We start from the raw sequence: 56,149 nt of genomic DNA, 5'->3' as shown, positions 1-56,149 counted from the left end.
TGTCCAGCGGGTGCCGGTCACCGAGTCGCAGGGCCGCGTCCACACCTCGGCCGCCGGTGTCCTGGTGGTTCCCGAGGCCGAGCCCATCGATGTCGAGATCAACGACAACGACCTCCGCATCGACGTCTACCGCTCTTCGGGCCCCGGCGGCCAGTCGGTCAACACCACCGACTCGGCGGTCCGGATCACCCACATCCCCACCGGCATCGTCGTCTCGATGCAGAACGAGAAGTCGCAGCTGCAGAACAAGGAGCAGGCCATGCGCGTGCTCCGCTCGCGCCTGCTCCAGGCGGCCCAGGACGCTGCCGACGCGGAAGCCTCCGACGCCCGCCGCTCCCAGGTGCGCACCGTCGACCGCTCCGAGCGCATCCGCACCTACAACTTCCCGGAGAACCGCATCTCCGACCACCGCACCGGCTACAAGTCCTACAACCTCGACCATGTCCTCGACGGCGACCTGGAGCCGGTGATCGGCAGCGCCGTGGACGCCGACCTGGCGGCCCGCCTGGCCTCGCTCGACTCCTGAGGCCCGTCACAAACTCGAAGGACGCAGTCACCGAGTGACTGCGACCTTCGAGTGTTTGGCGGTGCGGATCAGGCGTTGGCCTTCTTCTTGAAGCCCACGACGAAACCGGCGGCCTCGGCGGAGGCCTCGCTGTCGAACCAGACCTCGGGCTGGGTCCGCTTGAAGGCCGTGCTCGCGGAGGTGTGGTAGCGCTTCGCGCCGTCCTTGCGGATGTTGCCCTTCACGACGTACGCCGGGTGCGGGCTGGAGCCGTCCTCGAGCGGGTCGGCGCTACCGGCGCCGTAGCTGCTCGCCGGCGGCAGCGGCTGGTCGGTCTCGGCGGTGTCGGCCTTCTTGCTGCGGTCGTAGAAGTCGCTGCTCGCCCCGATGAACCCGGCCGCCTCGGCCGACTCCACGGAGTCGAAGTAGACGGCTGCCTTCGTACGGCCGTAGTAGGGGCTCGCCGTCGTGTGGTACTTCTTCCCGCTGCTGCCCTTGATGTCGTACGCAGCGTCCGAGCTGCTTCCATCAGCAGCCGGCAGCACCGCACCGGGGTAGGGAGCATCCTTGGTCGCGGCGGGCGCCTCGGCGGCCGGGGAGGCCTCCGGCTCGGCCGCCACGGGAACATCCTCTTCCGGAGCCTCGGTCGCGTCAGCGGCGGCAGCGGCCGCGGTGACGCTCTCGGCCTCCGCGACGACCGCAGCGGTGTCCGCTTCGGTCACGTCGTCCGTGGCGGTCTCGGCGACCTCGGCCTCGACAGCAGTCTCGGCGGGCTCTTCGGCCTTGGGCTCCTCCGCGACCGCAGCCTCAGTAGCAGGAGTCTCGTCAGCCGGCTCGGCCACGGACGCCTCGGCGGGGACGGCGGCAGCGGCGACGGGCGCGCCGGTGTCCTCGGCGGCCGGGTGGTCCTCATCGGCTCGATGTGCGGCCTTGGCGTCCTTGCGGACCGGGCGTCCGAAGAAGAACCAGATCAGGAGGGCGAGGACGAGGATGAGTGCAAGCAGCAAAAGCCACTTCATGGGGTGATGTTTCCTTCCGGGGGAGATCTCGGGTGTGATGGTGGGGCAGCACAGCGCCCGACGAGGTGTGCGGCCAGTCCCGCGTCCCCCGATATGACCGGAAGAACCGTTGAGGCGCCCGAACGTTACCCTCAGCCGGGTAAAGCATGACTAACACATTCAGGAGCAGTTGCCCATGACCGCCCCGCGCACACTTCTGGCAAGTGCCCGAAAGCAGCTCGCAGAGGCCGGAGTCGAGAGCCCGGACGCCGATGCGGCCATCTTGTTGGCCCATGTCCTCGACACCGACCGCAACCGTCTCTTCCTCGTCGACGACGTGGCGGAGCCCCAGGAGAAGGCCTACGCGGACCTGCTCGCTCGCCGCGCGGAACGCGAGCCGTTGCAGCACCTGACCGGGGTCGCGTACTTCCGGCACGTCGAGCTCGCCGTCGGTCCCGGCGTCTTCGTGCCGCGGCCCGAGACCGAGCTGCTCGCCGGCTGGGCGATCGACCTGGCCGCGACCATCGACCAGCCCGTCGTCGTCGATCTCTGCACGGGGTCGGGAGCGATCGCGAAGAGCATCGCCGACGAGGTCCCGAGCGCCGAGGTGCACGCGGTCGAGCTCTCCGAGGACGCCTACCCCTGGGCCGTACGCAACCTGACCGGCACCGGGGTGGACCTCCGGCAGGGCGACATGGCCGACGAGTTCACCGACCTGGACGGCAGTGTCGACGTGCTCGTCTGCAATCCGCCGTACATCCCGCTCGAAGCCTGGGAGTCCGTCGCCGCCGAGGCGCGCGACCACGACCCCGACCTCGCGCTCTTCTCCGGGCAGGACGGGCTGGACGCGATCCGCGTCCTGGAACGGCGGGCCGCCGAGCTGCTCAGGCCCGGGGGAGTGGTCGGGTTCGAGCACGCCGACGAGCAGGGCCCGGACGGTCAGAACGGTGGCGCTCCGGCGGTCTTCGCCGCCACCGGAAGATGGCAGGACGTACGCGATCACCTCGATCTGGCAGGCCGTCCGCGCTTCACGACCGCACAACTGGCAACATGAGCACTGTGACTGAGCGCTACCCGATCGCGACCGAGGACGAGCAGACCGAGGCGATCGATGCTGCTGCGGCGGCCCTTCAGGCCGGCGAGCTCGTGATCGTCCCGACCGACACGGTCTACGGCATCGCCGCCGACGCGTTCGACAAGGGCGCCGTCGCCGGTCTGCTCGCAGCCAAGGGCCGAGGCCGCTCGATGCCGCCGCCGGTGCTGATCTCCAACGTCGCCACCCTCGACGCCCTCGCGACGCGGATCCCCGACTGGGCGCGCAGCCTCGTCGAGGAGCTGTGGCCCGGCGCCCTGACGGTCGTGTTCCACCAGCAGCCGTCGCTGCAGTGGGACCTCGGCGAGGCCCGCCAGACAGTGGCCGTACGCATCCCCGACTCCGACATCCTGCGCCGGATCATCGACCGGGTCGGTCCGCTCGCGACCAGCTCGGCCAACCGCACCACGAAGCCTGCCGCCACCAACGCCGACCAGGCCGACGAGATGCTCGGCAAGATGGTCAAGGCCATCATCGACGGCGGCGAGTCGCCGGTCGGCGAGGCGTCCACGATCGTCTCCGCCACCGGTGACGAGCCGAAGGTTCTCCGGGAGGGCGCGATCAGCATCGATCGGATCAACGAGATCCTCGCCGATCACGACGTCGCCATCCGTCGGCCGGGCGATCCGGACCCTGCCAACATGCCCGAGACCGACGGGCCCGAGACCGACCTGCCCGCCACGGACGCCGACACAGAAGCCTGATGCGCGCCTACGTCCTCCTCTTCCTGGTCGCCGCCGTGGTGACCTACCTGCTCACCGTCGTCGCCCGCGAGTTCGCGATGCGCACGGGGGCCGTCGCGAAGGTCCGCGACCGCGACGTACACGCCGTTCCGATCCCCTACATGGGCGGCGTGGCGATGCTGGGTGGCCTGGTGGCCGCCTACCTGGTCGCCCGTGAGCTGCCGTTCCTGGCCGATGCTCCGGACTTCGTGCTCCAGGACACCGGCGTCGTGATCCTCGCCGGCGCGCTGATCTGCATCGTCGGCGTCGTCGACGACATCTTCGAGCTCGACGCCCTCACCAAGCTGGGCGGTCAGGTGCTGGCGACCGCGATCCTGGTGGGCTTCAACCTGCAGTACAGCCTGATCACCTTCCCCGACGGCACCCAGTTCTCGATCGACCCCGCCCAGGGCGCTCTGCTCACCGGGCTCGTCGTGATCACCGTGGTCAACGCGGTCAACTTCATCGACGGTCTCGACGGTCTGGCCGCGGGTGTCGTCGGTATCGGCGCGCTGGCGCTGTTCCTGTTCTGCTACCAGTTCACTCGAATCAACGACATCGGCCGCGCCTCGACCGCGGCTCTCCTGACCGTCGCCCTCGCCGGAGCCTGCGTCGGTTTCCTCATCCACAACTGGCATCCCGCCCGGCTGTTCATGGGGGACAGCGGCTCGATGCTGATCGGCCTGATCCTCGCCGCCAGCGCGGTCACCCTCTCGGGCTCCTACAACGCCGGCGGTCTGAACGTGAACGCCTTCGACGCCTCCACCGCGCTCCTGGTCACCTTCCTGCCCCTGCTGCTACCCCTGACGATCCTGGTGGTCCCTCTCGTCGACCTCGTGCTGGCCGTCGTACGCCGCACCCGCGCCGGCCGGTCACCCTTCGCCGCGGACAAGAAGCACCTCCACCACCGCCTCCTGGAGATCGGCCACTCCCAGCGCCGTGCCGTGCTGATCATGTGGCTCTGGGCCGGCCTGATGTCCTTCGGATCGGTCTTCGTGACCCTCTACCGCGGCCCCGTCGTCATCGTCGGCGTCATAGTCGCCACCGCCCTCATCGTGCTCCTCACCTTCGCCCTCCCCAAGATCCGTGGCGAGCGCACCGACAAGCTCCTCGAGGTCCCCGAGGACATCACCCCGCTGGAGAACCAACCCGGGTAGGAACGCCTTGATCGATCAATTAGGGCGCCCAAAGACGCTTGTGATAGTTTTCACGAGCGCTCGGGATACGCTCCTGAACGCGTGAAATGCCCCCAGAGAGAACGGCCGCCGACGATGACGACCGCAACCAGCAAGTCCAAGGTGCTGCGAGGTTCTGCCGCAGTGTCCGCAGTTGCTGTGCTCGCGGCCCTCGCGGTGGCCTTTGTTCTTGCCGGGACTGATGGTCTGACTGGTGCTGCGATCGGATCGATCGCCACCGTTGTCGTGCTGGCGGTCGGCTCTTGGGCGATGTTCTGGATCGCGGCGAAGTCGCCCGCGATGTCGTTGCCCGCCGCTGTTGGTGTCTTCACGCTGTCAGGCATGGTTCTCTTCGTTGTCCTGCTGGTCGTTTCGCAGACCGGGGGAGACGCTGTCGTACGTTCGGCAGCCTTCTCGGTCATGGCGCTCACAGTCGCATGGACGACCACGTTCGCGTTCCTGGTGCGACGCGAGCGGATCCCGCTCTTCGACCTGCCCGGGGCAGACTCGTGACCCGCCAGTAGCGCCTGATATCGTCCGGGCCGTCGGGGGCGGCCGCCGGGATGATGCCCGAGCCTTTGAAGCTCGCCACCCAGAATCGTAAGTTCGAACAAACAGGAGACAGCGTGAAGTCGCTTGCCGCCACCGTTATGGCGTCGGAGTCGGGGCCTCATATCCCGGGGCCCGCGGACTTCTTCCTTCCGCCGATCGTCGGGTCCGGCGACTGGGCCCTGACCAAGGTGAGCCTCCTGGTCCTGCTGTCCGTCGTGATCGGTTTCGGCTTCTTCTACGCCGCCTCCCGCAAGGCCGCCGTGGTTCCGAGCCGTCTGCAGTTCGCCGGTGAGTACGTCTACGGGATGGTCCGCAACTCCATCGCCCGCGACATCATCGGGTCGAAGGACTACATGAGGTTCGTGCCGTACCTCTTCACGGTCTTCGTCTTCATCATCATCAACAACTTCTACGGGATCATCCCGTTCGTCCAGTTCCCCACGATGTCGCACATCGGCTACACGGCGGCTCTGGCGATCATCACCTGGCTGATCTACAACACCGTCGGCATCGCGAAGCACGGTTTCGTCGGCTACCTCAAGCTCCAGACGGTGCCCAGCGGCGTGAGCGGCCCGATCCTGATCATGATGGTCCCGCTGGAGTTCCTCTCCAACATCGTCGTGCGCCCGTTCACGCTGGCGATTCGTCTCTTCGCGACCATGTTCGCCGGCCACCTGCTGGTGGCGCTCTTCTCCATCGGTGGCGCCTGGCTGATCCTGAACTACGTTCCGACGTGGCAGGGCATCACCGCCGGCATCTTCGCCTTCCTGCTCGGCATCTTCGTGTCCTTCCTGGACATGCTGATCATGTTCCTGCAGGCCTACGTCTTCACCCTGCTCTCGGCGATGTACATCGCCGGTGCAGTCGCGGACGAGCACTGATCCGTTCAGGCTCGGACCAACAGCTCCACCACTACGACGCACAACAACCGACGCATATCGCGTCGCAACCGAAAGGAATATCCCCATGGAGGGACAGCTCGGAATCATCGGCCTCGGCCTCTCCGCCATCGGCCCGGGTGTCGGTGTCGGTCTGATCTTCGCCGCGTACGTCGCTGGTGTCGCCCGTCAGCCGGAGGCCCAGAGCCGCCTGCAGGCAATCGCCATCCTCGGCTTCGCTCTGTGTGAGCAGTTCTTCATCATCTCCCTGGCTCTCGCCTTCGTCCTTCGCTGACGTAGGGAACTACTGAAGGTTCCGACATGATCCTTACCCAGGTAACCGCTGCGGAGACCGAGATCAACCCGTTGGTCCCGCACGTGCCGGAGATCATCCTCGGTTTCATCGTCATCGCCATCCTCTTCGTGGGAGTTGCGAAGTTCATCGTTCCGAACTTCGAGAAGGCGTACGCCGATCGAACCGCGGCGATCGAAGGCGGCATCGAGAACGCCAACGCCAAGCAGGCCGAGGCGGATGCCAAACTCGCTCAGCTGGAGGCCCAGCTGGCCGACGCTCGCCACGAGGCTGCCCGCATCCGCGAGCAGGCTCGCGAGGAGGGCGCTGCGATCAAGGCCGAGATGCGCCTCGAGGCGCAGTCCGAGGCGGAGCGCATCATCACCGCCGGCAAGGCGCAGATCGAGGCCGAGCGCCAGGCGGCTGCTACGTCGCTGAAGACCGAGGTCGGCTCGCTGGCCACCGGTCTCGCCGGTCGTATCGTCGGCGAGTCCCTCGACGACGACGAGCGTTCCAGCCGTGTGGTCGAGCGGTTCCTCGCTGACCTTGAGGCAGGGGTTCACTGATGGACTTCCGTGGAGCGTCGGCCGACGCCGTTGCCGCCCTGACCGAGGAGCTGAAGACCGCTGTCTCCGCCTCTCCTGAGGCGGCGGCGAAGGCGGCCGACACCCTCTTCGAGGTCTCCCAGACCCTCCGCGCCGAGGCAGCTCTGCGCCGCTTCGTCACCGACGCATCGGTGCCGCAGGAGGCCAAGACCGGCCTCGTCGGTGAGCTGTTCGGCGGGAAGGTCGACGCGACGGGCCTCGGCGTGTTCGAGTCGGCGGTCAAGCACCGCTGGACGCACGCCGGTGACCTGAGCGATGCGGTCGAGCGACTGAGCGAGATCGCCGCAGTCCGCAGCGCCGGCGGCGAGGCCACGCGCCTCGCCGACGAGCTGTTCGCGGTCCAGCAGGCCGTGCAGGAGACGCCGGAGCTGCGCGACGCGCTCTCCGACCCGGCCCGTACGACCGAGGACAAGGCCGCGCTGGTCGACACGCTGCTCGGGGGCAAGGCGCTTCCGGCGACCGTGACCCTGACGAAGCAGGCGCTGGCGGGCACCTACCGCACCGCATCGGCCGCTCTCGGTGAATACCAGAAGGTCGCGGCGTCCGTCGCAGGCGAGGGCACCGCGGTCATCCGCGTTGCGGCCCCGCTCTCGGAGGCCGAGACCACCCGTCTGGCGGGAGCACTGGCGAGGAAGTACGGCCGTGAGGTCCACCTCAACGTGGTCGTCGATCCGGCTGTCGTCGGTGGCATCAAGGTATCGATCGGTGACGACGTCATCGACGGCACCGTCTCGAGTCGCCTCGAAGGGGCGCAGCGAGCCCTGGCCGGCTGATCCGGCACCGCGGCCGTCAACTGGCCGTACGACCCCTGTGTGACACAGACTGACTTGTAAGAACTGAGAGAGAAGGCACAGATGACGGAGCTCTCCATCCGTCCCGACGAGATCCGGGACGCACTGGCAAAGTACGTCGCGGACTACAAGCCGGAGGCGGCGAAGACCGAGGAGGTCGGCACCGTCGCTTCGACCGCGGACGGCATCGCCCGCGTGTCGGGTCTGCCCTCGGCCATGACCAACGAGCTCCTCGAGTTCGAGGACGGCACCCTTGGTCTCGCCCTGAACCTGGACACCCGCGAGATCGGTGTCGTCGTCCTGGGCGACTTCGACAAGATCGAGGAGGGCCAGTCGGTCCGACGTACGGGCGAGGTTCTCTCGGTCCCCGTCGGTGACGGCTACCTCGGCCGCGTCGTGGACCCGCTCGGCAACGCGATCGACGGCCTCGGCGACATCGAGACGGTCGGCCGCCGCGCCCTGGAGCTCCAGGCTCCCGGCGTGATGGCCCGCAAGTCGGTGCACGAGCCGCTCGCCACCGGCATCAAGGCGATCGACGCGATGACCCCGATCGGCCGTGGCCAGCGTCAGCTGATCATCGGTGACCGCTCGACCGGTAAGACCACGGTCGCGATCGACACGATCATCAACCAGAAGCAGAACTGGGAGTCGGGCGACCCCGACAAGCAGGTCCGCTGCATCTATGTCGCCATCGGCCAGAAGGGCTCGACCATCGCCTCCGTGCGTGGCGCCCTCGAGGAGTCCGGCGCGCTGGAGTACACGACGATCGTCGCGGCTCCGGCCTCCGACTCCGCCGGCTTCAAGTACCTCGCGCCCTACACCGGCTCGGCCATCGGCCAGCACTGGATGTACGAGGGCAAGCACGTCCTGATCGTCTTCGACGACCTGACCAAGCAGGCCGAGGCCTACCGTGCCGTGTCGCTGCTGCTGCGCCGCCCGCCGGGCCGTGAGGCCTACCCGGGTGACGTCTTCTACCTGCACTCCCGGCTGCTGGAGCGCTGCGCGAAGCTCTCCGACGAGATGGGCAAGGGTTCGATGACCGGTCTGCCGATCATCGAGACCAAGGCCAACGACGTCTCGGCGTTCATCCCGACCAACGTCATCTCCATCACCGACGGTCAGATCTTCCTGCAGTCCGACCTGTTCGCGGCCAACCAGCGCCCGGCCATCGATGTCGGCGTCTCGGTCTCCCGCGTCGGTAGCGCCGCGATGACCAAGGCCCTCAAGGGCGTCACCGGCTCTCTCAAGGTGGAGCTCGCGCAGTACCGCGCGATGGAGGCCTTCGCGATGTTCGCCTCCGACCTGGACGCGGCCTCGAAGCAGCAGCTGGCCCGCGGTCAGCGGCTGATGGCGCTGCTCAAGCAGCCGGCCTACTCGCCCTACCCGATCGACGAGATGACCGTCTCGCTGTGGCTGGGCACCTCTGGCAGCCTGGACATCGTCCCGGTCGAGGACGTGCTCAAGTTCGAGCGCGAGTTCCTCGACTTCCTGCGTCGCTCCCACGACGGCATCCTCGCCGGCATCCGTGAGTCGCTGAAGTTCGAGGACTCCACCGAGTCCGAGCTGAAGAAGGCTTACGACTCGTTCCTCAACCAGTTCGAGACCTCGGAGGGCCACTCGATCAAGCCGGGTTCCGCCAAGGAGCAGGCCCTGGCTGACGAGGACGTCGAGCAGGAGCAGATCGTCAAGCAGAAGCGGGGCTGACCCATGGCCGTGTCAGTGCGTGAACTCCGCGCGCGGATCAAGTCGACGGAGTCGATGAAGAAGATCACGCGTGCCATGGAGCTCATCGCTGCGTCCCGGATCATCAAGGCGCAGCAGCGGGCCAATGCGGCCGCGCCGTACGCCCGTGAGCTCACCCGCGCCGTCTCGGCGGTGGCGACCTACTCCAACGTGGACCACCCGCTGACCACCGAGCCGGAGGCGCCCACCCGCGCCGCCGTGCTGGTGGTCACCAGCGACCGTGGTCTGGCCGGCTCCTACTCCTCGAGCGTGCTCAAGGAGGCCGAGGGCCTGGTTGAGAAGCTCAAGGCCGAGGGCAAGGAGGTCGACCTCTACGTCACCGGACGCAAGGCGGAGGCCTTCTACAAGTTCCGCGGTCGTTCCGTGGCGCAGGCCTGGACCGGCTTCTCCGACCGTCCGGAGTTCGAGGCGGCCAAGGAGATCGGCGAGAAGCTGATCGAGGTCTTCGTCGAGGGCACCGAGTCCGAGAAGGCCGTCGCTCCCGGCGTCGACGAGGTCCACGTGGTCTACACGCGGTTCATCACCATGATGACGCAGAAGCCCACCGCCGTACGTCTCCTGCCTCTGGAGGTCGTGGAGGGCACCGAGGCTCCGGCCGAGGGCGATGTCCTGCCGCTCTACGAGTTCGAGCCGTCGGCCGAGGCCGTGCTCGACTCGCTGCTCCCGCAGTACGTCGTGAGCCGGATCTGGTTCGCGCTGCTGCAGGCCGCCGCCTCCGAGCTGGCACAGCGTCAGAAGGCGATGAAGTCGGCTACCGACAACGCCGACGAGCTCATCAAGAAGTTCACCCGGGTTGCCAACCAGGCTCGCCAGGCCGGCATCACCCAGGAGATCAGCGAGATCGTCGGTGGCGTGAACGCGCTCGCCGACGCCCAGGCTGCGAACGACTGAGAACCCACAGAAAGACTGACTAGAAAATGACCGCACAGGTTGACGAGAAGACCACGACGGGCCGCATCGCCCGCGTGATCGGCCCGGTCGTCGACGTGGAGTTCCCCGTCGACGCCATGCCGGACATCTACAACAAGCTCGAGGTCGAGGTCACCATCAGCGGTGAGACGACGACCCTGCCGCTCGAGGTTGCCCAGCACATCGGTGACGGCATGGTCCGCGCGATCTCGCTGAAGCCGACCGACGGCGTCGTACGCGGCTCCTCGGTTCGTGACACCGGTGGCCCGATCACGGTTCCCGTGGGTGACGTCACCCTCGGCCACGTGTTCAACGCGACCGGCGACATCCTCGACGTCGACCCGGCTACGGTCGAGGTCAACGAGCGCTGGGGCATCCACCGCAAGGCTCCGGCCTTCGACCAGCTCGAGTCCAAGACCCAGATGTTCGAGACGGGCATCAAGGTCATCGACCTCCTCACCCCCTACGTGACCGGTGGAAAGATCGGCCTCTTCGGTGGTGCGGGCGTCGGCAAGACCGTCCTCATCCAGGAGATGATCGCCCGAGTCGCCAAGAACCACGGTGGTGTCTCCGTGTTCGCCGGTGTCGGCGAGCGCACCCGTGAGGGCAACGACCTCATCCACGAGATGCAGGAGGCCGGCGTCTACGACAAGGTCGCCCTGACCTTCGGCCAGATGGACGAGCCGCCGGGCACGCGTCTTCGCGTGGCTCTCTCGGCGCTGACGATGGCGGAGTACTTCCGCGACGTCCAGGGCCAGGACGTGCTGCTGTTCATCGACAACATCTTCCGCTTCACCCAGGCGGGCTCCGAGGTCTCGACCCTGCTGGGCCGGATGCCTTCGGCCGTGGGCTACCAGCCCAACCTCGCCGACGAGATGGGTCAGCTCCAGGAGCGGATCACCTCGACGCGTGGTCACTCGATCACCTCGATGCAGGCGATCTACGTGCCGGCCGACGACTACACCGACCCGGCTCCGGCGACCACGTTCGCCCACCTGGACGCGACCACCGAGCTCTCCCGCGAGATCGCGTCGCTGGGTATCTACCCGGCCGTGGACCCGCTGACCTCGACGTCGCGAATCCTGGACCCGCAGTACATCGGTCAGGACCACTACGACTGCGCCGTCCGCGTCAAGCAGATCCTCCAGCGCAACAAGGAGCTGCAGGACATCATCGCGATCCTGGGTGTCGACGAGCTCTCCGAGGAAGACAAGATCATCGTCTCCCGCGCTCGCCGGATCCAGCGGTTCCTGTCGCAGAACACCTACGTCGCCAAGCAGTTCACCGGCATCGAGGGTTCGACGGTTCCGGTCAAGGACACCATCGAGGCGTTCAACAAGATCGCCGAGGGTGAGTACGACCACGTCGCCGAGCAGGCGTTCTTCATGTGCGGTGGCCTCGACGACGTCGAGGCGAAGTGGGCCGAGATCCAGAAGAGCCTCTGATGACGGACGCACTTCAGGTGGAGCTCGTCGCTGCAGACCGCGTGGTCTGGAGCGGCGGGGCCACCATGGTCATCGCCCGAACGGTCGACGGTGATGTCGGCGTCCTGCGCGGTCACGCGCCGGTGCTGTCGGCTCTCACCGAGGCGGTCGTGGAGATCACTCCGGAGGAGGGCACCGAGGTCATCGCGACCGTTGACGGTGGCTTCCTCTCGGTGGCCAACGACCGCGTCTCGATCCTGTCCGAGCACGTGCTGCTGGCCCACGAGATCGACCTCAGCCAGGCTGAGGTCGAGCTCGAGGAGGCCCGTCGCCTGCTCGGCACCAACAACGACGCCGAGAAGCGCATCCGTCGTGCCGAGGCACGCATCCGCGCTGTCGAGAAAGCCTCCTAGGGAAAGAGGGGCGATACCCGGATGGCATGGTGGGAGCTGCTCTTGGTCGTTGTGGCCGCATCGCTTCTGCTTGTCCTCGCCTATGGCATCGGGATCGCCGTACGCCGCCGTCTGCTCGCTCGCAACGGCGGCGTCTTCGAACTGAGCCACCGCGTCCGGGACACCAGTCCCGGGCGCGGTTGGGTCATCGGCATCGGCCGCTACTCCGGCGATGCGCAGCTGGAGTGGTTCCGGATCTTCTCGCTCTCGCCCAAGCCCAAACGGGTCTGGCGCCGGGTCGAGATCGTCTATGTCTCCAGCCGCTCTCCCGAGGGGATCGAGGAGCTCGTCCTCTACCCCGAGAGCCTGATCGTGACCTGCGACGTCAAGGGCGAGCACATCGACCTGGCCATGGATCAGCAGACCCTCATCGGCTTCCAGGCCTGGCTGGAGTCCCGCCCGATGCGGTCCACCTGGACCGTCTTCTGAGCGCCCCCTTCGACCCGTCTCCGACCGTCTCCGGCACAAGACCGGGGTCGGTCGGTTTGCATTCGGGGGCTTCCCTGATTGTCCGGAAGGCATTCGCGGCGGATCGTAGAGGTATGTCCTCAACTGCCCCGATCCCGACCCCGCCCACCCCGCCCACTCCACCGGCATCTGTCGCCGGTGACGAGCTCCGCTGCACCGATGCCGATCGCGACCGCGTGATCGACGTCCTCAAGTCCGCCTACGCCGACGGCCGGCTCGACCAGGCCGAGTTCGACCTCCGGTTCGACCTGACCATGAAGTCGAAGACGTACGCCGCCCTGGAGCCGATCACTCGCGACCTGATCGCGCAGCCGACCCCGTCTCCGGCGCCGGCGAAGCCCGCCCGCGACCTGCTGCCGCCGCCGACCACCGAGGAGCGGCTCCTCGGCGCCCTCGCCCAGGCCACGACCTTGGTGCCGATCGTCGTCGGCCCGGCGATCCTCTACTACACCGTCGGCAAGCGTTCCGAGTTCGTGAAGCACCACGCCGCCGGTGCCCTCAACCTGCAGCTCACCCTGCTCGCCGTCACGATCGTGACCTTCGGCCTCGGCGGCGCGCTCTACGGGATCGCCTGGGTGCTCGCGGCTGCCTTCGCGGTCGTCGCGCTCGCCGGTGCCCCGCTGCGCCAGCCGTGGGTGCTGCCGATCTTCGGTCGCGGTGGGCCGTACGAGAAGAAGCGGGACTGATCCCCGCACCTGGACGCGGCCCGGGGCCCCACTAGCCTTTACTCGTGACGCCTCTCCGCCGTGCCCAGGCTGGATCGGTGGTGGCGTTCGCCACCAACGGTCTGCTGTCCGCGACCTTCATCTCCCGCATCCCCGCGCTCCGCGAGAGCCTCGGCCTGAACAACTCGGCCGTCGGCCTGATGCTGCTGGCGATGGGAATCGGCTCCGTCGCCGGGCTGCCGCTCGCCGGGGGACTGGTGATGCGTTGGGGCGCAGCCCGGGTCGTACGCGGCTGCGCGGTGCTCTGTGTCGCCGCCCTGACCCTGGTGGCGATCTCTGGCAGCTGGCTCGAACAGGCGTGGCTGGTGGCGCTGTTCCTGGTGGCGTACGGCGTCGGCTACGGGATCTGGGACGTCGCCATGAACGTCGAGGGGGCCGCGGTCGAGCGGCTCGGCGGCAAGACGCTGATGCCGCAGCTGCACGCGATGTGGAGCGTCGGCACCGTGCTCGGTGGACTGCTGGGCATCGCCTTGGTGGGCACGCTGCCGACCGTGTGGCACATCGTCGGGGTCGCGGCCATCGCACTGGCGGTCTGCTGGTGGGGGACCCTGGGGTTCCTCCCGGCCGAGGTGCCCCCGGAGGGGCACTCGCCGCGGCGTGAGCTGATCGCCGCCTGGCGCTCGCCCCAGACGCTGCTGTTGGGGCTCATGGTGCTCGCCTTCGCCGCCGCCGAGGGGAGTGCCAACGACTGGGTCGCGCTGGCGATGATCGACGGCTACGACGTGAGCCACCGGGTCGGGGTGGCGTGCTACGCGGCGTTCGTCCTCTGCATGAGCGTGGCCCGCTTCGCCGGCGCGAAGGTGATCGACAGGGTCGGCCGGCAGCCGGTACTGATCACCTCGGCGGCGCTGGCGGGCATCGGGATCGTGCTGACGGTGTTCGCCGGCTCGTTCGGGCTCGCGCTGGTCGGGATCGTCCTGTGGGGCTTCGGCGCGGCCCTCGGCTTCCCCCTGGGGATCAGCATCGCCGCCGACGACGAGACCCGCGCCGCTGCTCGCGTCTCGGTCGTCTCCACGCTGGCCTATGCGGCCTTCCTCGGCTTCCCGCCGATCCTGGGTGCCGTAGGGGACCAGTTCGGCACCCTGAGGGCCCTCCTGGTCGTCGCCGTCCTCATGCTCCCGGCAGCGGCGCTGGCCGCGACCGTGGCACGGCGGCGGGGCGTGTAACACGCTGTTCGTAGGTCTATCCGGTCGTTCAGATAGGGCGAGTAGTCCTACGAACGACGTGTTACACCGGAGCGACGCCCTCGGTCGGGTCAGTCGAAGAGGGCGCGGATGTCGTCGGCGCCGATGGTGGAGCCCATGGCGCCTTCGCCGTCGACGACCTTCGCGAAGAGCTCGGCCTTGCGCTCCTTGAGCTCCATGACCTTCTCCTCGATCGTGTCGGTCGAGACCAGGCGGTAGACCATGACGTGCTGGGTCTGGCCGATGCGGTGGGCGCGGTCGACGGCCTGAGCCTCGGCGGCGGGGTTCCACCAGGGGTCGAGGACGAAGACGTAGTCGGCCTCGGTCAGGGTCAGACCGACGCCACCGGCCTTCAGGGAGATCAGGAAGACCGGGGCATCGCCGTCGCGGAAGCTCTCGATGACCGCGCCGCGGTCGCGGGTGGAGCCGTCGAGGTAGGCGGCGTCGATGCCCGCCTCGTTGAGCCGGGTGCGTGCCCGGCCGAGGAAGGAGGTGAACTGGCTGAAGACCAGCGCCTTGTGACCCTCGGCGGCGAGCTCCTCGATGTGGTCGACGAGGGTGTCGAGCTTGGCGGAGCCGACGTCGTCATCATCGGGGTCGACGAGGCCTGGGTCGAGCGAGAGCTGCCGCAGCCTGGTCAGCGCACTGAGGATCGCGACCCGGTTGTCGTTGAAGTCGTCGAGCAGATGCAGGATCCGCTGCCGCTCCTTGGCCAGGTGGGCGTCGTAGATCTTGCGGTGGGCCGGGTTGAGGTCGACGCCGAGCACCTGCTCCTGCTTGGGTGGCAGGTCGTCGGCGACGAGCTCCTTCGTACGCCGCAGCAGGAACGGACGCAGCCGGGTCCGGAACCGGCGCAGCGCCGCGTCGTCGCCTGACTTCTCGACGGGAGAGACCACGGTGTCGCGGAACAGCCGCGGGCTGGGGTAGAGCCCCGGCGCCGTGATCGAGAGCAGCGCCCACAGCTCCATCAGCCGGTTCTCGAACGGCGTGCCTGTCACCGCGAGACGCCAGCGGGCGTCGATGCGGCGGGCCGCTGCGTACGTCTTGGACTGGTGGTTCTTGACCTGCTGGGCCTCGTCGAGGACGAGACCGGCCCAGGGGCGCCCGGCGAAGGCGTCCTGCTCGAGCCGGAGGATGGCGTAGGTCGTGACCACGACGTCGGCGTCCTCGCGGGCCTCGGCGACGGAGTCGATGCGCTTGCTCACCGTGCTCACCCGCAGGCCGGGGGTGTGGCGGCGAGCCTCCTGCACCCAGGCGGGTACGACGCTGGTGGGCGCCACCACGAGATAGGGGGTGCGCGTCTCCGGCTGGGTGTGCACGGCATGGGAGATCGTGGCCAGCACCTGGAGCGTCTTGCCCAGACCCATGTCATCGGCGAGGATCCCGCCGAGACCCTGCTCGTGCAGGAACGCCAGCCAGTGGAAGCCGTCGAGCTGGTAGTGGCGCAGCTCGGTCGCCAGCCCGGTCGGCTCCGGCCGTGGGATCTCGCGCAGGTCGCGCAGCGCCTGGGCACGCTGGACCCACTCGGCGGCCTGCTGGTCGACCACGCCGAGCTCGGCGAGCTCGGCCCAGACGCCGAGGTCGTGCTTGCCGACCGCGATCCCGTCGCCGGTGCGCTCGTGGAGCTGTCCGGCGGCCTCGACGACGTTGCGCAGCCGGTCGAGCTCGGGGCGGTCGGTGGTGATGTAGGTGCCGCTGGGGAGGATCAGGTGGTCGTCGCCGCGGGTCAGCGCCCCGAGCACGTCGGGAAGCGGGACGGCCTCGGCGCCGATCCGGATCACGACCTGCAGGTCGAGCCAGTCCTGCCCGGCCAGGGCGGCACCGTCGGGCGAGGTGATCTCGAAGGAGATCTCGGGGTCCTCGTCGGTTTCGCGGAAGTCGGGCCGCTCGACCTCGGTGACCTCGACGCCCTCGACCTCACGCAGCGCCGGCAGGTCGTGGATGGCGAGCGCGAGCGCGTCGCCGTCGCGTACCTCCTGCTTGCGGAGCAGCTCGGTGGAGACCTTCGCGCGCAGCGCGGCCTCCTCGGCCGGGTTGCGGACCAGGCCGAGGTCCTCGCGGGAGTCCACCGGGTAGTGACGTACGCCGTAGGCCCAGGTCCAGCCGAGCGTGGCATGCGTCGAGCTGCGCCAGGTGACCGTCAGGGTCAGGCGCGGTGCGGGAGGCTCCGGGATGTCGAGGGAGTCGTCGGCCGAGCGCAGCGGCACCAGCCGGGCCAGCGGGCCCAACAGGGCGCTCAGCGTGCCGATCTCGGCCTCGGGGACGGTCAGCGGGTCCCGGGCGGTCACCAGCCGCTGCGCGTGGGTCGACAGCGGTCCGGACAGGTCAGCGAGATGGAGGACGCCGGCATCGAGCACGCCCACCGAGCGGGTCGGGCGACCGATCGGGAGCACCGTCGGGCCGGCGTAGACCCGGTCACCCTGGGCCAGGCCGAAGCGGAGGACGGCCTCGCCGTCCTCGCGGCGCAGCTCGCCGGCGAGCGAGAGCGGCTCGTCGAAGATCACCACGCCGCGTACGTTCTCGCCGGGCAGGACGGTCACGCCGCCACGGATCGCGTCGCGGAGCAGGCTGACCGCGTGCTCGCCGAAGTCGGCGAGGCTGAGCGAAGAGCCACGGGCGTAGAGCAGCCGGTCGGACCGCAGTTGGCGGGCCAGCTCCTGCAGGGGGAGCAGCTGGCTGCGGGGGAAGTCCTTGCCGGGCACCGCGTTGGGGATGTTGGCCCAGTCGGCACCGGTCTTCGCCCAGCGCTCGCGGTTGCCCATGCGCATCGGGCGCAGCTCGACGGTGGGGGAGCCCGCCACGGCCGACCGCGGGCTGTGCACGTCGATCTCGAGCGCCAGCGCGGGCAGGTCGTCCTCGGGCTTGTTGTCCTCGGCGAGCTGGCCCAGGAGTGTGCGCAGCTCCGTCTCCCACGACGGGCCCATCGGCATCGCCGCGGCGCGCGTGCCGGCGAGGACCAGGCCGAGCGCGGCACCGTGCTTGCAGTTGTTGTGCACGGGGCAGCTGCACGAGCTGGTCGCTCTGACGACGCCGTTCCGGGAATCCAGGTTGAGGGTCACGCGGTAGGGAGCCGGGCTGGTGCCTCTGACCTCGGCCGAAGCTCGCAGCGCACTGCTGCCGATCTCGGTGACCCGGGGCTCACCGACCCGGCCCTGGGCTGCGTAGGCCTCGCCACGCTCGATGGTCTGGGGGTCGAAGGTCTCGCGGAGCAGGTCGTTCGTGAGAGCTTCGAGCAAGGGCACCCGATCTATTCTTCCAGCATGAGGCGGGTTCTGCGACTTCGTGGACGCTCGTGGTGAGCAGCGTCTCGTTCAGTGCGGTGGCAGTGGTCTAGACCAGCAGCGCACGACCACGGGGTTGCGGTGCATTCATCGGCATGCATAGACGCACGCCCGACATCCCGTCCCGGACAACCGGATGCGAACCGATCGCGACAACTTTGTCGCGTAAAAGTAAAGCCACCTCGATCCGAGCGGGGGGATCCGGACCGAGGTGGCGATGAATACTTTCGGCCAAGTTGCCGGTGAATGCAAGTCGAACCGCCATGGCGGGAATGTGACGTGTCGTATATCTGCCATGATGACCGTCGTTCGTTCCCCGCCACGGAAAGGCATCTCGGATGCTCGATGCGCTCGGTCTCGACAATCTCGAGGAGACGGTCTACCGCCAGCTGGTCGCCGCGCCGTCGGCCAACCTCGAAGAGCTGGCCGAAGCGGCCGACCTGGACGCCTACGCGGTCTCGGCGGTGCTGTCCGCGCTGGAGGGCAAGGGCCTGGTCGCCCGCGCCTCGGCCGGTCAGGACCGCTACGTCGCCTCCCCGCCGGCGGTGGCGCTCGGGGCGCTGCTCGTCCAGCGTCAGGACGAGCTGCGCCGCGCGCAGGTCGAGATGACCGAGCTCGCCGGGCTCTATCGCGGCTCGGTCGCCCGCCGGGACGTGGCCGACGTCGTCGACGTCGTGCACGGCACCGAGGCCATCGCCCAGCGGTTCGCCCAGCTGCAGTACTCGGCGAAGAAGTGCATCCAGGCGCTGCAGAAGCCGCAGGCCGCGGTCGTCACCCGGGAGGACGCCGACGAGGCGGAGCGGGCCGCGATCGAACGAGGCGTCCGGCACGACATCGTCCTCGAGCGCTCCGTCTTCGACACCCCCGGCATCTACGAGAGCATCGACTCCGGCCTCGAGATCGGGATCGAGCTACGGGTCGTGCCAACGGTGCCGCTGCGCGCCTTCATCGTCGACCGGGAGATCGCCCTGATCCCGTTGATGAACGGTGAGCACAACACGGTCCAGGACGCCCTGCTGCTCCACCCCAGCGGTCTCCTCGACGCGATCATCGCCCTCTTCGACCTGATCTGGACCTCGGCCCCCAAGCTCGTCGCGACGCCCGAGGGCACGGTCGAGACGGCCGCCGATCGCCTCGAGCCCCTGGACACCAAGGTGCTCTCGCTGCTGCTCGCCGGCCTGACCGATGCCTCCATCGGGGCGCAGCTCGGGCTGTCGCTGCGTACGGTCCAGCGGCGGGTGCGCCAGATGATGGATCGCGCGCAGGTCGACACCCGCCTCCAGCTCGGCTACGAGGCGGGGCGTCGCGGCTGGCTGTGAGGTTCGTGCGCCTCAGCGCTCGCCGCCCGGCACCCACAGGACGTCGCCCTGCTCGCGGTTGGCGTGCCGCGCGAGGATGAAGAGCAGGTCGCTGAGGCGGTTGAGGTAGGTGAGCGCGAGCTTGTTCATGGTCTCGCCGTGGACCTCGTACGCAGCCCAGGCCGCCCGCTCCGCGCGGCGCACGACGGTGCGGGCGACGTGCAGGTGGGCCGCGGCCACCGTGCCGCCGGAGAGGATGAACGAGCGGAGCTTCTCCAGGGGCTCGTTGTAGTCGTCGCACCAGGCCTCGAGCCGGTCGATGTAGGCCTGCTCGACGCGGAGCGGCGGATACTCGGGGTCGGCCACGACCGGGGTCGAGAGGTCGGCGCCCACGTCGAAGAGGTCGTTCTGGACGGTCGTCAGCACCTTCACGACGTCCTCGTCGATGCCGCCATGAGCCAGCGCGACACCGATCGCCGCCCCGGCCTCGTCGGTCGTCGCGTACGCCTCCAGTCGCAGATCGGTCTTGGCGGTCAGGCTCATGTCGCCGAGCCGGGTCTCACCGGCGTCGCCGGTGCGGGTGTAGATGCGCGTCAGGTTGACCATGCGCTGAGCCTATTCGGACAGCCCATTTTCGGCGAACGTGGTCGATCGATAGAAAATTGGGACAAGAGTGACGAATGAGGCTGGTGAGGTGCAACCAATCGAAGCGGCCGCGCGTCATAGTGGGCGAGAGGGAGCGTCATGTAGGCGTAGAGCTTCTGTGTAGGGCAATCCACTTCCTGGGGGATGGAGGCAGGGCATGGAGATCTTGATCGACGGGCCGACGCTGGTGCTGAGCGGAGATTTCGACGTACGCAGCACCTGGATGGCACGCAGCGTGATCTACGACCATCTCGACTCGGTGGAGGGTGACGTCGTGCTCGACGTCTCCGGCGTCAACAGCGCCGATGTGACGGCGCTGAAGCTGCTCGCCGTCGCGACCCGGCAGGCCCATGCCGAGGGCCGTCGACTCACTCTGCAGGGCTGCACCCCCGCGGTGCGCCGGATGCTCCACCTCTCGAGGCTCTATCGTGTTCTCGAGGTGGAGAACTCACCGCTCATCGCCTAGCGGCGCGGTGGGTAAAGGAGTGGCCCGGTGAGTGACATCTTCCACACCGGAGCCGGTTACTGATCGGTAACCGAGGGGCTAGCATGCCTCTTATGACGGACACCACGCCTTCGGGACAGAGCCGCCCGGCGAAGGATCGCTCGTGGCTGATGCGGACGTACGCCGGCCACTCGACCGCCGAGGCGTCCAACCAGCTCTATCGCAACAACCTCGCCAAGGGCCAGACCGGTCTCTCGGTCGCCTTCGATCTGCCCACGCAGACCGGCTACGACCCCGACAGCGTCCTCGCCCGCGGTGAGGTCGGCAAGGTGGGCGTGCCGATCATGCACATGGGGGAGATGCGCAAGCTCTTCGACCAGATCCCGCTCACCGAGATGAACACCTCGATGACGATCAACGCGACCGCCATGTGGCTGCTCGCGATGTATCAGGTCGCCGCCGAGGAGCAGAACCCGGGGATGGACCCGGCCGAGGTGGCCGCCAAGCTGGCCGGCACCACCCAGAACGACATCATCAAGGAGTATCTCTCCCGGGGGACGTACGTCTTCCCGCCGGAGCACTCCCTGCGGCTGATCAGCGACATGATCGCCTACACGGTCCACCAGATCCCCAAGTGGAACCCGATCAACATCTGCAGCTATCACCTGCAGGAGGCCGGGGCCACGCCGGTGCAGGAGATCGCCTACGCGATGTGCACCGCCATCTCGGTCCTCGACCAGGTCAAGGCCTCCGGTCAGGTGTCCGAGGAGGACTTCGGCAAGGTCGTCGGCCGGATCTCGTTCTTCGTCAACGCGGGCGTGCGGTTCGTCGAGGAGATGTGCAAGATGCGCGCCTTCGTCGAGCTGTGGGACGAGATCACCCGTGAGCGCTACGGCGTCGAGGACCCGAAGATGCGCCGGTTCCGCTACGGCGTACAGGTCAACTCCCTCGGCCTGACCGAGGCGCAGCCGGAGAACAACGTCCAGCGCATCGTGCTGGAGATGCTCGCGGTGACGCTGTCCAAGAACGCGCGGGCGCGCGCGGTGCAGCTGCCCGCCTGGAACGAGGCGCTCGGCCTCCCGCGTCCGTGGGACCAGCAGTGGTCGCTGCGCCTGCAGCAGGTGCTCGCCTACGAGTCCGATCTGCTGGAGTACGGCGACCTCTTCGACGGCTCGCCGGTCGTCGAGGCCAAGGTGGCCGAGCTCGTCGCGGGCGCCAAGGAGGAGATCGACCGGGTCCAGGCCATGGGCGGCGCGATCGCCGCGGTCGACACCGGCTACATGAAGTCCGAGCTGGTCTCCTCGCACGCGCGCCGTCGAGCCGCCATCGAGTCCGGCGAGGAGATCATCGTCGGCGTCAACAAGTTCACCACCACCGAGCCGAGCCCGCTGACGGCGGATCTGGACGCCGCGATCATGGTCGCCGACCCTCGCGCTGAGGAGGCCGCCAAGGCCTCCCTCGAGGCCTGGAAGGCCGAGCGTGACGAGACGGCCGTCTCCGAGGCGCTGGCCGCTCTGGCTGCCGCCGCAAAGACCGACGCCAACCTGATGGAGGCCACCCTGGCCGCCGCCCGCGCGGGCGCGACCACGGGGGAGTGGGCCGGCACCCTGCGCGAGGTCTTCGGCGAGTTCCGGGCGCCCACCGGTGTCTCCGGTGCCGTCGGTGCCGCCGAGGCCGGCGCCGAGCTGTCGGCCGTACGCGACCGGGTCAAGGCCACCGGCGAGGAGCTCGGCGTCAAGCTGCGCATGCTCGTCGGCAAGCCGGGTCTGGACGGTCACTCCAACGGTGCCGAGCAGGTCGCCGTCCGGGCCCGTGACGCCGGTTTCGAGGTCATCTACCAGGGCATCCGGCTCACCCCGGAGCAGATCGTCGCAGCGGCGGTCGCCGAGGACGTACACGTCGTCGGGCTCTCCATCCTCTCCGGTTCGCACATGTCGCTCGTGCCGTCGGTGGTCAAGGGTCTGCGCGAGGCGGGCCTGGGTGACGTACCCATCATCGTGGGTGGCATCGTGCCGGAGTCCGACGCCAGGACGCTGATCCAGTCGGGGGTCGCGGCGGTCTACACGCCCAAGGACTTCAGCCTCACCGAGATCATGGCCGACATCGTCGAGGTCATCCGCAAGGCGAACGGTCTCTCCTGACGGGCCTCTCCTGGGTCGAGGATCGACACGGCTCCCGAAAAAACTTCGGGAACCGTGTCGATCCGGTGTCGTGGCCATTCGTGAAAGGGGCAGAGGGAGGCGGACAGCGCCTCCCGCCACTTCACGGGAGTACGAGATGTCCACGATCACCACCGCCCAGCAGACCACCCGCTCGACCCGCGCCGCCGCTCGCAAGCCTGTCTGGCTCCATGGCCTCGCTGCCACGGTCGTCGCCAGCGCGGTCGTCACCGTCCTCGCCGCGGCCGCCTCGGCGGCCGGGGTGAGCTTCGAGACCGCCAGCGGCACGATCCCGCTCGCCGGCTACGCCCAGCTGACCGCCCTCTTCTCGCTCATCGGGGTCGCGATGGCCGCGGTGATGGCCCGCGTGGCCCGCCGCCCGCGACGTACGTTCGTGGTCACCACCGTCGTGCTGACCGTCGCCTCGCTCGTTCCCGATGTCACCTTCGGCTTCGACGCCGCCAGCGCGGTCGTCCTGATGCTCCTGCACATCGTCGCCGCCGTCATCGTCATCCCGGTGCTGGCTCGTCGCCTCGCCCGGTGATCGGGCCTAGTAGCCTGCCGTGCATGCGAGTATCGGTGGTCGGAGCCGGAGTCATCGGGCTCTCGTGCGCGGTGCGGCTGCTGGAGGCCGGTCATGAGGTCAGCGTGATCGGCCGGGAGCGCACGAGCGGCACCACCTCGTCGGTGGCCGGCGGGTTCTGGTTCCCCTACCTCGCCGAGCCGCGCGACCGGGTGACTGCCTGGGCGGCCGAGACCTTCAGAGAGCTCGACCGGCTGGCCGAGGAGGAGCCGGAGGCAGGCGTACGCATGGTGCACGGCACCCAGCACAACCCCGAGGCCGACCTGTGGTGGGCCGAGCCGCTCACCGACCTGACCGTGACCGAGGGCCGCGCCGAGTTCACCGTCCCGATAGCCGAGATGCCGGTCTACCTGCCCTGGCTCGAGCGGCGGATCACAGCGGCGGGCGGGAACATCACGACCGGGACTGTCGACGACCTGGAGAGCCTGGACGCCGACGTCGTGGTCAACGCGACCGGACTCGGCTCGCGGGAGCTGGTCGGCGACAGCAGCCTCTACCCGGTCCAGGGCCAGATCGTCGTCCTCGGGCCGGGCGCCACCGAGGAGTGGCTGGAGGCCGAGGGCGACGCCCCCTCCTACGTCTTCCCGCGCGGTGGCGACACGATCGTCGGAGGTACGTCGGTGCCGCACGCCTGGGACCAGAGCCCGGACCCGCGTACGGCTGAACGGATCCTCGCCGACGCCACCGAAGCCGTGCCGGAGATCGCGAATGCCGAGGTCAGGGCCCATCTGGTCGGCCTCCGCCCGGCCCGGCCCTCGGTCCGGCTGGAGCGCGAGGGGCGGGTGGTGCACTGCTACGGCCACGGCGGCGCCGGGGTGACGCTGAGCTGGGGTTGCGCCTCCGAGGTGGCCTCGCTCGTGGAAGTAAGGCACGCCTAACCCTGCTGTTACCCTTCGAGCGTGGGCAAGAAGAGGAAGCCTCCCAAGACGGAGTGCTGCGTGTCGAAGTCGCGCTGCAAGCGGTGCCCGATCCGGATGCTCAAGGAAGGCACCCTGCCCGAGGGGATGACGGTCAAGAAGCGCCGTCTGGTCACCCTCGACGGCAAGCCGGTCAAGAAGAAGCATCTGGCTGCTTGACGGAAGGCGCCGCCAAGTTGCGTCCGAGGTGGTAGGAATTGCCTTGCATTCGATTACCTACTCGCGCAAGGACGTTACCGATGCCTCACGCCACCCGCCGCTCTGTCCTGTCCGGTGCTGCTGTCACGGGCGCCGCGGCGCTGAGCGCTGCCGGTTACACCGCCGCCCCTGCCCATGGTGTGAACGGCGCGCGCAAGCCCGACACCGTTCGGCTGACTGTGCTCGGCACGACCGACCTGCACGGCAACGTCTTCAACTGGGACTACTACAAGAACGCCGAGTTCTCGAACAGCGCCGGCAACGAGATCGGCGTCGCCAAGGTCAAGACGCTGATCGACGCCGTCCGCGAGGATCGTCGCGGCGAGCCGATCCTCACCATCGACGCCGGTGACACCATCCAGGGCACCCCGCTGGCCTACTACTACGCCCGGATCGACCCGATCACCGAGGGCGCGATCCACCCGATGGCGCGGGCGATGAACCTGGTCGGCTATGACGCCGCCGCGCTCGGCAACCACGAGTTCAACTACGGCATCGACACGATCCGGAAGTTCGAGGAGCAGGTGAACTTCCCGATGCTCGGCGCCAACGCGGTCGACCCGTCGACCAAGCTGCCGGTCTTCCCGCCCTACGTCATCAAGGACTACGACCTTGGCCGCGGCCGCCGTCTCCGCGTCGGTGTGCTCGGTCTGACCAACCCCGGCATCGCGATCTGGGACAAGGCCAACGTCGAGGGCAAGATGGAGTTCCCGGGGCTGGTCGAGCAGGCCAAGATCTTCGTGCCCGAGCTCAAGAAGGCCGGCTGCGACCTGGTGATCATCAGTGCCCACTCCGGCGCCGACACCTCCAGCTCCTACGGCGACGAGCTGCCCCCTGAGAATGCCTCGACCCTCGTCGCCGAGCAGGTGCCGGACGTCGACGCGATCCTCGTCGGCCACGCCCACCGGGAGATCACGCAGCGCTACGTCACCAACACCGAGACCGGCAAGCAGGTGCTGCTGACCGAGCCGCTCTACTGGGGCATGCGCGTCTCCGTGATGGACCTGGTCGTACGCCGCGAGAAGCGTCACGGAAGGCCCCGCTGGGTCCTGCAGTCGGCGACCTCGCAGACGCTCAACTCCAACACCGTGGACCCCGACCCGGAGGTCTCGGCCGCCGTGCAGGAGCAGCACGACGTCGTGGTCTCCTACGTCAACTCCGTCGTCGGCACCTCGGCGGTGGAGATGCTGGCCGCGCGGGCGGTCGTCGAGGACGTACCCATCATCGACTTCGTCAACTACGTCCAGGCCGACGCGGTCAAGGCGGCGCTCACCGGTTCCGACGCAGAGCTGCCGGTCATCTCGATCGCGGCACCGTTCAGTCGTGCCGCCGCCTTCCCCGCAGGCGAGGTGACCGTACGCGACGTGGCCGGCCTCTACATCTACGACAACACCCTGATGGCGGTACGCATCACCGGCGCCCAGCTCAAGGACTACCTCGAGTTCACCGCCCGCTACTTCAAGCAGGTCAGCGGCACCGGCCCGTTCCCGATCGACGCCGTGACCAACGCGCCGACCGACACCGCGCCCAACGGCACGCCCGACTACAACTACGACACGATCGCCGGCCTGGACGCGGCCCTGACCTACGACATCGACATCTCGGTCGCGGTGGGCTCGCGGATCACCAACCTCGCCTACGACGGCGTCGCGGTGACCGACGGGCAGGAGTTCGTACTCGCGATCAACAACTACCGTCAGTCCGGTGGCGGCGGCTTCCCGCACGTCACCGACGCCACCGTGGTCTACAACCAGCAGGTCGAGATCCGGCAGCTGCTCATCGACTGGGTCACCGAGCACCAGGTCATCGACCCGGCCGCGTTCGCCTCGGTCGACTGGCGCCTCGTCTCCGGTGGTGAGCCCATCACCGTGGAGTAGCCGCCACGGCGGTTGGGCGACGGGTCAGCGGGGGTTGGCCCAGTTGAGCAGCTGGCTCATCGAGATCAGCAGGTCGTCCAGCCGCCGTTCCACGCTGTCCAGGCGCGCGTTGACACTGTCGATCGCCGCGTCGGTGCGCTCCATTCGGCTCTTGATCGCATGGAACTCTGCCGTGTGCATCTGCTGCATCGTCAGGAGATCGATCATGATCGCCTCGACGTCGCTCACGGACAGGCGGCCCCCAACGCCATGCCCCGAGTAGTTCATGGACATGGCGTGAATCTTGTCACGCTGTTCCTACTCAAAGGTAAGGAAAGGCGTTTCCCCTGTGTGAACTTGCCTGACCGTGCACCAACTGTTGGTCAGAAGAGTCTCTCGGTCGGATCATCGAGGCCGCGGAGTGCGTCGTAGTCGACGATCGCGCAGGTGATGCCGCGGTCCTCGGCCAGCACGCGGGCCTGCGGCTTGATCGCCTGAGCGGCGAAGATGCCCCTCACCGGGGCCAGCAGCGGGTCGCGGTTGAGCAGCTCGAGATAGCGGGTCAGCTGCTCGACGCCGTCGATCTCACCGCGCCGCTTGATCTCGACCGCGACCGACTTCCCGTCGGCGTCGCGGCACATCAGGTCGACCGGCCCGATCGCAGTCGGGTACTCCCGGCGTACGAGGGTCAGGCCCTCGCCCAGCGTCGCCGGGTGGTCGGCGAGGAGCTCCTGGAGGTGCTTCTCGACGCCGTCCTTCTGTAGGCCGGGGTCGATGCCGAGGTCGTGCGAGGTCTCGTGGTGGATCTCGTCGATCAGGATCCGCAGGGTGTCGTCCGTCTTGGATGTGACGGTCCACTCGACGCGGCCGTCCTCGGACTTGCCCTCCGAGAGGGTGCAGGGCGGCGACATCCAGTTGAGGGGCTTGTAGGAGCCCCCGTCGGAGTGGACCAGCACCGATCCGTCGGCCTTGAGCATCAACACCCTGGTGGCCATCGGAAGGTGGGCGGTGAGCCGCCCCGCGTAGTCGACCTGGCAGGTGGCAACGACGAGTCTCACCGGGAGAACGTATCGCATGGCCCCATGTGAGCAGCGTCACGCCACTAGGGGTTACTCACGGGTAATAAATTTGGCAGTCTTCCGTCGCATGACGGTTTCGACCCAGGGTTCCATCCACGACGTGCTCGTGCTGCCCTACCTCAACCACGCCATTCGCATGCTCGAGTCGGGCTACGCCACCGCCACCGACATCGACAACGCCATGTGCTTCGGCTGCGGCTACCCCCAGGGGCCGCTGGCCACGGCCGACGAGATCGGCGCCGCCGCCGTACGCGACGCGCTGCTCGCCCGCTTCGAGGAGACCGGCGACAACCTGCACAAGCCCGCCGATCTGCTCACCAAGGTCGCCGGCGAGGCCGGGACGTTCGCCGCGGTGGCCGGGGACCACGCCAAGGCTCCGGAGCTGCGCCACACGATCGAGAGGATCGGCGTGGTCGGCACCGGCACGATGGCCTCGGGCATCGTCCAGGTCTTCGCCCAGGCCGGGTACGACGTCGTCTTCGTCGGCCGCTCCCAGGAGAAGCTCGACGGGGTCGTCGCCGGCATCACCAAGTCGCTCGACAAGGCCATCGCGAAGGGCCGCTCGGACGAGGAGACCAAGGCCGCGGTGCTCGGCCGCCTCACCGGTAGCACCTCGCGCGAGGATCTCGGCGAGGCCGACCTGATCGTCGAGGGCATCGCCGAGGACCTCGAGGTCAAGACCGAGCTCTTCAAGGACCTCGACCGGATCGCCAAGCCGGGGGCGATCCTCGCGACGACGACCAGCTCGATGCCGATCACCGAGCTCGCCAAGGTGACCGCACGCCCCGGGGACGTCATCGGGATGCACTTCTTCAACCCCGCGCCGGTCATGAAGCTCGTCGAGGTGGTCACCACCGACCTCACGTCGCCCGAGGTCGATGAGACCGTGCGCGCACTGTCCACCGCGGTCAAGAAGGTCCCGGTCTCCTGCGGCGACCGCTCCGGCTTCATCGTCAACGCGCTGCTGTTCCCCTACCTCAACGACGCGGTCAAGCTGCACGAGTCCGGCGTGGCCATCGCCGAGATCGACGCCGCGATCAAGGAGACCGCGGGCTTCCCGATGGGCCCCTTCGAGCTCCTCGACGTCGTCGGCAACGACGTCTCCCTGGCCATCCAGTCCGAGCTCCGCAACGAGTTCGGCGAGCCCGGCTTCGACCCCGCCGCCCTGCTGGTCCAGAAGGTCCAGGAAGGCAAGCTCGGCCGCAAGACCGGCGAGGGCTTCCACACCTACTGATCTCCGGCCCCGCTGAGAAGTCACGTACGTCGGCCGAGGCGTCACCTACGCGAATCGAGTCGGCACTTCGGTGCCGACTCGATTCGCGCGAGTGACGCCTCGGCATGCGGGGCCTCGATCAGGGGCGGGGGTAGCCGCGGCGTACGGCTCGTTCAAGGATTCCCAGGGTGGCCCGGATGGACTTCTGGTCGATGACCGGGAAGATCGCCTTCCACTCGGGCAGAGCGGTGGACCAGTCGCAGTACGAGGTGACCCGGGTGTCGCCGGAGTCGAGCTGCTCCAGCTCGTAGCCGAAGCGGTGGCCGATGGGCGGCTTGATGGTGCCTTCGATGGTCCACTCGATCGCCCGGTCGGGTTCGAACCCGGTGATGATCACGGTGACGTCGTACTTGCCGAGCGGGTAGTCGCCGAGGGCCTCGCGGTCCATGTGGACGACGAATCGGTCGCCGACCGCGCCCACCGGCGATCCCTCCGCGGACTGGAGCATGCCGGCGGCGTCGATGGCCACATGGCCGTCGGGGTCGATGAGAACGGCGAAGATGTCGGTGGGGGAGGCGGGGATGATCCGCTCGGCGTCGATGCGTTCGGCGTCGATGCGTTCGGCGGCCTGGGTCTGGTCGGTCACAGCGCCCGAATCTAGCGGCATCACCGGCGTGCCGGACGTCACCCCATGGCAGGATGCGGGGCATGAGTGAGCGCACGATCGAGACAGTCGGAGTCGTCGGCCTGGGCACCATGGGTGCCGGGATCGCGGAGGTGTTCGCCCGCAACGGGTTCACCGTGGTCGGGGTGGAGCGGGACGAGGAGGGCCTCGAGCGTGGCAAGGCCCACCTGGCGCACTCGACGGGTCGCGCGGTCAAGCGCGGCAAGCTCAGCGAGGAGGAGCAGGAGGCGCTGCTCGGCCGGATCTCCTTCGCCACCGACCCGACGGCGCTCAAGGACGTCGACATGGTCGTGGAGGCGGTCGTGGAGTCGCTGGAGCTGAAGAAGTCGATCCTCGCCACCCTCGACGAGATCGTGGCTCCCGAGACGATCCTGGCGACCAACACCTCGTCGCTGTCGGTGACCGAGATCTCGACCGCCTCCAACCACCCGGGTCGGGTCGTCGGCGTGCACTTCTTCAACCCCGCTCCGGTGCAGAAGTTCGTCGAGATCGTACGCACCGTGGTGACCGAGCCCGAGGTGCTCGAGGACGTGCGCGAGGTCGTCGGCAAGGTCGGCAAGTCGCCGGTCGTCTGCGGCGACCGGGCCGGGTTCATCGCCAACGCGCTGCTCTTCGGCTACCTGAACCACGCGGTCTCGATGTTCGAGGGCCACTACGCCACCCGCGAGGACATCGACACCGCGATGCGGCTGGGCTGCGGCTACCCGATGGGACCGCTGGCGCTGCTGGACCTGATCGGCCTGGACACCTCCTACGAGATCCTCGACACGATGTACCGCCAGGGTCGCGACCGGCTGCACGCCCCCGCGCCGATCCTCAAGCAGATGGTCACCGCCGGGATGCTCGGGCGGAAGTCGGGCCGCGGCTTCTACACCTACGAGGCCGCCGACTCGCCGGTCGTCGTCCCGGACGCGCTGACCCCGAGCGCCGACGCCACCCACGAGCTGCGCCGCCCGATCTCGAAGATCGGTGTCGTCGGCACCGGCACGATGGCCTCCGGGATCGTCGAGGTCTTCGCCAAGGGCGGCTACGACGTGACGTACGTCGGGCGCAGCCCCGACAAGGTCGACGGTGTCGCCGCGCGGATCACCAAGAGCCTCGACAAGGCGATCGGACGGGGCAAGCTGGAGGAGTCGGCGAAGCCGCAGATCCTCGGCCGGCTCACCGGCACGACTTCCCTGGACGACCTGGCCGACGTCGACATCGTCGTGGAGGCTATCGCCGAGGACCTGGCCATCAAGACCACGCTCTTCGAGAACCTCGACGACATCTGCAAGCCGGGCGCGATCCTGGCGACCACGACCTCGAGCCTGCCGGTCATCGAGCTGGCGAAGGTGACCAAGCGGCCGTCCGACGTCGTCGGGATGCACTTCTTCAACCCGGCGCCGGTGATGAAGCTGGTCGAGGTCGTCTCCACCGTGACCACGGACGAGGAGGTCTCCGAGACCGTCCGCGCCCTCTGCAAGGAGGTCGGCAAGTCGCCGGTCTCGTGCGGGGACCGGGCCGGCTTCATCGTCAACGCGCTGCTCTTCCCCTACCTCAACGACGCGGTCAAGATGCTCGAGGGTCACTACGCGACCGCCGACGACATCGACACCGCGATGAAGCTCGGCTGTGCACTGCCGATGGGTCCGTTCGAGCTGCTCGACGTCGTCGGCAACGACGTCTCGCTGGCCATCGAGCGCGAGCTCTACCTGGAGTTCCGCGAGCCGGGCTTCGCGCCCGCGCCGCTGCTGGAGCACCTGGTCACCGCCGGTTACCTCGGCCGCAAGACCGGCAAGGGCTTCCGCGACTACAGCTGAAGCGAAGCCCGAAGCAACATGCACAGCTGACAAGAGGTCACTCCCGGCCCGACCACCGTGGCAGTACGCTGAAAGACGTGGGACTTCTGATCGCACTTCTCATCGTCGTCGCGGTGATCGGGACCGTGGTAGTGACCAGCAAGCGTTCGCAGGCGCGAGCGCTGGAAAAGCAGCGCGCTGACCTCGAGCCGGTCAAGCAGCTCGCCTTCGAGGACGTGACCGCCTTCGGTGAAGAGCTGCAGAGGCTTGACCTGGACATGGCCGGCAAGGAGCTCGACGAGGGCGCCAACGCCGACTACCAGCGCGCGCTGGACGAATACGAGACCGCCAAGCGCACCGTCGACAAGATGACCGTGCCCGACGACGTCAAGAAGATCACGACGATCGTCGAGGACGGCCGCTACGCGATCGCCTGCGTCGAGGCACGCGTCGCCGGCGAGCCGCTGCCGAAGCGCCGCCCGCCGTGCTTCTTCGACCCCCGCCACGGGCTCTCGGTCGAGGACGTGGCCTGGGCGCCGCCGGGCGGCACCAGCCGTGACGTACCCGCCTGTGCGCTCGACGCCGAGCGCGTCAAGGTCGGCGCGGAGCCCGACACCCGCAAGGTGATGGTCGGCAACGAGCGCGTTCCCTACTGGCAAGGTGGCCCGGCCTACCGGCCCTACGCCGCCGGCTACTTCGGCGCCTTCTCGCCGATGGACTGGATGTTCGCCGGGCTGATGTTCAGCGCGTTCGGCGGCTTCGACGCCTTCGGCGAGATCGGCGAGGGCATGGGCGACGCGATCGGCGGCATCGGCGAGGGTATGGGCGACATGTTCGGCGGGATCGGCGACGGCATCGGCGACATGTTCGACGGCTTCGATTTCTAGCGGCGTACGCTTCCCCAGTGCCACCACTTCATACGCTCGAGCTCGGCGACGCCGGAAGTCGGGTTGTCTTCCTGCACGGACTCTTCGGACAGGGACGGAACTGGAACACGCTCGGCAAGCAGCTGGCCGACAAGCATCGGGTCACGCTCGTCGACCTGCCGCACCACGGTCGCTCTCCGCAGCCTGACACCTTCGACTACCTCGACGTGACCGCGGCCGTTGCCGAGCTGCTCTCGGCCGATGACCCCGCGACCGTGGTCGGCCACTCGATGGGCGGCAAGGTGGCGATGCTGCTCGCGATCACCCGCCCCGAGCTGGTCGCGAAGCTCGTCGTGGCCGACATGTCCCCGGTCGTCTACGAGCGCGTCGGCGGCTTCAAGACGTACGTCGACGCCATGCAGAGCCTCGACCTGGACCGCATCACCCGCCGCGAGGAGGCCGACGCCGGGATGCAGGAGGCGGTCCCGGACCCGACGATCCGCGGCTTCCTGCTGCAGAACCTGCGCCGCGACGGCGACAGCTGGCGCTGGTCCATGAATCTCCCCGTCCTGGGCCGCGACCTGGACCGCATCGGCGACTGGCCGGCCCACGAGCTGAAGGCGTACGACCCGTACGACGGGCCCGTGATGTGGGTGGCCGGCGAGCTGTCCAACTACGTCACCGACGAGTACGCGTCGGCGATGAAGGAGTGGTTCCCGCGCTACCGCAAGGTGACGATCAAGGGCGCCGGGCACTGGGTCCACTCCGAGAAGCCGGAGACCTTCCTCGCGGCCCTTCGCCAGTTTCTCGGCGACTGAGACACCGAAACAGACGGAGTGCCTGCCGAGCCGCGTCTACGCTGTGCGGCATGGAGCGTGACAAGCCAGTCATCGTGCTGGTCGGCGGCGAGCACGCCGACGTCGTCGAGCGGGAGTTCCGGGCCCGATATGACCGTGACTACCGGATCGAGCCGGTGGTGGGCTTCGCCGCGGGTCTCGACAGGACACGCTCCCTCGTGGCCGAGGGTGCGCAGATCGCGATGGTCGCCGCCGAGCACGTCCTCGACGAAGGCACCTCGATCGAGTTCCTGCACCACGTACCGGCCATCGTGGCGACGGCACGTCGCGTGGCGCTGGTCTCGTGGGATGACTTCGCCGATGCGCTCGACGACCTGCGCGCCGCGGCGCTCCAGCGCGAGATGGACACCTTCGTGCTCATCCCGCGCGGCCCGCGGGACGAGGAGTTCCATACCGCGCTGATCGAGCTGCTCTCCGAATGGGGGTGGTCGGTGGGCAGACCCCTGGTGACCGTGACCGACGTCGTGGCCGAGCCGGGCGACCGCGACGCGGCGGCGGTGCGCGACCTGCTGGAACGGATGGGCTTCCCGCATCGCTCGCTGGGGCCGAGCGACGACGAGGCGCAGGAGCTCATCGAGGCCGCCGGTCCGGGGGCACGGCTGCCTCTGGTTCGTACCTTCACGGGACGCGTGGTCTCCGGGGCGACGGCGGCGACGGCCGCCGAGGCCATCTATGGCGGGTTCGACGAGATTCCGGAGGGCGTGATCGCCGATGTCGCCATCGTGGGCGGCGGACCGGCGGGCCTCGCGGCGGCGGTCTATGCGGCGTCGGAGGGGTTGGCGACGGTCCTCGTGGAGCGCGACGCGATCGGCGGCCAAGCGGGCTCCAGCTCCATGATCCGCAACTACCTCGGCTTCCCGCGCGGGATCTCAGGCATGCGCCTCGCCCAGCGATCCCGCATCCAGGCCGGACGGTTCGGTGCGCGCTTCTTCACCGGACGCCCGGTGACCCGGATCGAGCCTGGCCCGGCCGACGAGCCCGAGCACCAGCACGTGCACGTGCGCGGCGCGCAGTTCTGCGCCCGTACGGTCGTGCTCGCGATGGGCGTGACCTACCGGCGTCTCGGGGTCGCCGGTGTGGATGACCTCGTGGGTGTGGGGGTCTACTACGGGGCCGCGACGTCGATGGCGCGCGAGATGCAGGACCGTGCCGTCTTCGTGATCGGCGGGGGCAACTCGGCCGGGCAGGCGGCCATCCACCTCGCCAAGTTCGCGAGCGAGGTGACGATCCTGGTCCGCCGTCACGAGGTCGCGGAGACCATGTCGGCCTATCTGGTGCGTGAGATCGAGGCGACGTCGAACATCCAGGTCCGGACCCGCACGGTCGTCGCCGACGGCGGGGGCGAGGGCCAGCTGGAGTGGTTGCGACTGGAGAACCTGGACACCGGCGAGGACACCAAGACCGCTGCCGACGGCCTCTTCTGCCTGCTCGGAGCGGAACCCGACTGTGCGTGGCTGGCAGAGGCGGTGGCGCTCGACGAGCACGGGTTCGTCCTGACCGGCCGCGACGTACCGCGAGACGCGTGGGTCGAGGGGAACCCGCCTGCGAGCCTGGAGACGACCGTGCCGGGCGTCTTCGCTGTCGGCGACGCGCGCGCCGGATCCATGAAACGGGTCGCCTCTGCGAGCGGCGAGGGCGCCTCGGTGCTCCCACTCGTGCACGCCCACCTCGCGCGGATGCGCGCTCGGGAGTTCGGCGCCTGAGCCCTAGGACGGCGGGCAACGCCAGGGCTTGATGGGGTCCGTCCTGGTCGGCGGCTGAGACTCTTTCGCGCATCGGCCGACGAACACGCTCGCCATCCGGGCGGCGATGGCGGCCCTCGCTCGGCTCCGGGCACCATCGTCCTGGTCGAGGAGTAGGCGCGCGGCGAGCCCTTGGGTCAGGGCGAACGCAGCCTCCCCTTCGAGGAGGCTGTCGGTCTCGGGGGTGACCTCCCCGCAGGCCATCCCGTTCCTCACCGCCTGGGTGATCCGGTCGCGAAGTCGCCGGTCGAAGGTCCGCTGGTGCTCTGCGAGGGTCGGACTGTCGAGCGCGAGGCCGGCGAAGGCGTGCCGGAGATAGGTCTCGTTCCGGTGGGTGGGGCTCAGCGGAAGCAGTTCCAGCAGACCTGCTCCCAGCATGTGTTCGATCCGCGCATGGTCGCGCTCCGCGCGGATGATCGCCGCGTCGACCCGACCCTCGATGTCGCCCAGCAGACGGCTCAGCGTGTCGGCCAGCAGCGACTCCTTGGAGTCGTAGTAGTGCTGCACCAGGCCGACGGAGATGCCTGCGGCCTTGGCTGTCCCGGCGATGGTCACGGCACCGAGCCCGGAGGCGAGTGCAAGCTCGCGTACACCCGTGGTGATCTGGGCGCGTCGGCTGTCATGGTCTGCGGTCCTGGGCATAAATCAGATGATAACAATATGTCCATATGGTTATTCTCGAGGGCATGGATGTTTCTCGACTTCTGGCAAGTGCCTTCGCTGCCGCGGCGGCCGCGACCGTGGTGATCACCTCTCCGGCGTCAGCGGATGTGCCGACGGAGGTGGATGATGCGGTCGAGGCGTACGTCGAGAGCTGGCGCGAAGCCAACGGCGTTCCAGGTGCGGCGGTCGCGGTCATCGACGGCGACGAGGTGCGGACCTACGTCTCGGGCGAGGACGGTGACGGGACTCCGGTGTCCCGCGCGACTCCGTTCCTGGTGGGTTCGGTCGCCAAGACCTTCACCAGTGCGCTGGTGCTCGGCCTGGTCGAGGACGGCCGACTCCGACTCGACGATCCAGTGGACCGGTATCTGACATGGCTGGACGCGCCGCGAGTCACCGTGCGTCAGCTACTCACGCACACGGCCGGCTATACCGCCCTTGACGGACTCGCTGTCTCGGAGCGGTTCGACAACGGACCCGGTGCGCTGCGTCGGGCGGCCCGCGATCTCGAGCACAACGGGACGCCGGGGGAGTACGCGTACAACAGCGCCGACTACCTCGTGCTGGGCGCCTTGGTCGAGGAGGTCACCGGCAGGTCGTTCGCTGCCGTCGCGGAGGAGTCCCTCTTCGGGCCGCTCGGGATGAAGGACACCAGTGCCGATGCCGACGATGCTGCGGCGCTGCCGGCCGGTCATCGCCACTGGTGGTCGTGGACGCGGGCCTACCAGCCCGGCTTCGACGAGTCCGGCGCCTCCTACGGGTACGTCATCTCGACGATCGATGATCTGGTGGTGTACGCCCGGGCCAATCTGGCTGGTCAAGTACTGCCGCCCAACCTCGAGAGCGACGCCTGGAGCATTCAGGAGGTCACCGGGCAGGGGCGCGGCTATGGCTACGGCTGGAGTGTCCAGGACGGTGATCGCCGCCGTGTTCACCACACCGGTGCCACCCCTGGGTACTTCGCTCATCTCTCCCTCCTCCCCGGAGAGGACCGGGCTGTGGTCGTGCTGGCCAACTCGTACGCCGAGAAGCGCGCGCCGAGCCTGAGTGCCGCGGCTGCGGACATCGACGAGATCGCGCGCGGGGGATCGGCAACCGTCAAGGACGGTGACCCGTTGCTGTCTGCAGCGCCTTGGCTGTTGGCCGGATCCGTCCCGATCGGTCTGTTGCTCGCTCTGGCCGCCCGTCGCATCCCGGGTTCGTCGCCGCTCAGCTGGGTCTGCGCGGTAGCTGCGGGCTTGGCTGCGATGGGCCTGATTCTGCTGCCGAAACTGCTGGGCGCGTCGTTCGGCTTCGCCGTCATCTGGTTGCCCGATCTCGCCGTCGGTGTCGCGGCAGGCAGCGTGACACTGCTGGTCGTGGCGGTTTCTTGCGTCATTCGCCGGGGAAGTCTTCGTCGTCGTACGTCCGACGCGGTGGATCAGGCCGCGAGGGTGTGATCGCGGAGCACGCGGCGCAGCCTGAGCTCTGCTGGCGATGGTGGCGGATCTGGTGCCCAGGTGTCGGGCGGCGGGCTGGTGTAGGTGTGGCCCGTGGGTGTGGTGGTGATGATGGTGCCGTCGGGTATTGGCCTGGCCCGCCATCCGAGGGCTTCTTTGGCCTGGTTGCATCGTTCGCACAGGCCCTGCAGGTTCTCGGCGCTGGTTTCGCCGCCGTCTGCGTGGCGTTCGACGTGGTCGATGTTGCGGATCGGGGCATCGCAGCCGTTGGTGCGGCAGATCCCGCCGTCACGGGTCGCGATGAACTCCGCGAGCCCGTCGGGTGCTTTGCGGGCACGTGATTCCATGGCGACCAGTTGCCCGGCGGGGTCGGTGAACAGGCGACGGACGAACACCTCCGCGTCGGCGAGCGCCTCGCGGGCCCACGTTGCGGGGACGGGTCCGTAGCCCTCGACCATGGCCGGCTGATCGCCGGTGTTGGTGAGGGAGTCGGCGGTCATCACGATCTTGACCTCGATCCGGGGCTTGGCTCCCTCAGTGCGGCCGGTGACTCGGTCGACGAGGGTGTCGGCCATGACCTGACCCCGGCTGCGTTCATCGCCGGCAGCGTGGGCAGCCTTCGCTGCCTGGTCCAGTGCGGCGTAGACGGCGACGCCGTCCTTGACGGGCAGGAGCGCGCCGAGCCAGGTCATCGTGTCCGGTGCCGGGCGGAGGCTGACGCGGCGGTCTTTCACGGCGTTCGCGGCCCGGGCCATGACAGATGCCTGGTCGAGCGTGATGGCGATCGTCTTGGCGGCGTTCTCGAGCTGGCGTAGCCCCATCGACACCGCACGAGCCGGTTCACCGTTCAAGCCGGGTGTGCAGAGCTCCTGGTCGATGACCCGACGGTCCTCCACCGACAAGCAGGCGGTTTCGCGGGCCAGGATGGTGGCCTGCCATTGCGAGAACAGCCCGGCCTTCATCAGGGCGAAGGTGTGCGGCATCTCGGTGGTCAGGATCTTCGCGAGCCCGAGCAGTTTGGCGCCCTTCTCGGGTGAGACCCGCCGCGCCAAGGCGATCTGGGAGGCCACCCCCTCGCCCAGCCTCCGGGCAGGTACCCCGGCCTCTGATTGGCGGGCTCGGACGGCTTCGTCGAGACGTACCGCCGCTTGTGCCTGCACAGCCTCGGCGGTGCACTTGACCGCTTCGAGATGCGAGATCCAGTCGACCAGCTCACTCTCGGACGCACCCGGGGGCGGCCCTGCGAGGAGGTGGTCGATGGTCTCGTACATGCGCCTTATTATATGCGATCGAGTACCCAGGCGCGACCTATTTGTGCTGGTCAGATGACAGTTACGCAGTCAGCGAACAAGCAACGGAGTCCTGCGCCACTCTCTCGCCGCCGCCCCGATATAGGCGAAATCTTTCTCGATCGGGTGCCGGGTCAAGGATGGCCGAAGGCCACCGCGAAGCGGCGCCCGAAGGGCGTCCTTGACGCGGTGCACGATCGAGAAACACTCAAATCAAGGGTCGGCGGCGAACCCTGAAACGAAGAACAGTCACCAAGCGAGGTTTCCCGAAGAAGCGGACCGTGTTGGTCTCGACACGCCTCCGCCTAGCGGCTCCGGCGGCTCGACCAGCGGGCGGACCGGCTATGACAGTAGCCGCCGGAAGACCTCGACGATGCGGTCCGCATCCGCCTCGGACGTACGCCAGTTACTGAACGCCAGCCGCAGCGCGGGAGTGCCGTGATGAACCGTAGGAGTCACGAAGGTGACGCCGGTATCGGCGACCCGGCGAGCGAGCACGGCAGGATCGCCGGGAACCTGAAGGCAGACGATGTTGAGCCGGACAGGCACAAGCAGTTCGACGCCGTCGATCTCGGCAAGAAGCCTCCCGACCCGGCGAGCAAGAGCAATGGTGCGCTCGACGATCTCGCGGTGGCCCTCGCGGCCGTAGGCGTACAGGGTGAACCAGGCAGGCAGGGCGCGCAGGCGCCGGGAGCTCTCCGGGGTGAGGTGTACGAAGTCGGGGGAAGAGCCGGGGAGACCGATGTAGGCCGAGGCGTTGCTGAAGACGCGAGCCTGCAAGTCCGAGTGGCGGCTGAGCTGGATCGCGGAGTCGTAGGGGACGTTGAGCCACTTGTGCAGGTCGACGCAGATCGAGTCGGCGCGGGAGAGGCCGGCGACGAGGTGGGCATGCGCGGGGGAGAGGGCAGCGAACGCGCCGAAGGCGCCGTCGACGTGCAGCCAGAACGGGAACTCGTCGCGGAGGTCGACGATGGCGTCCAGGTCGTCGAAGTCGCCGGTGTTCACGGTGCCGGCGTTGGCGACGACGATCACGGGCCGGCCCTCCTGTTCGCGCAGCGCGGTCCGCAACGCATCGACGTCGACCGCATCCCGGTCGGGGAGGAGAGCGACCGGCTGGAGGCTGTCGCGACCCAGCCCGAGCACGGAGAGCGCCTTGGAGACGGTGGAGTGGGCGGCGCCGGAGAGCACGACGACCCCACCGAGCGCCGCGACGCCCTCGGTCGACACCGACACCCCGAGCCGGTCGCCGAGCCACTCGCGGGCCAGCGCCAGCCCGGTGAGGTTGGACATGGTCGCGCCGGTGACGAACGCTCCGCTGAAGTCGTCTGGAAGGTCCAGCAGGTCGAGGACCCAGCGCACCGTCTCGCGTTCCAGGTCGCTGGCGGCGGAGTCCTGGACCGTGATGGTGTTCTGGTCGAAGACCGAGGTCAGCCAGTCGCCGGCGACCGCGGCCGGGGTCGCCCCGCCGGTGACGAAGCCCAGGTAGCGGGGGCCGGCGCTCGCCGAGAGGCCGGGTGCCCAGCGGGTCTCGAAGTGGCGCAGGGCGGCCTGGCCGCCGAACCCCCGGGCCGGAAGCCGCTCGACGGAGGGCGGGCGGAACGGAGAGGTCACCGGCCGGCGGTCGAGCCCGGCGATGATCTCTTGTGCGTAGTCCTGGATCGCGCCGAGGAGATCGGTCATCCCGGCGAGGTCCGTGTCGAGCCGTGGGTCCATCCTTCGACGGTAGGCCTTCTCAGGGCTCGATGAGACCTGCTCTGATGGCATATCGCGTGACTTGGGTGCGATCGCGGAGGCCCAGCTTGGCGAGGATGTTCTCGCGGTGCCGCTCGACGGTCTTGTAGGAGATCGTCAGCTCGCGGGCGATCTCCCGGGTCGAATGGCCCTCGGCGATGAGCTTGAGCACCTCGTCCTCGCGCTCGGTCAGCACCGTGCGCGGCAGACTCTCGCCACGGTTGAGGCGGTCGAGATAGTCGCGCACCAGGGCACTCATCGCCCCGGGATAGACAAAGGCTTGCCCCCGAATAGCGGTACGGCACGCCTTGACCAGATCCTCGTCGGCGACCGACTTGAGGACGTACCCGCTGGCGCCGACCTTGAGCGCCTCGAAGAAGTACTGCTCGTTGTCGTGCATCGAGAGCATCAGCATCTTCGGAGGCGTACGCATCCGGGCGATCGTGCGCGCGGCCTGCAGTCCGGTCATGCGGGGCATGGCGACGTCGAGGATCACCAGGTCGACCTCGACGTCGCGCAGCCCCGCGACGGCCTCGGCTCCGTCGGCGGCCTCGGCGACCACCTCGAGGTCCGGCTCGGCGTCGAGGATGAGGCGGACCCCGCGGCGTACGAGGGTGTGGTCGTCGGCCAGCAGGATCCGGATCTTCGCGGGCATGGGAGTCACAGGGGTACCTCCAGTCGGACGGTGGTGCCGCGGCCGGGGGTGCTGGTCACGCTCAGGTCGGCACCCACGAGCAGGGCCCGCTCCCGCATGCCGCTGATCCCGGCGCCGGCCACGAGGGCGGCGCTGCCGCGGCCGTCGTCGGAGACGGTGAGGACGACCTTGTCGCCGACCTTGCACAGGGAGAGCTCGGCGGTGGCGGCGCGGGCGTGGCGTACGACGTTGGTCAGCGCCTCCTGGGCGACCCGGTAGATCACCAGCTCGCGGTCCTGGGGCAGCTCGGGAAGCCCGCGGCCGATGGTGCGGCGTACGGTCGTGCGGCCCAGGGCGCCGACATCGGTGGCCAGCGAGGCCAGGGCGGCGTGCAGGCCGAGGTCCTCGAGCACGCCCGGCCGCAGCTGGCGGGCCACCCGGCGTACGTCGTCGATGCCGGTGCGCGCGGACTCGCGGACGGCGGCGAGCTCGGGGCGTACTTCCTCCGGCACCTGTCGCTCCAGCCCCTTGAGCCCCAGGAGTACGACGGTGAGCGACTGTCCCACCTCGTCGTGGAGCTCCTGGGCGATCCGGTGTCGCTCCGCCTCCTGCGCGGCGAGCGCCTTGGCGTTGCTGGTGCTCCGCTCGGTCTCCAGCCGCTCCAGCATCGCGTTGTAGCTGGCCACCAGACGGGCGCCGGCTCCCTCGCCCTGGGTCGTCAGCCGCTGGTCGGGGGAGAGGTGGTCGACCGAGTCCATGGTGCGGATCACCCGGTCGATCGGCGCCAGGCTGCGCAGCAGCAGGAGCGCGTTGAGGGTCGCCATCGCCGCCAGCCCGACCGCGAGCACCACGGCCTCTGAGGCCAGGACGCGCTCGGAGACCCGGGCAGGGGACAGCGCCAGGACCAGGGTGCCGACGCAGAAGACGGTGCCGTTGGTCAGGCAGACCCGCCAGTAGAGCGGTAGATGACTCATACAGCAACCCTGACATGTCCTCTGGTCAGGACTTATGGGTGGCAGCACCCATTCGGATCGAGTCTCCGGTAACGGAGGGTCGATGGCATGGAGCTCAACGCATGATCGTGTACGCAGCGGTGGCCGTCTTCATCGTCACCTACGGCCTCATCGCCACCGAGCGCGTCCACCGCGTCGCCGCCGCCCTGGGTGGCGTCGCCGCGATGGTCGCGCTCGGGATCATCGATGCCGAGTCGGCCTTCTTCAGTCATGAGACCGGGGTCGACTGGGACGTCATCTTCCTGCTCTTCGGGATGATGGTGATCGTCGGTGTCCTCAAACAGACGGGCCTGTTCGAGTTCCTCGCGCTGTGGGCGGTCAAGCACTCCGGCGGCCGCCCGGCGCGCCTGGCGACGCTGCTGATCCTGGTCACCGCGGCGCTCTCGCCGATCCTCGACAACGTGACCACCGTGCTGCTGGTCACGCCGGTGACCCTGTCGGTCTGCGAGCGGCTCGGCCTGAACCCGATGCCCTACCTGATCTCGCTCATCCTGGCCGCCAACGTCGGCGGCACCTCGACCCTGATCGCCGACCCGCCCAACATCATCGTGGCCAGCCGGGCCAACCTGACCTTCGACGACTTCCTGATCCACTCCCTGCCGCTGTGCCTGATCCTGCTGGTCGTTCTGATCGGGCTGGTCCGGGTGCTCTTCCGGCGTGACTTCCGTGGCCGGGTCGACCTGGACGGCCTGATCGAGCCGCCCGCCTCGGCGATCCACGACCGCGGGCTGCTCTACCGCTGCCTCGCCGTCCTGGCCCTGGTGATGCTCGCCTTCGGCCTGCACACCGAGCTCCACCTGGACCCGTCGATGGTCGCCATGCTCGGCGCCGGCGCGATGGTGGTCGTCTCCCAGACACAGACGGAGGCGTTCTTGGAGGAGGTCGAGTGGTCGACCCTGGCCTTCTTCATGGCGCTCTTCGTGCTGGTCGGCGGGCTGGTCGAGGTCGGTGTGATCGGGTCCCTCGGGACGTACGCCGCCGAGCTGATGGGCGACAACGAGCTCGCCGGGGTGACCGGGCTGATGATCGGCTCGGCCGTCGTGGGCGGATTCGTCGACAACATCCCCTACACCGCGGCGATGGTGCCGATCGTGGAGGAGATGGTGGCCTCGACGCCGTCCTCGGGCGCCGACAGTCCGCTGTGGTGGGCCCTCGTCTTCGGCGCCGACCTCGGTGGCAACACGACCGCCGTCGCCGCCGGTGCCAACGTGGTGGTGCTCGGCCTCGCCGCCAAGGCCGGTCACCCGATCAGCTTCTGGAAGTTCACCAGGTACGGCATCGTGGTCACGATCGTGACCCTCGCCGTCGCCTGGGTCTATGTCGCCCTCCGCTACTTCGTGCTGGCCTGACGTTCGCGGTAAGCCGCGACCGCGTTGCGGTTGGTGCACGTCGGCGAGCAGTAGCGCTTGGAGCGGTTGCGGGAGAGGTCGACGACCACGCCGGCACAACCGTCGTCGGCGCAGATCGAGAGTCGGGACAGCTCGTCGGCGCGGATGACGTCGACCATGGCCATCGCGGTCTCGACGGCGATCCGCGTGGCCAGTGGGGCGTCGGGCTCGGTGGCGTGGATGTGCCAGTCGTAGTTCGTGTGGCGGACGAGCTGAGGAGTCGCGCTGTGCTCGGCGAGCATCTCGTTGGTCAGCCGCACGGCCTCGTCGCGCTCTGCGGTGAGGAGGTCGCGGAGCCGGACGCGGAGGGCGCGGACCTCGTCGAGCTCGGCGCGGTCGCGGTCGTGCCGCCCGGTGTAGTCGTACGTCACGAAGAACTCGTCGAGGGCTGCCACGGTCTCCAGCTCGTCGACCGAGCCGGGGGAGAGGGCGAGGGTGTTCGCCAGCGCCGCGGCTGCCTGGAGGCCTACGTCGGTGTCATGGGTGAAAACCATGTTGACACATTACCGCGTCGCTGGGATCGTCATGTGTCATGACGACTTTGACCAATGACGAGGCGGTGCCGCAGAGCACGCAGAAGACGCCGCTGGTGGCTGCCGGACTGCTCATGGCGGTCGTCTCGGCGGTCACGTTCAGCCTCTCGGGACCGCTGGGACGCGGCCTCTTCGACACCGGCTGGTCGACGGGCGGCGTGCTGGTCTTCCGCGTCGGCATCGGCGCCGTCGTGCTGGCCCCCTTCGCGCTGCGCGCGCTCGCCGGCCGGTGGCGGGGTGTCGCCGCGAGCTGGCGGGTCGTGGTGGCGTACGCACTGCTGGCCATCGTGGTGCCGCAGTTCGCCTTCTTCTCGGCGGTGCAGTGGATGGCGGTCGGGCCGGCGCTCCTGCTGGAGTACATGGGGGTGGTGCTCGTCGTCGCCTGGATGTGGCTGCGGCACGGCGAGCGGCCCTCGCGGCTGACGATGGTCGGCGCCCTGGTCGCGATCGCCGGGCTCGTGCTCGTCCTCGACCTGGTCAGCGGCGCGAACGTGCACCCGCTCGGCATCATGTGGGGCTCCGCGGCCGCCGTCGGTCTGGCCGGCTACTACGTGCTCAACGCCCACTCCAGCACCACGCTGCCACCGCTCGCGCTGGCTTGGCTCGGCCTGACCGGGGCCACGGCTCTGCTCGTGCTGCTCTGCCTGATCGGGGCCATCCCGTTCGCGATGGAGACCACGCCGGTGGTCCTGGCGGGCCTGGAGATGCCGTGGTGGGGCCCGCTGATCGGCCTCGGCGTGCTGACCTGCTCAGTTGCGTACGCCACCGGGATCGCCGCCACCCGCACCCTCGGTTCGCGGCTCTCGTCCTTCGTCGGGCTCCTCGAGGTCGTCTCGGCAGTCGTCGTGGCCTGGCTGCTGCTCGGCGAGGCGCCCGGCCTCATCCAGCTCATCGGCGGGCTGGTCGTGCTGGTCGGCATCATCGCGGTCCAGCAGGGAGAGCAGTCGACGACCGCCTCCTGACAACGCGAAGCGCCGCACGCATCGGCTGCGTGCGGCGCTTCACAGGTGGGTGGAACTAGCGCTCGTCCTGAGCCCTGACGTAGACCTCACGGATCAGCATCAGGATGGCGGCCGCCGTCGGGATCGCCAGCAGGGCGCCGACGACACCGAGGAGCGAGGCACCGATGAGGGCCGCGATCACCGTGATGACGCCGGGGATGTCGACCGAGCGGGACATGACCCGCGGATAGACGATGTAGTTCTCGAACTGCTGGTAGGCGATGTAGAAGATCACCGCGATGAGGCCGGTCTTCAGGTCGGTCGTCGCGAAGGTGATCGCGCAGACGATGATCGCGCCGATGGTGGCCCCGATCATCGGGATCACGTCGGTGATCATGACGACGAAGGCCAGAGCGACCGCGTATTCGCCCATCCCGATGACGAAGAGCAGCACCAGGGTGGACAGACCGGCGCACAGCGCGACGATGAACGCCCCGGAGACATAGCCCCCGATGCCCTCGAAGACTCGGTCACCGAGCTTGCCGACCCGCTCGCGGCGTGAGGCCGGGGCGAGACGGTAGATGGCGTTCTTCGTCTGGTCGTAGGCGGCGATGAAGTAGAGCGTCAGGACGATGACGATGAAGCCCGTGACGAGCACGTTGATCACCGCCAGGCCCACGCCGAGCGCCCCGCCGAAGGCACTGCTGACGAAGTCGCCACTGGCGACGTAGTCCTGCACCTTGTCGAGGATCTGGTAGTCCTCGTTGAACTGCTGGATGCGCTGGTTGCGCTGCAGTTCGTCGATCCAGTCCGGGACGTTGGCCGAGATCTTGGCGACCTGGTCGCTGATCACCGGCACGAGCGCCACGAAGAAGAGCACGAGGGCGCCCAGTACGCCGAGGATGACACTCAGGACCGCCCACGGCCGTGGGAAGCCACGCCTCTGCAGGAACACCACCATCGGATTGATCCCCGCGGCGATGAAGAGCGAGACCACCACCTGGAGGATCACGCTCCCCATCGTGGTGAGGAGGTTGCTCGCTGCGTAGGCCGTCAGCAGGCCGAGGCCCAGGAGCAGCCCGAACAGGTAGGGCGACCTCCTGTCGAACGGCGGTCCGGGCTTGCCGAACTTCTTGTCGCGCTCGCTCTCTTCAGGCTCCGGCTCCTCGACGTCGATCGCGGCCTCGCTGTCGACCGTCGCGTCGTCGGTGGAGTCGGTCTGGGCAGACGTCGTCTCCGGACCGTCCGCAGGACGGTCGGCAGCGGCCCCGCTCACCGGCTCTCGGTCGCAGTCTCGGGCTCGCGGATAGCGGTCTTCTCGGAGGGCTCGTCGTAGTCGTCGTAGTCGTCGTCGTCCGAGTCGACCAGGGTGACGCTCTCATCGACCACCAGCTCACCGTCGACGATGTCCTCGTCGTCGGTGATCGGCTTCGGTGCCTCCAGCTCAGCCGGGTCCTCGGTCTTGCCGAACCCGGAGACCAGATCGGTGAGCGAGGAGAGCTGAGCGGCGATCGCGTCGCGACGCTTGGTGAGACGGTCGACCTCGGCCTTGATGATCGCGTGGCCCTTCTCGGCCTCGACGGTCGCGGTGGAGGCGAGGTGGTCGGCCTCGGCGCGAGCCTTGGACAGGATCGCCTCGGCGTCGCGGCGGGCGCGAGCGATGATCCCCTCGGACTCCTTGGCCAGCTCGGCGCGCTGGTCGGCGACGTGCTGGGCAGCGATCCGGGCCCGCTCCTCGGCGTCCGCGGCGCGGGTCTCGCCCTCGGTCACGATGCGGGTGGTCTCGGCCATCGCCTGGTCGTGGTGGTCGGCGGCCTCGCGGGCGAGACGCTCGCGCTCGACGGCGAGCATCCGCCGGGCCTCCTGGACCTCGCGGTCCGCGCCGGCGCGTGCCTTCTCGACCTCGCGCTGGGTCGACGTACGCAGCTGGGTGACCTCCTGCTGCACGGCGAGCCGGATCTGGTCGGCCTCGCGCTTGGCGGCGGCGAGCAGCTCGTCGCTCTCGGCCTGCACCATCTTGCGGGCCTGCTGGACCTCCGAGGTCACCTTCTCGCGGTGATCGTCGATCTCCTTGTAGTGCGTCGTACGCAGCGCCTCGATGTCACGCTGGGCGGACGCCTTGGTCGCGGCAGCCTCACGCTGGGCGGCCTCGCGGATGACCGCGGCCTCCTTCTCGGCGGACTCCTTGACCGCGGCGGCCTCCTCCTCGGCCAGCCGGAGCATCGCGCTCGCGCGACCACCCAGGGAGGCGTAGGAGGGGGCTTCGTTGCCCTGGGTGGCGGCGGCCTTGAGGTCGGTGACCTTGCGCTCGAGCTCGGCGATGCGGCGCTGGGCGTTGCGCAGCGCCGACTGACCCTGGCCGTTGGCCTGGAGCAGCTGCTGCACCCGCGCGTTCACCGTGCCGGGGTCGTATCCGCCACGCCGCACGACCGGGAAGGCTGGGAGTGAGCCTGGAGCCGGTGGAGCCGAGTTGTGGCCGGAGCTGGGCGATCCGGACGCGCCAGGAACCCGAGGGAGAACCTGCGTCTCCGTCGAGTCCTGGTCGGGCTTCTTCCGAGGCTCGGAAGCCTCGTTGAAGATGGATAGTCCCTCATTCGTCATTTGTGGCGGATTCCTCACACTTTAGGGGGGTTTGTGTCTTGCCCTCTGCTCCCAAAGGGCAAGACTACGGCCGGTCACCCCTCGCGCAAGGGGAGACCGGCCGTGAATCCAGTCTCAAATGGGCTATTTACCCGGGCTCGACGTCTCAGATTCCGCGGAACAGGTTGATCTTGTCGATGTGAGCCGCGCGCTTCTCCTCGTCGAGGACGCCGAGGCCCTCCTCGGGAGCGAGACAGAGCACGCCGACCTTGCCCTGGTGCTTGTTGTGGTGGACGTCGAGAGAGGCCTGGCCGACCTCCTCGAGGGTGTACGTCCGCGACAGCGTCGGGTGGATCTTGCCCTGGGCGATGAGGCGGTTGGCCTCCCACGACTCGCGGTAGTTCGCGAAGTGGCTGGAGATGATCTTCTTGAGGTTCATCCACAGGTAGCGGTTGTCGTACTCGTGCATGTAGCCCGAGGTCGACGCGCAGGTGGTGATGGTGCCGCCCTTGCGGGTGACGAACACGCTCGCGCCGAAGGTCTCGCGGCCCGGGTGCTCGAAGACGATGTCGATGTCCTCGCCGCCGGTGAGCTCGCGGATGGCCTTGCCCAGGCGCAGCCACTCCTTCGGGTTCTGCTTGGTGCCGTCCTCGTTCCAGAACTTGAAGTCCATCTCGGAACGGTTGATGACCATCTCGGCGCCCATGTTGCGCACGATCTTGGCCTTCTCCTCGTTGGAGACCACGCAGACCGGGTTGGCGCCGCCGTTGAGGGCGTACTGCGTCGCGAAGCCGCCGAGGCCGCCGGAGGCGCCCCAGATCAGGACGTTGTCGCCCTGCTTCATGTTGCCGCCGTTGGCGGAGACGAGCTGGCGGTAGGCGGTGCAGTTGACCAGGCCGGGGGAGGCGGCCTCCTCCCAGGTCAGGTGCTCGGGCTTCGGCATGAGCTGGTTGGCCTTGACCATCGCCACGTCGGCGAGGCCACCGAAGTTGGTCTCGAAGCCCCAGATGCGCTGGGAGGGGTCCATCATCGTGTCGTTGTGGCCGTCGGGGGCCTCGAGCTCGACCGAGAGGCAGTGGGCGACGACGCGGTCGCCGGGCTTCCACTTGGTCACGCCGGCACCCACGGCCAGCACGACGCCGGACAGGTCGGAGCCGACGACGTGGTAGTCGAGGTTGTGGCGGGCGCCGAGCTCGGACTCCTTGCCGTAGCGCTCCAGGAACCCGAAGGTGGAGACCGGCTCGAAGATCGAGGTCCACACGGTGTTGTAGTTGATCGCGGACGCCATCACCGCGACGAACGCCTCGCCCGGACCGAGCTCGGGCAGGGCGACATCCTCGACGTGGATGGACTTGCGCGGGTCCTTCTCCTTGGTCGCGACGCCCTCGAACATGTCGACCTCGTCCTTGTGGACGGTTGCGGCGCGGTAGTGGTCGGGGATCTCGAGGTTCGCAAACTCCTCGCCGGGCGTATCGCCGGCGAGAATCGCGTCGAGGATGTGTTGCATGGTCGGCTCCTGCGTCGTCGTAGGGGTCGCGGTTGACTCTAGTTCGCTGGACATTACTGGTGAGTAACCGCAATGACCAGCCTGATGTGACACATGACTCTTGGATCGTTCATCTCGACGAGCTCGATACAGCGCACGTGCCGTGGTGGACCCTCGGGATCAGTGGGCGGTGTTGGCGGCCGGCTCGACGAGCTCGACCAGGACGCCGCCGGCGTCCTTGGGGTGGATGAAGTTGATCCGGGAGTCGGCGGTGCCGCGTCGCGGTGCGTCGTAGAGAAGGCGTACGCCGCGCTCCTTGAGGATCGCCGAGACCTGCTCCACGTCGGTGACCCGGTAGGCGAGCTGCTGCATGCCGGGGCCGTTGCGGTCGAGGAACTTCGCGATGGTGCTGTTCTCGTTGAGCGGGGCGAGCAGCTGGAGCTTGTTGTCGGAGTCGCCGATCGCGATCATCGCCTCCTCGACGCCCTGCTCCTCGTTGGTCTCGCGGTGGGCGAGCTTCATGCCGAAGGTCTTCTCGTAGAAGTCGATCGCCGCGTCCAGATCGGCGACGGCGAGACCGACGTGGTCGATCTGGGTGAACAGGTGCGATGGGATTTCCACGGATGTCATGGGCCTACTCTCCTTGAGGTCGGGCTCAACGGGCACAATGTGTGATGACAGCCACACCAGGCTGTCCCCAACACTCTTCCCACTGAGGTTACTAATTAGTAACCTCAGTGCAGATCAGCACCACCCAACATTCTTGGAGGACCCATGTCCAACGTCATCGTCGCCGGGGCACGTACGCCGATCGGCCGCCTGCTCGGCGGGTTCAAGGGCCTGTCCGCGGCCGATCTGGGCGGCATCGCCATCAAGGGCGCCCTCGAGAAGGCGGGCGTCTCGCCGGATCAGGTCGACTACCTGATCATGGGCCAGGTTATCCAGGCCGGTGCCGGCCAGAACCCGGCGCGCGCCGCGGGCATCGCCGGCGGGCTGCCGATGAACGTGCCCTCGATCACCATCAACAAGGTCTGTCTCTCCGGCCTCAACGCCATCGCCACGGCCGACCAGCTGATCCGTGCCGGTGAGGCGGAGGTCATCGTCGCCGGCGGCATGGAGTCGATGACCAACGCGCCGCACCTGCTGCCGAAGTCGCGCGAGGGCTTCAAGTACGGCGACACCACGCTGGTCGACGCGATGGCCTACGACGCGCTCTACGACCAGGCCACCCAGCAGGCGATGGGCGGGCTGACCGAGCAGATCAACTCCGAGGGTGTGAAGCTCACCCGCGAGGAGCAGGACGCGTTCGCCGCCACGTCGCACCAGCGCGCCGCCGCGGCCCAGAAGAATGGCGTCTTCGACGACGAGATCGTCCCGGTCTCCATCCCGCAGCGCAAGGGCGACCCGATCGTGATCAGCGCCGATGAGGGCGTACGCGGCGACACCACCGCCGAGTCGCTCGGCAAGCTCCGTCCGGCGTTCTCCAAGGACGGCACGATCACCGCCGGCTCCGCCTCGCAGATCTCCGACGGTGCTGCCGCCGTCGTGGTCATGTCGAAGGAGAAGGCCGAGTCGCTCGGTCTGGAGTGGCTGGCCGAGATCGGCGCCCACGGCATGGTCGCCGGTCCTGACTCCTCGCTGCAGCTGCAGCCGGCCAACGCCACCGCCAAGGCCCTCGAGAAGGAGGGCATCACCGCCGCCGACCTCGACCTCGTCGAGTTCAACGAGGCGTTCGCGGCCGTCGGTATCGAGTCCACCAAGAAGCTCGGCCTCGACCCCGAGATCGTCAACGTCAACGGCGGCGCGATCGCCCTCGGTCACCCCGTCGGCATGTCCGGGACGCGAGTCGTGCTCCACCTGGCCCACGAGCTCAAGCGCCGCGGCGGTGGCACCGGTGCCGCCGCGCTGTGTGGCGGTGGCGGTCAGGGCGACGCCCTGATCGTGCGTGTCCCCAAGGCCTGAGCCATCTCTGATGTGAGTGACCTGGTCGCGCGCGCCCGGGGCGGTGAGCCCCGGGCGGTCGCGCGGCTGGTGTCGTACGTCGAGAACGCCCCGGTCGGTGGGGGAGAGCGGCTCCGCGAGGTGATGGCCGCGCTCGCGCCTCACGGCGGGAACGCCCACATCGTGGGGCTCACCGGCGCGCCCGGGGTCGGGAAGTCGACCACCACCTCCGCGCTGGTCCGCGAGCTGCGCTCCGCGGGGCGCACCGTGGCGGTGCTGGCCGTCGACCCGTCCTCGCCGTTCTCCGGTGGTGCGCTGCTGGGCGACCGGATCCGGATGACCGACCACGCCACCGATCCGGGTGTCTTCATCCGCTCGATGGCCTCCCGAGGCCACCTCGGCGGGCTGGCCTGGTCGGCGCCGCAGGCGATCCGGGTGCTGGACGCCGCCGGGTTCGACGTCGTGCTGGTCGAGACCGTGGGTGTCGGCCAGTCGGAGGTCGAGATCGCCGGGCTCGCCGACACCACCGTGGTGCTGCTCGCGCCCGGGATGGGCGACGGCATCCAGGCGGCGAAGGCCGGGATCCTGGAGATCGGCGACCTCTACGTCGTCAACAAGGCCGATCGCGACGGCGCGACCAAGGTCCAGCGCGACCTGCGCGGGATGCTGCGCCTGACCGACCGCACCGAGGGGTCCTGGACCCCGCCCGTCCTCACCGCCGTCGCTCAGTCCGGCAAGGGTCTGGCCGAGGTCGTCGGCGCGCTCGACGAGCACCTGGATTGGCTGCGCTCCAGCGGGACGCTGGAGCTGCGGCGTACGCGCCGGGCCCGGGCCGAGGTCGAGGCCATCGCCGTCGAGACCCTGCGCGCGCGATGGTCGAGCGTGGGCTCGGACGGCGACCTGGACGCCCTGGCGGCGGACGTGGTCAAAGGCGTACGTGACCCGTACGCAGCGGCCGACACCCTCCTCGACGACTAGAGTTGTCCCGGCGTACGGCCTGTTCTCTCGCCATGGGTTCGGCGGAGTCACTATCGTTGGCGGTGTGAACCTCTTCGGTGTCGACATCTCCAAGCACCTCCTTCGCGACGAAGGCGAGGTCGTCGTCGACGAGGTCACCCATCACTGGGTCTCCTATCTCCGTCCGGTGGGCGAGGCGATCCTCGGGCTGGCGCTGATGATCGTCGCGGCGACGATCGACATGAACGTCGCCTGGATCATCGTGCTGCTCGCCTTCGCGCTGGTCGGGCACGCGTTCTGGCGGGCGCTGGTGGTCAGCCGGGACCGGTTCGTGGTCACCAACATGCGCATCTTCCGCGTCCACGGGGTGCTCTCGAGCGAGCTGGCGACCATGCCGCTGGCGCGAGTCCTCGACATCACCGTGAAGCAGTCGTTCACCGGCCAGATCTTCAACTACGGCCACTTCGTCTTCGAGTCGGCCGCCCAGGAGCAGGGCCTCAACAACATCTACTTCGTCGGCCGGCCGAACGAGCGAGACCTGACCATCCAGCGCGTCGTCCAGCGCGCCGGCCTGCGCGGCAGTGTGGGATAAACCAGCGTCGGGTGCCTGCCACCCTGGTGCCTGCTCATAGGATTGAGAACATGACGCAGCAGCCGTTCTCCCGCCCCGGAGCCGTCGATCTCTCCGGGCTCGCCAGCACCACGCCCGCACAGGACGCCTCCTTCGGCGGTCCGGCCGATGCGGCTCCCGCCCAGGGGCGGAGCGCCGGCTCCTACACCGTCGAGGTCGACGAGCAGATCTTCCAGTCGGTGCTCGAGGCGTCGATGACCGCTCCGGTTGTACTGGTCTTCTACGGTGCCTCCCGCTCGCCCGAGAGCGTCACCTACGCGGGCGACGTGTCGACGGTCGTGGAGGAGTACGACGGCCGTTTCCTGGTCGGCCTCGTCGACATCGACAAGAACCCGCAGATCGCGCAGGCGCTGCAGGTGCAGCAGGTGCCGCTCCTCTACATCCTGCTCGACGGCCGGCCGGTCACCCAGCCGATCCCGGGCGCGCTCAACCTCGAGGAGCTGCGTACGGTCTTCCAGCAGCTCGGCCAGCAGCTCACCACCCAGGGGATCGGCGGGCGACACAAGCCCAACGCCCTCGGCGGTGCCGTGGCGACCGAGGACGGGGACGAGCCGGCGATGGATCCGCGCTACGCCCCGGCCCAGGACGCCCTGGAGCGCGGCGACATCGACGCCGCCGTGGCCGAGTACGAGAAGCTGATCGCCTCCAACCCCGCCGACTCCGAGGCCGCCGCCGGGCTGGCGATGGCCAAGGTGCTGCAGCGTACGCAGGGGGTCGACCTCAACGCGGCCCGTGCCGCCGCCGCGGCCGCGCCCGACGACGTCGACGCGCAGACGCTCGTCGCCGACCTGGACCTGCTCGGCGGCCACGTCGAGGACTCGTTCATCCGGCTGGTCGAGCTGGTGCGGCGCACGTCGGACTCTGAGCGCAACAAGGCGCGCGAGCACCTGCTGGGCCTGTTCGCCGCGGTCGGCAACGACGACGAGCGGGTGCTCAAGGGTCGTCAGTCGCTGGCCTCAGCGCTGTTCTGAGCGGCCCTGTTCTGACCCGCGAGGGCCGTCAGCACGGCGGTGACCGCCGGTGAGGCGGCCATCGTGCGCCGGTGCAGCGCGAGGATCTCGCGCGTGGGGACCGGGTCGACGACGCGTACGGCGACCAGGTCCTCACCCAGCGCCGCCCGCCCCATGCGGGGGATGAGCGCGATCCCGAGACCGGCTCGCACGAGAGCCAGATGGCTGTCGAACTCCATCGAGACGTGCGCGATCCGCGGCAGATGGCCGGTGCCGGCGTACATCCGGTTCAGCCACTGCCGGCAGATCGTGCCCTCCGGTGTCGCGATCCAGTCCTCGGCGACGAGGTCGTGAGGGGTCACCTTGGCGAGCTGGGCCAGTGGATGTTCGCGATGGGTGATCACGTCGGCGATGTCGCGGTGGAGCTCGGTGGTGACGAGATGGTCGGGGATGGAGAGCGGAACGTCGCCCCAGGAGTGCACCACGCCGATCTCGCTGTGACCGGTGGCGACCAGGTCGACGGTGTCCCACGGCTCGCGCTCGGAGAGGGTGAGGGCGAGCTCGGGATGGGCGATGCGGAGCTCGCCCGCGACCGGCGCGATCAGTCCGCGCATCGCGGTCGAGAAGGCGGTCAGCCGCAGTCGGCCGGCCACGGTGGTGGCCTGCTCGTGCAGCCCTGACTCCAGCGACTCCATGTCGGCGAGCAGCCGCGACCCCTCGTCGACCAGATGCCGGCCGGCGTGGGTGAGCATGACGCCGCGCCCGATCCGCTCCAGCAGAGGTACGCCGACCTGTCGCTCGAGCCGCTTGACCTGCTGTGACACGGCGCTGGGCGTGAAGCCCAGGGCGTCGGCGGCCGCCACGACCGAGCCGTGGGTGTCGACGGTGCGCAGGGCGACGAGCGAGGCGAGGTCGATCATGAAGTAATGCTACGTCATCGGATGAAGAATCATTCGCTGGTGCTTCATTGTCTTTGGGGTCATCGTTGACGGTGTGAACCGCCGTGACTCGCTGCTCGCCGTCCTCGTCGCCGTCCTGTGGGGCTTCAATTTCGTCGTCATCGACTGGGGCCTCGAGGCGCGCGACGGGCATGCGGTGCCGCCGCTGCTCCTGCTCGCGGTGCGGTTCGTCCTGGTCGCGTTCCCGGCGGTCTTCCTGCTTCCGCGCCCGAAGGCGTCGTGGCGGGTCGTGGCGGCGGTAGGGGTCTTCATGAGCCTGGGCCAGTTCGGGCTGCTCTACACGAGCATGGCCGCCGGGATGCCGCCCGGTCTCGCCGGACTGGTGCTGCAGGCGCAGGTCGTGCTCACCATCGTCCTCGCGGCTGGTGTGCTGCGCGAGCGGCCGACCCTCCTGCAGGTGATCGGCGTCGTCGCCGGCGCTGTCGGGCTGGTCGTGGTGGCTCTCGGGCGGGGCGGCCACGTGCCCGTCGTCGCGCTGGTGCTCTGCCTGCTCGCCGCGCTGTCATGGGCGATCGGCAACGTGATCTCCCGGGCGGCCAAGGTGCCCGGCGGGCTCTCGCTGACGGTCTGGTCGGCCCTGGTGGTTCCGCTCCCGCTGTTGGCTCTCTCGCTGGTTCTCGACGGACCCGAGGGTGTCCGCGAGGGGGTGGCCGCCTTCGGCTGGGAGGCGCTGGTGTCCACGGCCTACACGGTGGTGCTGGCCTCGTTCGTCGGCTACGGGATCTTCAACTCGCTCCTCGCGCGGCACCCGGCGTCGTCGGTGGTGCCGTGGATCCTGCTGGTGCCGCCGGTCGCGATCGGCTCCGCATGGCTGCTGCTCGGGGAGGTGCCGAGCGCCGGCGAGCTCGCCGGTGGCGCCCTCCTGGTGATCGGGGCGCTGGTCGCTCAGGGGGTGGTGCGCCTGCCGCGGTCCGGCAAGGTCGCGGGGCCGCTCCCGGATCTCGTCGAGAGCGGAAAGCGCCGCTGAGCGCTCCCCGGATCTGACCCACGGACTGGCCGCATGCGGCCAGTCCGTTGCTGTGACTCCCGTCATAGGTGTGACGTGCGACATACTAACCTCCGTTGGAGTTGAATCGTTTCAGGAGGTGCGATGAGAGCCCTGGTGACCCTTGCGTTGGTGGCGTCAGCCGTCGGTCTGATGCCGTCCGCGGCAGTCGCGAGCGACCCGTCCGGCGGGGTTGCCGCCCCGGCGCGACTCAGCGTCGGAGGGGTGAGCGACCCGATCGGCATCGACGACCTCACCCCCGACCTGCAGTGGCGCAACGGCGCCGGTGTCGCCCGACAGACGGCCTACCAGGTCCGCGTCGCCTCGACCCGCAGCCGGTTGGGCGACCCCGACCTGTGGGACAGCGGTCGGGTCCGCTCGGCCGCGATGGCGACGTCCTACGCGGGCGATCGCCTCGGCTCCCGCGACAAGGCGTCGTGGCAGGTCCGGGTCTGGGACGCGGCCGGCCGGGCGAGCGAGTGGAGCAGGCCGGCCTCCTTCGAGATGGGCCTGCTCGACGAGTCCGACTGGCAGGGGCGGTGGATCACCGATGAGCGCTGGGCCGCCCCGCTCCATCAGGACGTCAGCATCGGCGCGCAGGAAGCCCGCTACGTACGGCTGACCGTGGTCGACCTCGGCCGTCCCGGCGAGCCCCTCGACGACCCGAACTGGAAGCCTCGCCTCGAGCTCGGCGAGATCGAGGTCACCCACGGCGCCGACGGGGCCAACCTCGCCGAGGGCGCCACCGTGACGGTCTCCGAGGAGAACTCCGAGCCGGGCGTGTGGGACCCCGCCTACCTGACCGACGGCAAGGTCACCACCGCGGACGACCCGCGTGGCTACCGCAGCGACTACCACCCCGAGACCGACGTCCAGGACCAGCCGATCGTGATCACGATCGACCTCGGTGAGCCGACGGCGATCGACACGGTCCGGCTCTACTCACTGTGGGACGCGCCCAGCGACTACGGCACCACGCCGAACTTCGCCCGCGACTTCCAGGTATCGGTCTCCGCCGACGACACGACGTTCACCAAGGTCGGTCCGCGGACCAAGGTCTCCGCGGTCTCCAACCTGCATACCTCGCCCGAGGGGCTGCCGGTGCTGGCCCGGGACTTCACCGCGGGTGGCGACGTCGCCTCCGCGCGGCTCTACGTCACCGGCGAGGGCGTCTACGACGCCTCGCTCAACGGCGAGCCGGTCTCGCCCGACCTGCTGCAGCCCGGCAACACCGAGCACAGCGTCCGCGTCCCTTACGCGACGTACGACGTCACCCGGCTGCTCCGCAAGGGCGGCAACACCTGGGGGATCGAGCTCGGCAACGGCATCTATAACGTCTTCAACACCCCCGAGATCCCCAAGCGCTACATGAAGGCGGCCGCCGGGCACGGCGCCCCGCGGGCGATGGGGCAGCTCGAGATCACCTACCGCGACGGCCGGCGCCAGACTGTCGCGACCGGCTCCTCGTTCAAGTCGACCCTCGGCGAGGTCACTTTCTCGAACTGGTACGGCGGCGAGGACCACGACGCCCGGCGCGACCTGGGCGCCTGGAACGAGCCCGGCGCGGACCGTGACGGCTGGCTAGACGCGGTCGACATCGGCGCCCCGGCCGGCGACCCGGAGCTGGTGGCTCAGCAGAGTCCGCCGATCCGCGAGGTCGACACCTTGGAGACCGTTGCCGTCAAGGAGCCGAAGGCGGGGACGTACGTCTTCGACCTCGGCACCAACTTCGCCGGTTGGCAGCAGCTGACGACCAGCGGCCCGGCCGGGACCACGATCACGATGCGACCGGCCGAGAAGCTCAAGGCCGACGGCACCGTCGACCAGGGCAGCGTCGGCGGCGACATCCGGGACCGGTTCACGCTGGCCGGCACCGGCGCGGAGACGTTCACGCCGAGGTTCGTCTAC

53 protein-coding genes and 1 pseudogene (2 of these 54 cut by a window edge) are annotated in these 56,149 nt (G+C 68.7%); 37 read left to right on the top strand and 17 right to left on the bottom strand.

Annotated features, from left to right (window positions below):
- A protein-coding gene (gene prfA / locus ABZU72_RS11660; protein ID WP_355019010.1) for a peptide chain release factor 1 crosses the window boundary here: on the top strand, positions 1-526 show its end. 554 nt of this gene lie to the left of the window's left edge; the window shows 526 of its 1,080 coding nt (coding positions 555-1,080); its start codon lies beyond the left edge, outside the window; the stop codon is at positions 524-526.
- A gap of 359 nt (positions 527-885) precedes the next feature.
- Here prfA and rplD read toward each other — a convergent pair.
- A pseudogene (rplD, locus tag ABZU72_RS11655) lies at positions 886-987 on the bottom strand (50S ribosomal protein L4); the annotation flags it as partial.
- 712 nt (positions 988-1,699) lie between these two features.
- Between rplD and prmC the strand changes: the two are divergent.
- From prmC to ABZU72_RS11580, 15 genes are all read left to right on the top strand, one after another.
- Positions 1,700-2,557: a peptide chain release factor N(5)-glutamine methyltransferase gene (prmC, locus tag ABZU72_RS11650; protein WP_355019009.1), complete on the top strand. Its 858-nt coding sequence runs from the start codon at positions 1,700-1,702 to the stop codon at positions 2,555-2,557.
- Complete coding sequence (locus tag ABZU72_RS11645) at positions 2,554-3,300, top strand: L-threonylcarbamoyladenylate synthase (RefSeq protein WP_355019008.1); 747 nt, start codon at positions 2,554-2,556, stop codon at positions 3,298-3,300. The genes prmC and ABZU72_RS11645 overlap by 4 nt, the downstream gene beginning before the upstream one ends.
- Positions 3,300-4,475 carry an MraY family glycosyltransferase gene (locus ABZU72_RS11640; RefSeq protein WP_355019007.1) on the top strand — a complete coding sequence of 392 codons (1,176 nt, stop codon included), beginning with the start codon at positions 3,300-3,302 and terminating at the stop codon, positions 4,473-4,475. Before ABZU72_RS11645 ends, ABZU72_RS11640 begins: the two co-directional genes overlap by 1 nt.
- A gap of 162 nt (positions 4,476-4,637) precedes the next feature.
- Positions 4,638-5,006 (top strand): hypothetical protein, encoded by a 369-nt coding sequence (locus ABZU72_RS11635; RefSeq protein WP_355019006.1) that lies wholly within the window; start codon positions 4,638-4,640, stop codon positions 5,004-5,006.
- Between the two features lie 113 nt (positions 5,007-5,119).
- Entirely contained in the window at positions 5,120-5,926 is an 807-nt protein-coding gene (atpB, locus tag ABZU72_RS11630) for a F0F1 ATP synthase subunit A (protein WP_355019005.1), read from the top strand.
- Positions 5,927-6,011: 85 nt separating this feature from the next.
- Positions 6,012-6,218, top strand: coding sequence for an ATP synthase F0 subunit C (locus tag ABZU72_RS11625; protein ID WP_091047785.1), 207 nt, complete (start codon positions 6,012-6,014; stop codon positions 6,216-6,218).
- 26 nt (positions 6,219-6,244) lie between these two features.
- Entirely contained in the window at positions 6,245-6,781 is a 537-nt protein-coding gene (locus tag ABZU72_RS11620; RefSeq protein WP_355019004.1) for a F0F1 ATP synthase subunit B, read from the top strand.
- Positions 6,781-7,593 (top strand): F0F1 ATP synthase subunit delta, encoded by an 813-nt coding sequence (locus ABZU72_RS11615; RefSeq protein WP_355019003.1) that lies wholly within the window; start codon positions 6,781-6,783, stop codon positions 7,591-7,593. The genes ABZU72_RS11620 and ABZU72_RS11615 overlap by 1 nt, the downstream gene beginning before the upstream one ends.
- Before the next feature lie 81 nt (positions 7,594-7,674).
- Positions 7,675-9,315 (top strand): F0F1 ATP synthase subunit alpha, encoded by a 1,641-nt coding sequence (gene atpA / locus ABZU72_RS11610; protein WP_355019002.1) that lies wholly within the window; start codon positions 7,675-7,677, stop codon positions 9,313-9,315.
- A gap of 3 nt (positions 9,316-9,318) precedes the next feature.
- Entirely contained in the window at positions 9,319-10,245 is a 927-nt protein-coding gene (locus ABZU72_RS11605) for a F0F1 ATP synthase subunit gamma (RefSeq protein WP_355019001.1), read from the top strand.
- 26 nt (positions 10,246-10,271) lie between these two features.
- Positions 10,272-11,708, top strand: coding sequence for a F0F1 ATP synthase subunit beta (atpD, locus tag ABZU72_RS11600; RefSeq protein ID WP_350659687.1), 1,437 nt, complete (start codon positions 10,272-10,274; stop codon positions 11,706-11,708).
- Positions 11,708-12,100 (top strand): F0F1 ATP synthase subunit epsilon, encoded by a 393-nt coding sequence (locus ABZU72_RS11595; protein WP_045547377.1) that lies wholly within the window; start codon positions 11,708-11,710, stop codon positions 12,098-12,100. Before atpD ends, ABZU72_RS11595 begins: the two co-directional genes overlap by 1 nt.
- A 51-nt stretch (positions 12,101-12,151) precedes the next feature.
- Positions 12,152-12,568, top strand: a complete 417-nt coding sequence (locus ABZU72_RS11590) for a DUF2550 domain-containing protein (protein ID WP_355019000.1) — start codon at positions 12,152-12,154, stop codon at positions 12,566-12,568.
- Between the two features lie 113 nt (positions 12,569-12,681).
- The gene (locus ABZU72_RS11585) at positions 12,682-13,293 is read left to right on the top strand and encodes a DUF1707 and DUF4870 domain-containing protein (RefSeq protein WP_355018999.1); all 612 of its coding nucleotides are present in this window, start codon (positions 12,682-12,684) and stop codon (positions 13,291-13,293) included.
- 44 nt (positions 13,294-13,337) lie between these two features.
- Positions 13,338-14,498: an MFS transporter gene (locus tag ABZU72_RS11580; RefSeq protein ID WP_355018998.1), complete on the top strand. Its 1,161-nt coding sequence runs from the start codon at positions 13,338-13,340 to the stop codon at positions 14,496-14,498.
- 89 nt (positions 14,499-14,587) lie between these two features.
- On the opposite strand, the gene ABZU72_RS11575 is transcribed toward ABZU72_RS11580, so the two are convergent.
- Complete coding sequence (locus ABZU72_RS11575; RefSeq protein ID WP_355018997.1) at positions 14,588-17,758, bottom strand: DEAD/DEAH box helicase; 3,171 nt, start codon at positions 17,756-17,758, stop codon at positions 14,588-14,590.
- Between the two features lie 377 nt (positions 17,759-18,135).
- On the opposite strand from ABZU72_RS11575, the gene ABZU72_RS11570 reads away from it, so the two are divergent.
- The gene (locus ABZU72_RS11570; RefSeq protein WP_355018996.1) at positions 18,136-19,116 is read left to right on the top strand and encodes a helix-turn-helix domain-containing protein; all 981 of its coding nucleotides are present in this window, start codon (positions 18,136-18,138) and stop codon (positions 19,114-19,116) included.
- 12 nt (positions 19,117-19,128) lie between these two features.
- On the opposite strand, the gene ABZU72_RS11565 is transcribed toward ABZU72_RS11570, so the two are convergent.
- Positions 19,129-19,701 carry a cob(I)yrinic acid a,c-diamide adenosyltransferase gene (locus tag ABZU72_RS11565; RefSeq protein WP_045547381.1) on the bottom strand — a complete coding sequence of 191 codons (573 nt, stop codon included), beginning with the start codon at positions 19,699-19,701 and terminating at the stop codon, positions 19,129-19,131.
- A 196-nt stretch (positions 19,702-19,897) separates the two neighbouring features.
- On the opposite strand from ABZU72_RS11565, the gene ABZU72_RS11560 reads away from it, so the two are divergent.
- The 6 genes from ABZU72_RS11560 (at position 19,898) to ABZU72_RS11535 (ending at position 25,919) form a co-directional block, all read left to right on the top strand.
- A complete protein-coding gene (locus ABZU72_RS11560; protein WP_091047808.1) occupies positions 19,898-20,206 on the top strand; it encodes an STAS domain-containing protein in 309 nt (102 codons plus the stop codon).
- A gap of 92 nt (positions 20,207-20,298) precedes the next feature.
- Positions 20,299-22,326, top strand: a complete 2,028-nt coding sequence (locus ABZU72_RS11555; RefSeq protein ID WP_355018995.1) for a protein meaA — start codon at positions 20,299-20,301, stop codon at positions 22,324-22,326.
- Between the two features lie 136 nt (positions 22,327-22,462).
- Positions 22,463-22,888, top strand: a complete 426-nt coding sequence (locus ABZU72_RS11550; RefSeq protein ID WP_355018994.1) for a DUF6069 family protein — start codon at positions 22,463-22,465, stop codon at positions 22,886-22,888.
- A gap of 23 nt (positions 22,889-22,911) precedes the next feature.
- Positions 22,912-23,805 (top strand): FAD-dependent oxidoreductase, encoded by an 894-nt coding sequence (locus ABZU72_RS11545; RefSeq protein WP_355018993.1) that lies wholly within the window; start codon positions 22,912-22,914, stop codon positions 23,803-23,805.
- A gap of 21 nt (positions 23,806-23,826) precedes the next feature.
- The gene (locus ABZU72_RS11540) at positions 23,827-24,003 is read left to right on the top strand and encodes a hypothetical protein (protein WP_008362162.1); all 177 of its coding nucleotides are present in this window, start codon (positions 23,827-23,829) and stop codon (positions 24,001-24,003) included.
- Positions 24,004-24,083: 80 nt separating this feature from the next.
- Positions 24,084-25,919, top strand: coding sequence for a 5'-nucleotidase C-terminal domain-containing protein (locus tag ABZU72_RS11535; RefSeq protein ID WP_355018992.1), 1,836 nt, complete (start codon positions 24,084-24,086; stop codon positions 25,917-25,919).
- A 24-nt stretch (positions 25,920-25,943) separates the two neighbouring features.
- On the opposite strand, the gene ABZU72_RS11530 is transcribed toward ABZU72_RS11535, so the two are convergent.
- Both ABZU72_RS11530 and nucS read right to left on the bottom strand, forming a co-directional pair.
- On the bottom strand, positions 25,944-26,192 hold the full coding sequence (locus ABZU72_RS11530) for a hypothetical protein (RefSeq protein ID WP_350659698.1): 249 nt from the start codon (positions 26,190-26,192) through the stop codon (positions 25,944-25,946).
- An 89-nt stretch (positions 26,193-26,281) separates the two neighbouring features.
- Positions 26,282-26,956 carry an endonuclease NucS gene (gene nucS / locus ABZU72_RS11525; RefSeq protein WP_008362169.1) on the bottom strand — a complete coding sequence of 225 codons (675 nt, stop codon included), beginning with the start codon at positions 26,954-26,956 and terminating at the stop codon, positions 26,282-26,284.
- Between the two features lie 88 nt (positions 26,957-27,044).
- On the opposite strand from nucS, the gene ABZU72_RS11520 reads away from it, so the two are divergent.
- Entirely contained in the window at positions 27,045-28,211 is a 1,167-nt protein-coding gene (locus ABZU72_RS11520; protein WP_355018991.1) for a 3-hydroxyacyl-CoA dehydrogenase NAD-binding domain-containing protein, read from the top strand.
- A gap of 118 nt (positions 28,212-28,329) precedes the next feature.
- On the opposite strand, the gene ABZU72_RS11515 is transcribed toward ABZU72_RS11520, so the two are convergent.
- Positions 28,330-28,836, bottom strand: coding sequence for a polyketide cyclase (locus ABZU72_RS11515; RefSeq protein ID WP_355018990.1), 507 nt, complete (start codon positions 28,834-28,836; stop codon positions 28,330-28,332).
- Between the two features lie 62 nt (positions 28,837-28,898).
- Between ABZU72_RS11515 and ABZU72_RS11510 the strand changes: the two genes are divergently transcribed.
- The 4 genes from ABZU72_RS11510 (at position 28,899) to ABZU72_RS11495 (ending at position 34,082) form a co-directional block, all read left to right on the top strand.
- The gene (locus ABZU72_RS11510) at positions 28,899-30,677 is read left to right on the top strand and encodes a 3-hydroxybutyryl-CoA dehydrogenase (RefSeq protein WP_355018989.1); all 1,779 of its coding nucleotides are present in this window, start codon (positions 28,899-28,901) and stop codon (positions 30,675-30,677) included.
- A 77-nt stretch (positions 30,678-30,754) separates the two neighbouring features.
- The gene (locus tag ABZU72_RS11505) at positions 30,755-31,543 is read left to right on the top strand and encodes a hypothetical protein (protein WP_355018988.1); all 789 of its coding nucleotides are present in this window, start codon (positions 30,755-30,757) and stop codon (positions 31,541-31,543) included.
- A 17-nt stretch (positions 31,544-31,560) separates the two neighbouring features.
- A complete protein-coding gene (locus ABZU72_RS11500; RefSeq protein WP_355018987.1) occupies positions 31,561-32,340 on the top strand; it encodes an alpha/beta fold hydrolase in 780 nt (259 codons plus the stop codon).
- 50 nt (positions 32,341-32,390) lie between these two features.
- Positions 32,391-34,082: an FAD-dependent oxidoreductase gene (locus ABZU72_RS11495; RefSeq protein WP_355018986.1), complete on the top strand. Its 1,692-nt coding sequence runs from the start codon at positions 32,391-32,393 to the stop codon at positions 34,080-34,082.
- 3 nt (positions 34,083-34,085) lie between these two features.
- Here ABZU72_RS11495 and ABZU72_RS11490 read toward each other — a convergent pair whose 3' ends face one another.
- A complete protein-coding gene (locus ABZU72_RS11490) occupies positions 34,086-34,763 on the bottom strand; it encodes a TetR/AcrR family transcriptional regulator (protein ID WP_355018985.1) in 678 nt (225 codons plus the stop codon).
- 44 nt (positions 34,764-34,807) lie between these two features.
- On the opposite strand from ABZU72_RS11490, the gene ABZU72_RS11485 reads away from it, so the two are divergent.
- Positions 34,808-36,223: a serine hydrolase domain-containing protein gene (locus ABZU72_RS11485; RefSeq protein WP_355018984.1), complete on the top strand. Its 1,416-nt coding sequence runs from the start codon at positions 34,808-34,810 to the stop codon at positions 36,221-36,223.
- On the opposite strand, the gene ABZU72_RS11480 is transcribed toward ABZU72_RS11485, so the two are convergent.
- The 4 genes from ABZU72_RS11480 to ABZU72_RS11465 all read right to left on the bottom strand — a co-directional run bounded on the left by ABZU72_RS11480 (position 36,205) and on the right by ABZU72_RS11465 (position 40,851).
- Entirely contained in the window at positions 36,205-37,494 is a 1,290-nt protein-coding gene (locus ABZU72_RS11480) for a DUF222 domain-containing protein (protein WP_355018983.1), read from the bottom strand. The two genes, ABZU72_RS11485 and ABZU72_RS11480, sit on opposite strands and share 19 nt — an antisense overlap.
- Before the next feature lie 360 nt (positions 37,495-37,854).
- A complete protein-coding gene (locus ABZU72_RS11475; RefSeq protein WP_355018982.1) occupies positions 37,855-39,225 on the bottom strand; it encodes a pyridoxal-dependent decarboxylase in 1,371 nt (456 codons plus the stop codon).
- Between the two features lie 19 nt (positions 39,226-39,244).
- Positions 39,245-39,898, bottom strand: coding sequence for a response regulator transcription factor (locus tag ABZU72_RS11470; RefSeq protein ID WP_355019031.1), 654 nt, complete (start codon positions 39,896-39,898; stop codon positions 39,245-39,247).
- A gap of 5 nt (positions 39,899-39,903) precedes the next feature.
- Positions 39,904-40,851 carry a sensor histidine kinase gene (locus ABZU72_RS11465; protein ID WP_355018981.1) on the bottom strand — a complete coding sequence of 316 codons (948 nt, stop codon included), beginning with the start codon at positions 40,849-40,851 and terminating at the stop codon, positions 39,904-39,906.
- A 101-nt stretch (positions 40,852-40,952) separates the two neighbouring features.
- Between ABZU72_RS11465 and ABZU72_RS11460 the strand changes: the two genes are divergently transcribed.
- Entirely contained in the window at positions 40,953-42,239 is a 1,287-nt protein-coding gene (locus tag ABZU72_RS11460) for an ArsB/NhaD family transporter (protein WP_355018980.1), read from the top strand.
- On the opposite strand, the gene ABZU72_RS11455 is transcribed toward ABZU72_RS11460, so the two are convergent.
- Complete coding sequence (locus tag ABZU72_RS11455; protein ID WP_355018979.1) at positions 42,221-42,772, bottom strand: CGNR zinc finger domain-containing protein; 552 nt, start codon at positions 42,770-42,772, stop codon at positions 42,221-42,223. The two genes, ABZU72_RS11460 and ABZU72_RS11455, sit on opposite strands and share 19 nt — an antisense overlap.
- A gap of 38 nt (positions 42,773-42,810) precedes the next feature.
- On the opposite strand from ABZU72_RS11455, the gene ABZU72_RS11450 reads away from it, so the two are divergent.
- The gene (locus ABZU72_RS11450) at positions 42,811-43,773 is read left to right on the top strand and encodes a DMT family transporter (protein ID WP_355018978.1); all 963 of its coding nucleotides are present in this window, start codon (positions 42,811-42,813) and stop codon (positions 43,771-43,773) included.
- Between the two features lie 55 nt (positions 43,774-43,828).
- Here ABZU72_RS11450 and ABZU72_RS11445 read toward each other — a convergent pair whose 3' ends face one another.
- The 4 genes from ABZU72_RS11445 to mce form a co-directional block, all read right to left on the bottom strand.
- Positions 43,829-45,028 carry an AI-2E family transporter gene (locus ABZU72_RS11445; RefSeq protein ID WP_355018977.1) on the bottom strand — a complete coding sequence of 400 codons (1,200 nt, stop codon included), beginning with the start codon at positions 45,026-45,028 and terminating at the stop codon, positions 43,829-43,831.
- On the bottom strand, positions 45,025-46,179 hold the full coding sequence (locus tag ABZU72_RS11440) for a hypothetical protein (RefSeq protein ID WP_355018976.1): 1,155 nt from the start codon (positions 46,177-46,179) through the stop codon (positions 45,025-45,027). Before ABZU72_RS11440 ends, ABZU72_RS11445 begins: the two co-directional genes overlap by 4 nt.
- A gap of 319 nt (positions 46,180-46,498) precedes the next feature.
- Entirely contained in the window at positions 46,499-47,839 is a 1,341-nt protein-coding gene (ccrA, locus tag ABZU72_RS11435; RefSeq protein ID WP_355018975.1) for a crotonyl-CoA carboxylase/reductase, read from the bottom strand.
- 159 nt (positions 47,840-47,998) lie between these two features.
- Complete coding sequence (gene mce / locus ABZU72_RS11430) at positions 47,999-48,448, bottom strand: methylmalonyl-CoA epimerase (protein ID WP_355018974.1); 450 nt, start codon at positions 48,446-48,448, stop codon at positions 47,999-48,001.
- A gap of 144 nt (positions 48,449-48,592) precedes the next feature.
- Between mce and ABZU72_RS11425 the strand changes: the two genes are divergently transcribed.
- From ABZU72_RS11425 to ABZU72_RS11410, 4 genes are all read left to right on the top strand, one after another.
- Entirely contained in the window at positions 48,593-49,780 is a 1,188-nt protein-coding gene (locus ABZU72_RS11425; protein ID WP_355018973.1) for an acetyl-CoA C-acetyltransferase, read from the top strand.
- Positions 49,781-49,792: 12 nt separating this feature from the next.
- On the top strand, positions 49,793-50,737 hold the full coding sequence (gene meaB / locus ABZU72_RS11420) for a methylmalonyl Co-A mutase-associated GTPase MeaB (RefSeq protein WP_355018972.1): 945 nt from the start codon (positions 49,793-49,795) through the stop codon (positions 50,735-50,737).
- 64 nt (positions 50,738-50,801) lie between these two features.
- Positions 50,802-51,308: a PH domain-containing protein gene (locus tag ABZU72_RS11415; RefSeq protein ID WP_160027818.1), complete on the top strand. Its 507-nt coding sequence runs from the start codon at positions 50,802-50,804 to the stop codon at positions 51,306-51,308.
- 50 nt (positions 51,309-51,358) lie between these two features.
- Positions 51,359-52,318 carry a tetratricopeptide repeat protein gene (locus tag ABZU72_RS11410; RefSeq protein WP_355018971.1) on the top strand — a complete coding sequence of 320 codons (960 nt, stop codon included), beginning with the start codon at positions 51,359-51,361 and terminating at the stop codon, positions 52,316-52,318.
- Here ABZU72_RS11410 and ABZU72_RS11405 read toward each other — a convergent pair.
- On the bottom strand, positions 52,291-53,217 hold the full coding sequence (locus tag ABZU72_RS11405; protein WP_355018970.1) for a LysR family transcriptional regulator: 927 nt from the start codon (positions 53,215-53,217) through the stop codon (positions 52,291-52,293). The two genes, ABZU72_RS11410 and ABZU72_RS11405, sit on opposite strands and share 28 nt — an antisense overlap.
- Before the next feature lie 73 nt (positions 53,218-53,290).
- On the opposite strand from ABZU72_RS11405, the gene ABZU72_RS11400 reads away from it, so the two are divergent.
- A complete protein-coding gene (locus ABZU72_RS11400; protein WP_355018969.1) occupies positions 53,291-54,223 on the top strand; it encodes an EamA family transporter in 933 nt (310 codons plus the stop codon).
- A gap of 123 nt (positions 54,224-54,346) precedes the next feature.
- Positions 54,347-56,149, top strand: partial view of a family 78 glycoside hydrolase catalytic domain gene (locus tag ABZU72_RS11395; protein ID WP_355018968.1) — the 5' portion only. 1,392 nt of this gene lie beyond the right edge of the window; only the first 1,803 of its 3,195 coding nucleotides appear in the window; it begins with the start codon at positions 54,347-54,349; the stop codon falls past the right edge of the window.

Origin of the sequence: Nocardioides sp. NPDC004968, from assembly GCF_040608935.1 — a bacterium.
In the GTDB taxonomy this organism is placed as follows: Bacteria; Actinomycetota; Actinomycetes; order Propionibacteriales; family Nocardioidaceae; genus Nocardioides.
The sequence above is the reverse complement of the archived record's forward strand: the minus strand, read 5'-3'. Positions and strand labels throughout refer to the sequence as shown.

Excerpts from the sequence above, each read along its gene's own strand:
- prmC (WP_355019009.1), top strand. The coding sequence starts at position 1,700 with ATGACCGCCCCGCGCACACTTCTGGCAAGTGCCCGAAAGCAGCTCGCA.
- ABZU72_RS11645 (WP_355019008.1), top strand. The coding sequence starts at position 2,554 with ATGAGCACTGTGACTGAGCGCTACCCGATCGCGACCGAGGACGAGCAG.
- ABZU72_RS11640 (WP_355019007.1), top strand. The coding sequence starts at position 3,300 with ATGCGCGCCTACGTCCTCCTCTTCCTGGTCGCCGCCGTGGTGACCTAC.
- ABZU72_RS11625 (WP_091047785.1), top strand. The coding sequence starts at position 6,012 with ATGGAGGGACAGCTCGGAATCATCGGCCTCGGCCTCTCCGCCATCGGC.
- ABZU72_RS11620 (WP_355019004.1), top strand. The coding sequence starts at position 6,245 with ATGATCCTTACCCAGGTAACCGCTGCGGAGACCGAGATCAACCCGTTG.
- ABZU72_RS11615 (WP_355019003.1), top strand. The coding sequence starts at position 6,781 with ATGGACTTCCGTGGAGCGTCGGCCGACGCCGTTGCCGCCCTGACCGAG.
- atpA (WP_355019002.1), top strand. The coding sequence starts at position 7,675 with ATGACGGAGCTCTCCATCCGTCCCGACGAGATCCGGGACGCACTGGCA.
- ABZU72_RS11605 (WP_355019001.1), top strand. The coding sequence starts at position 9,319 with ATGGCCGTGTCAGTGCGTGAACTCCGCGCGCGGATCAAGTCGACGGAG.
- atpD (WP_350659687.1), top strand. The coding sequence starts at position 10,272 with ATGACCGCACAGGTTGACGAGAAGACCACGACGGGCCGCATCGCCCGC.
- ABZU72_RS11595 (WP_045547377.1), top strand. The coding sequence starts at position 11,708 with ATGACGGACGCACTTCAGGTGGAGCTCGTCGCTGCAGACCGCGTGGTC.
- ABZU72_RS11585 (WP_355018999.1), top strand. The coding sequence starts at position 12,682 with ATGTCCTCAACTGCCCCGATCCCGACCCCGCCCACCCCGCCCACTCCA.
- ABZU72_RS11570 (WP_355018996.1), top strand. The coding sequence starts at position 18,136 with ATGCTCGATGCGCTCGGTCTCGACAATCTCGAGGAGACGGTCTACCGC.
- ABZU72_RS11565 (WP_045547381.1), bottom strand. The coding sequence starts at position 19,701 with ATGGTCAACCTGACGCGCATCTACACCCGCACCGGCGACGCCGGTGAG.
- ABZU72_RS11560 (WP_091047808.1), top strand. The coding sequence starts at position 19,898 with ATGGAGATCTTGATCGACGGGCCGACGCTGGTGCTGAGCGGAGATTTC.
- ABZU72_RS11555 (WP_355018995.1), top strand. The coding sequence starts at position 20,299 with ATGACGGACACCACGCCTTCGGGACAGAGCCGCCCGGCGAAGGATCGC.
- ABZU72_RS11550 (WP_355018994.1), top strand. The coding sequence starts at position 22,463 with ATGTCCACGATCACCACCGCCCAGCAGACCACCCGCTCGACCCGCGCC.
- ABZU72_RS11545 (WP_355018993.1), top strand. The coding sequence starts at position 22,912 with ATGCGAGTATCGGTGGTCGGAGCCGGAGTCATCGGGCTCTCGTGCGCG.
- ABZU72_RS11535 (WP_355018992.1), top strand. The coding sequence starts at position 24,084 with ATGCCTCACGCCACCCGCCGCTCTGTCCTGTCCGGTGCTGCTGTCACG.
- ABZU72_RS11530 (WP_350659698.1), bottom strand. The coding sequence starts at position 26,192 with ATGTCCATGAACTACTCGGGGCATGGCGTTGGGGGCCGCCTGTCCGTG.
- ABZU72_RS11520 (WP_355018991.1), top strand. The coding sequence starts at position 27,045 with ATGACGGTTTCGACCCAGGGTTCCATCCACGACGTGCTCGTGCTGCCC.
- ABZU72_RS11510 (WP_355018989.1), top strand. The coding sequence starts at position 28,899 with ATGAGTGAGCGCACGATCGAGACAGTCGGAGTCGTCGGCCTGGGCACC.
- ABZU72_RS11495 (WP_355018986.1), top strand. The coding sequence starts at position 32,391 with ATGGAGCGTGACAAGCCAGTCATCGTGCTGGTCGGCGGCGAGCACGCC.
- ABZU72_RS11490 (WP_355018985.1), bottom strand. The coding sequence starts at position 34,763 with ATGCCCAGGACCGCAGACCATGACAGCCGACGCGCCCAGATCACCACG.
- ABZU72_RS11485 (WP_355018984.1), top strand. The coding sequence starts at position 34,808 with ATGGATGTTTCTCGACTTCTGGCAAGTGCCTTCGCTGCCGCGGCGGCC.
- ABZU72_RS11480 (WP_355018983.1), bottom strand. The coding sequence starts at position 37,494 with ATGTACGAGACCATCGACCACCTCCTCGCAGGGCCGCCCCCGGGTGCG.
- ABZU72_RS11475 (WP_355018982.1), bottom strand. The coding sequence starts at position 39,225 with ATGGACCCACGGCTCGACACGGACCTCGCCGGGATGACCGATCTCCTC.
- ABZU72_RS11470 (WP_355019031.1), bottom strand. The coding sequence starts at position 39,898 with ATGCCCGCGAAGATCCGGATCCTGCTGGCCGACGACCACACCCTCGTA.
- ABZU72_RS11465 (WP_355018981.1), bottom strand. The coding sequence starts at position 40,851 with ATGAGTCATCTACCGCTCTACTGGCGGGTCTGCCTGACCAACGGCACC.
- ABZU72_RS11460 (WP_355018980.1), top strand. The coding sequence starts at position 40,953 with ATGATCGTGTACGCAGCGGTGGCCGTCTTCATCGTCACCTACGGCCTC.
- ABZU72_RS11455 (WP_355018979.1), bottom strand. The coding sequence starts at position 42,772 with ATGGTTTTCACCCATGACACCGACGTAGGCCTCCAGGCAGCCGCGGCG.
- ABZU72_RS11450 (WP_355018978.1), top strand. The coding sequence starts at position 42,811 with ATGACGACTTTGACCAATGACGAGGCGGTGCCGCAGAGCACGCAGAAG.
- ccrA (WP_355018975.1), bottom strand. The coding sequence starts at position 47,839 with ATGCAACACATCCTCGACGCGATTCTCGCCGGCGATACGCCCGGCGAG.
- mce (WP_355018974.1), bottom strand. The coding sequence starts at position 48,448 with ATGACATCCGTGGAAATCCCATCGCACCTGTTCACCCAGATCGACCAC.
- ABZU72_RS11425 (WP_355018973.1), top strand. The coding sequence starts at position 48,593 with ATGTCCAACGTCATCGTCGCCGGGGCACGTACGCCGATCGGCCGCCTG.
- ABZU72_RS11410 (WP_355018971.1), top strand. The coding sequence starts at position 51,359 with ATGACGCAGCAGCCGTTCTCCCGCCCCGGAGCCGTCGATCTCTCCGGG.
- ABZU72_RS11405 (WP_355018970.1), bottom strand. The coding sequence starts at position 53,217 with ATGATCGACCTCGCCTCGCTCGTCGCCCTGCGCACCGTCGACACCCAC.